The 56,841-nt window shown below is 50.0% G+C and carries 54 protein-coding genes (1 of these 54 only partly in view); 26 read left to right on the top strand and 28 right to left on the bottom strand.

Annotation, left to right across the window (positions count from 1 at the left end):
- Together G9409_RS00270 and G9409_RS00265 are read left to right on the top strand one after the other, a co-directional pair.
- Nucleotides 1-1,425, top strand: partial view of a tetratricopeptide repeat protein gene (locus G9409_RS00270; protein ID WP_166806901.1) — the 3' portion only. It extends 186 nt beyond the left edge of the window; the window shows 1,425 of its 1,611 coding nt (coding positions 187-1,611); the start codon falls outside the window, past its left edge; it ends in the stop codon at nucleotides 1,423-1,425.
- A 26-nt stretch (nucleotides 1,426-1,451) separates the two neighbouring features.
- A complete protein-coding gene (locus tag G9409_RS00265) occupies nucleotides 1,452-2,447 on the top strand; it encodes an aliphatic sulfonate ABC transporter substrate-binding protein (protein ID WP_166806900.1) in 996 nt (331 codons plus the stop codon).
- A 71-nt stretch (nucleotides 2,448-2,518) separates the two neighbouring features.
- Here G9409_RS00265 and G9409_RS00260 read toward each other — a convergent pair whose 3' ends face one another.
- Genes G9409_RS00260 through G9409_RS00240 form a run of 5 tightly spaced genes read right to left on the bottom strand, consistent with a single transcriptional unit; the run spans nucleotide 2,519 to nucleotide 7,324 of the window.
- The gene (locus G9409_RS00260; RefSeq protein WP_166806899.1) at nucleotides 2,519-3,934 is read right to left on the bottom strand and encodes a cytochrome c3 family protein; all 1,416 of its coding nucleotides are present in this window, start codon (nucleotides 3,932-3,934) and stop codon (nucleotides 2,519-2,521) included.
- Between the two features lie 4 nt (nucleotides 3,935-3,938).
- On the bottom strand, nucleotides 3,939-4,517 hold the full coding sequence (locus G9409_RS00255; RefSeq protein WP_166806898.1) for a hypothetical protein: 579 nt from the start codon (nucleotides 4,515-4,517) through the stop codon (nucleotides 3,939-3,941).
- Between the two features lie 54 nt (nucleotides 4,518-4,571).
- Entirely contained in the window at nucleotides 4,572-6,098 is a 1,527-nt protein-coding gene (locus G9409_RS00250) for a sensor histidine kinase (RefSeq protein ID WP_166806897.1), read from the bottom strand.
- A 9-nt stretch (nucleotides 6,099-6,107) separates the two neighbouring features.
- On the bottom strand, nucleotides 6,108-6,776 hold the full coding sequence (locus tag G9409_RS00245) for a response regulator transcription factor (RefSeq protein ID WP_166806896.1): 669 nt from the start codon (nucleotides 6,774-6,776) through the stop codon (nucleotides 6,108-6,110).
- A gap of 14 nt (nucleotides 6,777-6,790) precedes the next feature.
- Nucleotides 6,791-7,324, bottom strand: coding sequence for a DUF4405 domain-containing protein (locus tag G9409_RS00240; protein WP_166806895.1), 534 nt, complete (start codon nucleotides 7,322-7,324; stop codon nucleotides 6,791-6,793).
- Nucleotides 7,325-7,586: 262 nt separating this feature from the next.
- On the opposite strand from G9409_RS00240, the gene G9409_RS00235 reads away from it, so the two are divergent.
- Nucleotides 7,587-8,468, top strand: a complete 882-nt coding sequence (locus G9409_RS00235) for an ADP-polyphosphate phosphotransferase (RefSeq protein ID WP_166806894.1) — start codon at nucleotides 7,587-7,589, stop codon at nucleotides 8,466-8,468.
- A 56-nt stretch (nucleotides 8,469-8,524) separates the two neighbouring features.
- On the opposite strand, the gene hisF is transcribed toward G9409_RS00235, so the two are convergent.
- Complete coding sequence (gene hisF / locus G9409_RS00230; RefSeq protein ID WP_166806893.1) at nucleotides 8,525-9,280, bottom strand: imidazole glycerol phosphate synthase subunit HisF; 756 nt, start codon at nucleotides 9,278-9,280, stop codon at nucleotides 8,525-8,527.
- A 129-nt stretch (nucleotides 9,281-9,409) separates the two neighbouring features.
- On the opposite strand from hisF, the gene G9409_RS00225 reads away from it, so the two are divergent.
- Genes G9409_RS00225 through G9409_RS00200 form a run of 6 tightly spaced genes read left to right on the top strand, consistent with a single transcriptional unit; the run spans nucleotide 9,410 to nucleotide 14,959 of the window.
- Entirely contained in the window at nucleotides 9,410-9,760 is a 351-nt protein-coding gene (locus G9409_RS00225; protein ID WP_166806892.1) for a hypothetical protein, read from the top strand.
- A gap of 15 nt (nucleotides 9,761-9,775) precedes the next feature.
- Nucleotides 9,776-10,837, top strand: a complete 1,062-nt coding sequence (locus G9409_RS00220; protein ID WP_166806891.1) for an NAD(P)/FAD-dependent oxidoreductase — start codon at nucleotides 9,776-9,778, stop codon at nucleotides 10,835-10,837.
- Nucleotides 10,818-11,702, top strand: a complete 885-nt coding sequence (locus G9409_RS00215) for a 1,4-dihydroxy-2-naphthoate polyprenyltransferase (protein ID WP_235923198.1) — start codon at nucleotides 10,818-10,820, stop codon at nucleotides 11,700-11,702. The genes G9409_RS00220 and G9409_RS00215 overlap by 20 nt, the downstream gene beginning before the upstream one ends.
- 14 nt (nucleotides 11,703-11,716) lie before the next feature.
- A complete protein-coding gene (locus G9409_RS00210) occupies nucleotides 11,717-12,592 on the top strand; it encodes a carbon-nitrogen hydrolase (protein ID WP_166806890.1) in 876 nt (291 codons plus the stop codon).
- Between the two features lie 45 nt (nucleotides 12,593-12,637).
- A complete protein-coding gene (locus G9409_RS00205; protein WP_166807423.1) occupies nucleotides 12,638-13,900 on the top strand; it encodes a M48 family metallopeptidase in 1,263 nt (420 codons plus the stop codon).
- Between the two features lie 9 nt (nucleotides 13,901-13,909).
- Nucleotides 13,910-14,959, top strand: a complete 1,050-nt coding sequence (locus G9409_RS00200) for an agmatine deiminase family protein (protein ID WP_166806889.1) — start codon at nucleotides 13,910-13,912, stop codon at nucleotides 14,957-14,959.
- Between the two features lie 84 nt (nucleotides 14,960-15,043).
- On the opposite strand, the gene mdh is transcribed toward G9409_RS00200, so the two are convergent.
- From mdh to G9409_RS00180, 4 genes are all read right to left on the bottom strand, one after another.
- A complete protein-coding gene (gene mdh, locus G9409_RS00195) occupies nucleotides 15,044-15,976 on the bottom strand; it encodes a malate dehydrogenase (protein ID WP_006366203.1) in 933 nt (310 codons plus the stop codon).
- 147 nt (nucleotides 15,977-16,123) lie between these two features.
- The gene (rpmA, locus tag G9409_RS00190; RefSeq protein ID WP_006366202.1) at nucleotides 16,124-16,378 is read right to left on the bottom strand and encodes a 50S ribosomal protein L27; all 255 of its coding nucleotides are present in this window, start codon (nucleotides 16,376-16,378) and stop codon (nucleotides 16,124-16,126) included.
- A gap of 40 nt (nucleotides 16,379-16,418) precedes the next feature.
- Nucleotides 16,419-16,709 (bottom strand): 50S ribosomal protein L21, encoded by a 291-nt coding sequence (gene rplU / locus G9409_RS00185; RefSeq protein WP_006366201.1) that lies wholly within the window; start codon nucleotides 16,707-16,709, stop codon nucleotides 16,419-16,421.
- 70 nt (nucleotides 16,710-16,779) lie between these two features.
- Entirely contained in the window at nucleotides 16,780-16,977 is a 198-nt protein-coding gene (locus tag G9409_RS00180; RefSeq protein WP_166806888.1) for a hypothetical protein, read from the bottom strand.
- A gap of 51 nt (nucleotides 16,978-17,028) precedes the next feature.
- Between G9409_RS00180 and mutS the strand changes: the two genes are divergently transcribed.
- The 3 genes from mutS to purT are packed head-to-tail and all read left to right on the top strand — an operon-like array spanning nucleotide 17,029 to nucleotide 22,304.
- Entirely contained in the window at nucleotides 17,029-19,656 is a 2,628-nt protein-coding gene (gene mutS, locus G9409_RS00175; protein WP_166806887.1) for a DNA mismatch repair protein MutS, read from the top strand.
- Complete coding sequence (locus G9409_RS00170; protein ID WP_166806886.1) at nucleotides 19,656-21,086, top strand: B12-binding domain-containing radical SAM protein; 1,431 nt, start codon at nucleotides 19,656-19,658, stop codon at nucleotides 21,084-21,086. The genes mutS and G9409_RS00170 overlap by 1 nt, the downstream gene beginning before the upstream one ends.
- A 48-nt stretch (nucleotides 21,087-21,134) precedes the next feature.
- Entirely contained in the window at nucleotides 21,135-22,304 is a 1,170-nt protein-coding gene (gene purT / locus G9409_RS00165; protein ID WP_166806885.1) for a formate-dependent phosphoribosylglycinamide formyltransferase, read from the top strand.
- Between the two features lie 6 nt (nucleotides 22,305-22,310).
- On the opposite strand, the gene G9409_RS00160 is transcribed toward purT, so the two are convergent.
- Nucleotides 22,311-24,062: an ABC transporter ATP-binding protein gene (locus G9409_RS00160; protein WP_166806884.1), complete on the bottom strand. Its 1,752-nt coding sequence runs from the start codon at nucleotides 24,060-24,062 to the stop codon at nucleotides 22,311-22,313.
- A gap of 81 nt (nucleotides 24,063-24,143) precedes the next feature.
- Here G9409_RS00160 and G9409_RS00155 point away from each other — a divergent pair, with 81 nt between their 5' ends.
- A complete protein-coding gene (locus G9409_RS00155; RefSeq protein ID WP_006366195.1) occupies nucleotides 24,144-24,545 on the top strand; it encodes a MerR family transcriptional regulator in 402 nt (133 codons plus the stop codon).
- 82 nt (nucleotides 24,546-24,627) lie between these two features.
- Here the strand turns inward: G9409_RS00155 and G9409_RS00150 are convergent, their stop codons facing one another.
- Nucleotides 24,628-25,728 carry a bacteriochlorophyll a protein gene (locus G9409_RS00150; protein ID WP_006366194.1) on the bottom strand — a complete coding sequence of 367 codons (1,101 nt, stop codon included), beginning with the start codon at nucleotides 25,726-25,728 and terminating at the stop codon, nucleotides 24,628-24,630.
- Nucleotides 25,729-25,970: 242 nt separating this feature from the next.
- On the opposite strand from G9409_RS00150, the gene lnt reads away from it, so the two are divergent.
- The gene (lnt, locus tag G9409_RS00145) at nucleotides 25,971-27,590 is read left to right on the top strand and encodes an apolipoprotein N-acyltransferase (RefSeq protein WP_166806883.1); all 1,620 of its coding nucleotides are present in this window, start codon (nucleotides 25,971-25,973) and stop codon (nucleotides 27,588-27,590) included.
- Between the two features lie 84 nt (nucleotides 27,591-27,674).
- On the opposite strand, the gene G9409_RS00140 is transcribed toward lnt, so the two are convergent.
- Nucleotides 27,675-28,826 (bottom strand): sigma-54 interaction domain-containing protein, encoded by a 1,152-nt coding sequence (locus G9409_RS00140; protein ID WP_166806882.1) that lies wholly within the window; start codon nucleotides 28,824-28,826, stop codon nucleotides 27,675-27,677.
- A gap of 36 nt (nucleotides 28,827-28,862) precedes the next feature.
- Nucleotides 28,863-29,654 carry an SPOR domain-containing protein gene (locus tag G9409_RS00135; RefSeq protein ID WP_166806881.1) on the bottom strand — a complete coding sequence of 264 codons (792 nt, stop codon included), beginning with the start codon at nucleotides 29,652-29,654 and terminating at the stop codon, nucleotides 28,863-28,865.
- 172 nt (nucleotides 29,655-29,826) lie between these two features.
- Between G9409_RS00135 and ispE the strand changes: the two genes are divergently transcribed.
- On the top strand, nucleotides 29,827-30,690 hold the full coding sequence (gene ispE, locus G9409_RS00130) for a 4-(cytidine 5'-diphospho)-2-C-methyl-D-erythritol kinase (RefSeq protein WP_166806880.1): 864 nt from the start codon (nucleotides 29,827-29,829) through the stop codon (nucleotides 30,688-30,690).
- A gap of 50 nt (nucleotides 30,691-30,740) precedes the next feature.
- On the opposite strand, the gene G9409_RS00125 is transcribed toward ispE, so the two are convergent.
- Together G9409_RS00125 and G9409_RS00120 are read right to left on the bottom strand one after the other, a co-directional pair.
- Nucleotides 30,741-31,598: a nitrilase-related carbon-nitrogen hydrolase gene (locus tag G9409_RS00125; RefSeq protein WP_166806879.1), complete on the bottom strand. Its 858-nt coding sequence runs from the start codon at nucleotides 31,596-31,598 to the stop codon at nucleotides 30,741-30,743.
- Nucleotides 31,599-31,612: 14 nt separating this feature from the next.
- Nucleotides 31,613-32,914 carry an NCS2 family permease gene (locus G9409_RS00120; protein ID WP_166806878.1) on the bottom strand — a complete coding sequence of 434 codons (1,302 nt, stop codon included), beginning with the start codon at nucleotides 32,912-32,914 and terminating at the stop codon, nucleotides 31,613-31,615.
- 242 nt (nucleotides 32,915-33,156) lie between these two features.
- Here G9409_RS00120 and G9409_RS00115 point away from each other — a divergent pair, with 242 nt between their 5' ends.
- The 3 genes from G9409_RS00115 to G9409_RS00105 all read left to right on the top strand — a co-directional run bounded on the left by G9409_RS00115 (nucleotide 33,157) and on the right by G9409_RS00105 (nucleotide 35,329).
- Nucleotides 33,157-33,960, top strand: a complete 804-nt coding sequence (locus tag G9409_RS00115) for a DUF4349 domain-containing protein (protein WP_166806877.1) — start codon at nucleotides 33,157-33,159, stop codon at nucleotides 33,958-33,960.
- A gap of 26 nt (nucleotides 33,961-33,986) precedes the next feature.
- Nucleotides 33,987-34,598 carry a GyrI-like domain-containing protein gene (locus tag G9409_RS00110; protein WP_166806876.1) on the top strand — a complete coding sequence of 204 codons (612 nt, stop codon included), beginning with the start codon at nucleotides 33,987-33,989 and terminating at the stop codon, nucleotides 34,596-34,598.
- A 140-nt stretch (nucleotides 34,599-34,738) separates the two neighbouring features.
- Nucleotides 34,739-35,329: a peroxiredoxin gene (locus G9409_RS00105; protein ID WP_166806875.1), complete on the top strand. Its 591-nt coding sequence runs from the start codon at nucleotides 34,739-34,741 to the stop codon at nucleotides 35,327-35,329.
- Nucleotides 35,330-35,438: 109 nt separating this feature from the next.
- Here the strand turns inward: G9409_RS00105 and proS are convergent, their stop codons facing one another.
- On the bottom strand, nucleotides 35,439-36,884 hold the full coding sequence (gene proS / locus G9409_RS00100) for a proline--tRNA ligase (RefSeq protein WP_166806874.1): 1,446 nt from the start codon (nucleotides 36,882-36,884) through the stop codon (nucleotides 35,439-35,441).
- A gap of 52 nt (nucleotides 36,885-36,936) precedes the next feature.
- Nucleotides 36,937-37,677, bottom strand: coding sequence for a DUF4412 domain-containing protein (locus tag G9409_RS00095; RefSeq protein WP_166806873.1), 741 nt, complete (start codon nucleotides 37,675-37,677; stop codon nucleotides 36,937-36,939).
- Nucleotides 37,678-37,864: 187 nt separating this feature from the next.
- Here G9409_RS00095 and prmC point away from each other — a divergent pair, with 187 nt between their 5' ends.
- The 4 genes from prmC (at nucleotide 37,865) to dnaJ (ending at nucleotide 41,994) form a co-directional block, all read left to right on the top strand.
- Entirely contained in the window at nucleotides 37,865-38,758 is an 894-nt protein-coding gene (gene prmC, locus G9409_RS00090; RefSeq protein ID WP_166806872.1) for a peptide chain release factor N(5)-glutamine methyltransferase, read from the top strand.
- 299 nt (nucleotides 38,759-39,057) lie between these two features.
- Entirely contained in the window at nucleotides 39,058-40,131 is a 1,074-nt protein-coding gene (gene hrcA, locus G9409_RS00085) for a heat-inducible transcriptional repressor HrcA (RefSeq protein WP_166806871.1), read from the top strand.
- Between the two features lie 15 nt (nucleotides 40,132-40,146).
- Nucleotides 40,147-40,740, top strand: a complete 594-nt coding sequence (locus G9409_RS00080) for a nucleotide exchange factor GrpE (RefSeq protein ID WP_166806870.1) — start codon at nucleotides 40,147-40,149, stop codon at nucleotides 40,738-40,740.
- Nucleotides 40,741-40,794: 54 nt separating this feature from the next.
- Complete coding sequence (dnaJ, locus tag G9409_RS00075) at nucleotides 40,795-41,994, top strand: molecular chaperone DnaJ (RefSeq protein WP_166806869.1); 1,200 nt, start codon at nucleotides 40,795-40,797, stop codon at nucleotides 41,992-41,994.
- A gap of 92 nt (nucleotides 41,995-42,086) precedes the next feature.
- On the opposite strand, the gene G9409_RS00070 is transcribed toward dnaJ, so the two are convergent.
- From G9409_RS00070 to G9409_RS00060, 3 genes are all read right to left on the bottom strand, one after another.
- Nucleotides 42,087-42,566, bottom strand: a complete 480-nt coding sequence (locus G9409_RS00070; protein ID WP_166806868.1) for a flavodoxin family protein — start codon at nucleotides 42,564-42,566, stop codon at nucleotides 42,087-42,089.
- Between the two features lie 167 nt (nucleotides 42,567-42,733).
- Nucleotides 42,734-43,738, bottom strand: coding sequence for a type I glyceraldehyde-3-phosphate dehydrogenase (gene gap / locus G9409_RS00065; RefSeq protein ID WP_166806867.1), 1,005 nt, complete (start codon nucleotides 43,736-43,738; stop codon nucleotides 42,734-42,736).
- A gap of 114 nt (nucleotides 43,739-43,852) precedes the next feature.
- Nucleotides 43,853-45,283: a UDP-N-acetylmuramate--L-alanine ligase gene (locus tag G9409_RS00060; protein ID WP_166806866.1), complete on the bottom strand. Its 1,431-nt coding sequence runs from the start codon at nucleotides 45,281-45,283 to the stop codon at nucleotides 43,853-43,855.
- A gap of 259 nt (nucleotides 45,284-45,542) precedes the next feature.
- On the opposite strand from G9409_RS00060, the gene G9409_RS00055 reads away from it, so the two are divergent.
- Nucleotides 45,543-46,661: a DegT/DnrJ/EryC1/StrS family aminotransferase gene (locus G9409_RS00055; protein WP_166806865.1), complete on the top strand. Its 1,119-nt coding sequence runs from the start codon at nucleotides 45,543-45,545 to the stop codon at nucleotides 46,659-46,661.
- Between the two features lie 26 nt (nucleotides 46,662-46,687).
- Here G9409_RS00055 and G9409_RS00050 read toward each other — a convergent pair whose 3' ends face one another.
- The 7 genes from G9409_RS00050 to G9409_RS00020 all read right to left on the bottom strand — a co-directional run bounded on the left by G9409_RS00050 (nucleotide 46,688) and on the right by G9409_RS00020 (nucleotide 52,213).
- Complete coding sequence (locus G9409_RS00050) at nucleotides 46,688-48,028, bottom strand: MFS transporter (protein WP_166806864.1); 1,341 nt, start codon at nucleotides 48,026-48,028, stop codon at nucleotides 46,688-46,690.
- Nucleotides 48,029-48,039: 11 nt separating this feature from the next.
- Entirely contained in the window at nucleotides 48,040-48,498 is a 459-nt protein-coding gene (locus G9409_RS00045) for a type II toxin-antitoxin system VapC family toxin (RefSeq protein WP_166806863.1), read from the bottom strand.
- Nucleotides 48,486-48,740, bottom strand: coding sequence for an AbrB/MazE/SpoVT family DNA-binding domain-containing protein (locus G9409_RS00040; protein ID WP_166806862.1), 255 nt, complete (start codon nucleotides 48,738-48,740; stop codon nucleotides 48,486-48,488). The genes G9409_RS00045 and G9409_RS00040 overlap by 13 nt, the downstream gene beginning before the upstream one ends.
- Nucleotides 48,741-48,825: 85 nt before the next feature.
- On the bottom strand, nucleotides 48,826-49,527 hold the full coding sequence (locus G9409_RS00035) for an ABC transporter ATP-binding protein (protein ID WP_166806861.1): 702 nt from the start codon (nucleotides 49,525-49,527) through the stop codon (nucleotides 48,826-48,828).
- Between the two features lie 4 nt (nucleotides 49,528-49,531).
- Complete coding sequence (locus G9409_RS00030) at nucleotides 49,532-50,785, bottom strand: glutamate-5-semialdehyde dehydrogenase (protein WP_166806860.1); 1,254 nt, start codon at nucleotides 50,783-50,785, stop codon at nucleotides 49,532-49,534.
- 12 nt (nucleotides 50,786-50,797) lie between these two features.
- The gene (proB, locus tag G9409_RS00025; protein ID WP_166806859.1) at nucleotides 50,798-51,883 is read right to left on the bottom strand and encodes a glutamate 5-kinase; all 1,086 of its coding nucleotides are present in this window, start codon (nucleotides 51,881-51,883) and stop codon (nucleotides 50,798-50,800) included.
- Nucleotides 51,884-51,886: 3 nt separating this feature from the next.
- Nucleotides 51,887-52,213: a DMT family transporter gene (locus tag G9409_RS00020; RefSeq protein WP_076790723.1), complete on the bottom strand. Its 327-nt coding sequence runs from the start codon at nucleotides 52,211-52,213 to the stop codon at nucleotides 51,887-51,889.
- 339 nt (nucleotides 52,214-52,552) lie between these two features.
- Between G9409_RS00020 and G9409_RS00015 the strand changes: the two genes are divergently transcribed.
- From G9409_RS00015 to fmt, 3 genes are all read left to right on the top strand, one after another.
- Nucleotides 52,553-54,739, top strand: coding sequence for a cation:proton antiporter (locus G9409_RS00015; protein WP_166807422.1), 2,187 nt, complete (start codon nucleotides 52,553-52,555; stop codon nucleotides 54,737-54,739).
- Nucleotides 54,740-54,923: 184 nt separating this feature from the next.
- On the top strand, nucleotides 54,924-55,484 hold the full coding sequence (gene def / locus G9409_RS00010; protein WP_166806858.1) for a peptide deformylase: 561 nt from the start codon (nucleotides 54,924-54,926) through the stop codon (nucleotides 55,482-55,484).
- Nucleotides 55,485-55,506: 22 nt separating this feature from the next.
- Complete coding sequence (fmt, locus tag G9409_RS00005; protein ID WP_166806857.1) at nucleotides 55,507-56,451, top strand: methionyl-tRNA formyltransferase; 945 nt, start codon at nucleotides 55,507-55,509, stop codon at nucleotides 56,449-56,451.
- Nucleotides 56,452-56,841: the final 390 nt, after the last annotated feature.

Here is a 56,841-nt window from a genome sequence, read left to right as displayed (position 1 = left end):
GTTTCAGGCAGTGTTGTGGTGATTCACAACTACGATAAAAATGAGAAGCTGCAAAACATAGGTAGCGGTGTCATGCTCGCTTCCGGTAAAGTAGCTACCAACTATCATGTTATCGAGCAGACGGGAAAAATTACGGTTATCTACAAGGGGAGGGAGTATCCTGCCACACCTCTTTATTTCGACCGATTCAGGGATGTCTGTTCACTGAATGTTCCAGGTTTGCCGGAATCAAGAATCACTATTGGCAGTACGCATGAGCTGAAGACAGGTGACAAGGTCTATGCTCTTGGAGCACCGCAGGGGATAGAACTGACATTCTCTGACGGCATTATTTCAGGCTTGAGGCAGGTGGATAAAGGATTCTATATCCAGACCACAGCGCCGATATCAGCAGGCTCAAGCGGGGGGGGGCTGTTTGATGAAAACGGTCGGTTGATAGGCCTGCCAACCTATTTCTTCAAACAGGGTCAGCAGTTGAATTTTGCACTTCCGGTCGAATGGATACTTGACTTGCCGAACCGGGTGGCAGTGCAGGACACTATTTTATCTGCCGATCTTGGCAATGTGTATCAAGTCAATGCTCTGGAGGAGCGACAGGATTGGGGGGGAATGATCTCATTTTGCCAGAACTGGATAAAACAGAAACCGGAGAGTGGTGAAGCCTGTGGATATTTAGGATTTGCCTACCTGCAGAGAGGGGATCTGTCGCTCTCTATTGATTCGTATAACAATGCGATCCGGCTACGTCCGGATTATGCACAATATTGGGTTGATCTCGGGGCGGCTTACGGCCGGGAGGGGCAGAAGCAGAAAAAGATTGAAGCTTACCGTCAGGCAGTCAGCCTCAATACTGATTATGCCGTCGGATGGCTCAATCTTGCCATGGCCTATGTCCAGAATGGGGAGGTTGAACGTGCCATTGATGCTTACGAGCAAGCTGTACGCATTACTCCACATGACGCTTCGTCCTGGTATCACTTAGGGCTTGTCTTGAGTGACGGGGGGCAGTTCGACAAAGCGGTCAAGGCTTACCAGCAGGCTGTACGCATAACTCCGGGACATGCCCTCTATTTTCTGAGTTTAGCCAGAGCTTATGGTTATGCTGCTCAGCCGTCCGAATCGTACGAAGCCTACAAGTCGGCCCTGCGTATCAACCCGGATTATAGTGATGCATGGGTTTTTCTTGGTGTTGCCTATGACAAGGATCACCGAATAGCGGAGGCATTGAATGCCTATTTGCAGGCGTTGCGCATCAATCCGGACCACAATACGGCTCTCTTTAATCTGGGCAGATTCTATCTGGAAACCGGCAGTGTAGAGAAAGGAATGGCGGTTTATGTCCGTTTAAAGCAGCTTAATCCGGAGATGGCGCAGCTGTTTTTTAATACCTTCAACAAGCTCATGTTTTCAAAAAATGCGTTATAGCATGGTTAACTATCGGAGGGAGAGCAATGCGTAAACTTCTTGTCAGGCTGGTTGCACTCTTCATCACACTGTCGATGTCGACGGTGTTGTCATCTTTTTCGACGGCTGACCCTCTGCCTCGGGAGTTAAAGGTTGATTACGCTAATTTTAACGCAATCTCTCTGGTGTTGAAAAAATTCGGATGGCTGGAGAAGGAGTTTCAGCGTGACAATCTGCCGGTACGCTGGGTCTTCAGCGAAGGAAGCAATCAGGGTCTGGAGAATCTGGCAACCGGAGGAGTAGATATAGCATCCACTTCAGCGGTAGCCTCGGTGCTCGGCAAGGCAAAGGGAAGGCCGATCAAGGCGGTATATATCTTTTCGCATCTGGAGTGGGCAGCGTTTCTCGTCACTCAAGACTCTTCCGTCAAGACTTTGCTGGATTTAAAGGGTAAAAAAATAGCGGTTACTCCGGGTACCGACTCCTATCTGTTTTTTTTGCGGGCATTGCATGATGCTCGCATACGTCAAAGCGAGGTGATGATGGCGCCCAAACCGCCACAGGAGGGGCTTGAGGCGCTTCAGAAGAAGAGCGTAGCTGCGTGGGTTGGTTCTAATTATTATTGTTCCAAAAGCCAGCTGGAAAGCGGTTCACGGGAGATCTATACAAAAAGCGAACTGCTTGGTTCCGGTTATCTGACGGTTACCGAGTCATTTGCAGCCAAATATCCCGATGTTGTTGCCCGGGTCATCAAGGTCTATGACAGTGCGCGCAAGTGGTCAATTCGCCACCCGGATGACCTGGTGACTATTTATGCTGATGCAGGGAACGTGTCGTTACCTGTGGCCAAACTGATTGTGAGCCGTATTGACTTCTCCCGGGCTATTCCGGATACACAGGACATCCGGAATTTGAAGCAGACAGTCCCGGTTCTCATTGCAGAAAATCTGCTCAAAAAGAGTGCAAAGTTGGGCTCTCTGGTTGAAGAGCTGATTGATAACAGTTATGCGGCATCACTGATTAACAAGCCCCTTCTGAATTGAACCTTGCGGTTTGGGCGTCCAGATGATCATGGTAACGCCCAAACATCTGCGAGTGACTTTAGCGCATATTGTTAATCATCCCCTCGTTCCCTGCTGCTCCGATGGCATTTTACACAGTTCTGATAGTTGTAGATGCCCTCTTCACGATGCTCTGCCGCTATTTTGGATGGTGAGTGCTCATGACAGTTATAGCAGGTATACTTTTTGTAATTACCAGACTCGGGATGGCAGGTGGCACAGCTTGCCCGATGATCGCTGTCGAGTACAAAATATTTATTGTGATTGAATGTTGCCGGTTTCCACTTTTTCGTAGTGTGGCATGCAGAGCAGTTTGCCTGTGATGAGCGGTGCATCGTGTCATTCGGCTGGTCGCTCTTGTGGCATGAGATGCACGCTTTGCCGTTTGCTCCGCTCACCCTGCTGTGGTTAAAGGTTGCCGGTTTCCACTTTTTGGTGGTGTGGCATTCTGAACAACCCGCAGTGTATTTACGATGCAGATCGTCATTCGGCCGGTCACTCCTGTGGCATGAGATGCACTGCCCGGCACTTCCGCTGCCCGCCTTGCCGTGACTGAAAGTAGCCGGTTTCCATTTGCCGGTTGTATGGCATACTCCGCAGTTTGACTGTGAGGAGCGGTGGAGATTGTCACCGGGCTTGTCAGATTTGTGGCATGAGATGCACTGGTTTCTGTCCGCAGCACTCAGCTTGTTGTGAGTGAATGTCGCAGGTTCCCATTTACTGGTCGTATGGCATGTACCGCAATTTTCAGGTGACTGACGATGCAGTTTGTCGTTCGGCCGGTTACTCTTGTGGCAGGTAATGCACTGGAAGCCATTTTTAGTGTTCAGTTTGCTGTGGCTGAAGGTTGCGGGCTTCCATTTTCGCGTACCATGGCATTCTGCACAACCCAGATTCATGGTGCGGTGGAGATTATTATCGGGCTTGTCGCTTTTATGGCACTCAATGCACTGTGAGGCAAATGCCGTGTTCAACATGCGATGATCGAATATTGCCGGTTTCCAGTGTTTTTTGCCATGGCACTCTGCGCAATTACCTTTTGTATATCGATGCAGGATATCGTCCGGTTTGTCAGTTCTGTGACAGGCGATACAGTTTTTCAGCAGCAAAGGAGAGATCTCTTCGTGCTTGAACGATTTGAAGGCTTTGGCTGCACCTTTTCCTTTATGATCGGTATGGCACTCATTGCACGAACCTGGATTAAGTCCCTTGTGAAAAAGAACCTTGCTGCTGTCTGGAGGGAGCAGTTTACCGGCTACGTTTTTAACGCTGATATCGTTCTGTTTGTGACAGCTTATGCACTCCACGGCTCTGGCCCCGCGAAACGGTGTGTGACAGCTCAGGCACTCTCTTTTCAGCGGCTGATGGCCACGCATCAGGGGGCCGGGAGTAATCAGCACCTCGGGGAATGCTACAGCAAGAGCGCTGAGAAGGATGGCTGTAGCGATAAAAATAAAAAGTGGTTTCAACGGGTTACCTCCAGTTCCAGAAGAAAAATATGGTAAGGATATGGGTCAGGGTCAGCGCAATCAGAAATGATACCATCGGCATATGCACGGTCCGCCATTTCTCAAGAGTTTTTACAGTCAGCGTATCCCAGTACTTCCGCTGTTCAATGTTTTCATCAACATCACCATTGATCCCGAGTTGCTGCATTTTAGCCTTCACCTCCTCCTTGACCTTTTTCAGAAGATGTTGCCCGACATGACCGCTTGCGGTAACGATCATCATGAGTGTCGTAGCTGCCCATGGTATAATGGCATTGAAGTGAACTCCTGAATGAACAAGAATCATCAGCGTGCCGATCCAGCCTGAATGACAGTGAAGTTTAAGAAAAAACTTCATGGGGCCATTCGTGATCAGCTTCTTTTTTCGCACTGAATAGATAAATGAAAAGGCAAGAGATAGGGTGCCGGCGATTCCGAGGTATCGTCCTATCCAGACCAGATTCAGGGCATGCAGAAGAGAGTCAAGCGCTATAGCTGCCAGAATCAGCAGCAGGTAAGAGATCGTGAGCGGTATGGTTCGTTGTACAAGAATTGATTTCCACATTATTCTGTAGTGTTAATCATGAATGACTGTTTGTTTCAGGTGCTGTTATAATTCTCATGCCTTTGGTGACTGGAATGTCAGCGTAAAGGTCGTTCCTCTGTCTTTTTCACTGTCCAGTGTTACCATGATATCCTGCAGGTCGGCGAGTTTTTTTACAATCGACAGTCCCAGGCCGAATCCTCCCGTGCTTGAGCTTCTCGACTCGTCAACACGGTAAAACCGCTCAAAGACCGCGTGCAGTTTCTCTTCCGGGATTCCGATTCCCTGATCGGTAACGGTACAGAGAATGGTATTCTCTTTTTGTTCTGTACAGAGCGTTATCGAAGAGCCCTCGGGAGAGTATTTGATGGCATTGGTGAGAATATTCTCGAAAATCATATCAAGCATTGCCGGATCAGCGGCGACTTTTACATTGTCAAGCAGATCAGCCGTGATAGAAATATTTTTTTCATATGCAGAAGGCTGAATTCTGGCGATTACATCCTCAAGGTGAGGGGTAAGCATGAGCAGCTCTATATTGGGTTTCATCTTGCTGCTTTCGTTTCTGGCGAGCATAAGAAGCTGGTCGATGAGCCTTGCCATGCGGTTTAATTCCATCAGGCAGAACTGAACTCTGCTCTCATAGTGCTCCCGCTCTCTCGGTTTCCGGATTAGCACTTCAAGCGTTCCTTTTACGGCAGCCAAAGGTGTTTTCAACTCATGCGAAGCGTCAGAGGTAAACTGTTTTTCACGCTGAAATGCATCCTCCATCCGGTCAAGCAGGGCATTGATGGTTGAGGACAAACGATACAGCTCGTCATGATGATAGGGCAGCACAATCCGCTCATGCAGATTCGACTGCGTCATCTTTTCTGCGGTTTCAATAATCTTTTCGACAGGTCGAATGCTTTTTCCGGCAATCAAGCGCGTGAGTGCAAAGAGGGTGAGAATAATGACCGGAAAGGCAAAGAGAAAAATGTTCTGCAGGTCGTGCAGCACTATCAGGGCGTTTTTAAGCGGGAGCGCTACAATCAGGTATCCTTCAGTGACGCCGTCAAGATTTACAAGGGGTACCTGTGCCTGACGCACCAATGAACTTCCGAAACTGGTGTTGAAATACTCGGTACCTTTCCGGCCAGGATCGAATGAAAGGACGCACCAGGACAGGGTTGTTGATTTATTGAGCACCTCTCCCTTGGTGTCGACAATCTGAATAAATTCGGTATCAAGATTCGTGTTTTCGTTACTGCTTTTCTTATTCCCCTCCTCATCTTCATTCTCTTCATTCAAGAAATTGTCATGGTCATTGGTATCAAGGTTGCGGATGCTTTCAAAATCCTTTACAATGGCATAGCCCTTGAAATGATAGGTTGAGACATTCGCATCCGAGAGTACCTCCAGAACCTCTTTTTTGATCTCGTCATCAAATTGTTTGTAGACGATACTTTCAACCGTGAAGTAGATGATCAAAAACACGATGGCAATCAAAAATCCTGTAGCTGCGGTATAATAGAAGGCAATACGGTTGCGCAGACTGAACTCGGGTACTTTTTTCAGTGAGCCGATTTTATTATTCCGGTTGGATTGAATTAAAGTGCTCATGGCTTGTGATCAGGATTCCCGAACGATATAACCGACTCCGCGAATGGTTTGAATAATGTTGCCGCATCCTGCACTTTCCAGTTTGCGGCGCAGAAAGGTGATATAGACATCGATAACCGAGGTGTCGGAATCAAAATGGATATCCCAGACATGCTCGATAATGCGGCTTCTTGTACAAACCCGGTCCTTGTTACGGATCAGGTATTCAAGCAGGGCAAACTCTTTCGGAGTCAGAGTCAGTTCGGTTGGGCCGGAGAATACCTGATGCGTTACAGGATTGATAGTCAGGCTTCCGACACTTAACGACTCTTCTACCCGATTTGTTGTTCTGAGCTGAACCCGGATACGGGCCAGCAGCTCTTCAAACTCAAATGGCTTTTTAATGTAGTCATTGGCTCCGGCATCAAGACCGAATACAACATCCTCAAGCGTATCTTTGGCTGTCAGAAAGAGGATGGGAACGGTGCTCCCGCCTTTGCGAACCTGCCGGCATACCTCGATGCCGCTTAATGCGGGAATCATCCAGTCAATGATGAGCAGGTCATACTCGTTGGTCATGGCCATATCGAGGCCGGTTTTGCCATCATGGGCAAGATCAACGGCAAAGTACTCCTCTTCAAGTCCGTCCTTCAGAAATCTGGCTATTCCAGGCTCATCTTCAATGATAAGAAGTCTCATAAGTTTGAATATTGTTAGTCGAGTGTACCATTTTTCTGACTGGAAGCTTCTAAAAGTGAAGCAAGCACTTCGTTTTCATTTTTGCTGTTGTCGCGAGCGATCTCCTCAATCGTTAATGCCGGACTCTTTACAACAATACCGTTTTTTCCGAGCTTTTCAATCAGGAGTCCGGGAGAGGTTTTCAGCACGAGGGCGACGGTGTTCAGTGATGAAGTTTCAAGTGCCTGTGCTGCATTTCTGCCGGCTTGTTCTTTTCCACCCTCTTTTTCATCTTCACCGAACAGAGGAAGAAGGGAGGCTATGGTGACAAGAAGCGCTGTGGCTATGATTGCTATCGCCGGTTTCTTCGAGAAATATCCGGTGAATTGTTTCCAGTTGGAGAGAACATGGAGGAGTACGCCACCGACAAGGAGCCAGCTCAGCCACTTGTGGACATCCTCAACCATCCCGATTTCAATGTCAAAAAAGATCAAAAGACCGGTAACAGCTGAAATAGTAAATGCTCCGGAGGCAAGGGGTGTTGCCCAGGCTTTCATTGTAGCTTTCATCGTATCTGACAGAGGTTTAGTTGAGTGAACAATCAGTTTCAAGTGTAACCAATGTAGGCCGGTGATTCTTAAAGAAGTCTATGGCAAAACTTAAATTTAACTTAAAAAACGGTTACTGTTGTTTATCCCCATCCAGAACGAACTGCTCCTGAAATGAGTTGAGGGGAGGTGAGCAGAAGTTTCCGGTTTTGTGTTTTTGCTCAGAGGAGAGCAATTGACTCCGCGAAGTTATTTTTGACATCACCCTAAAGCCTCCCATTCTATGCATTTTGATTGTGATGCACTCTGTGTCCCGGAAGGTGGAAAGGTTAATCTCAGCGCGCGCCCGACGCGTGTCAAACCGATCTACAGCTCCAGAGAAGAGTATAAGGAGATGCTTGCCCAACAGGTCGAGCAACTCCGAAAACTTCAGAATGTTCATTATGCTGACAACCGTTTTTCCCTGCTTCTGATTTTTCAGGCAATGGATGCAGCCGGCAAGGATAGTATTATCCGGCATGTCATGACGGGAGTAAATCCCCAGGGGTGTCAGGTGTTCAGTTTCAAGCACCCCTCCCCGGAAGAGCTTGAACATGATTTTCTCTGGAGAAGCAATCGTTGTCTGCCCGAGCGGGGACATATAGGGATATTCAACCGTTCCTATTACGAAGAGGTGCTCATTGTGCGGGTTCATCCTGAAATTCTCTCAGCAGAGGGTATTGCAGATGAGGTGATCAGCGGAGGAAAAATCTGGGAGCACCGGTACCGGTCAATAGTTGATATGGAAACGCATCTCTACCGAAACGGGACAAGGACGGTCAAGTTTTTTCTTCACCTCTCAAAAGCTGAGCAGCGAAAGCGTTTTCTCAGTCGGATAGATGCTCCGGAAAAGAACTGGAAGCTCAGTATGGCCGACATTGAGGAGCGGAAGTACTGGGATGGGTATATGAAAGCCTATGAAGCATGTCTCGGGGCCACCAGCACAAAACATGCCCCCTGGTATGTCGTTCCGGCTGATGACAAGGCAAATGCCCGGCTGATTGTTTCCAGGGTCATTCTTGATACCCTGGAATCCCTTGATTTATCCTATCCGCTATCCAGCGAATCGCGACAGAAGGAGTTGCTCGATATTCGCGAGCAGCTCAAAGCAGAGGAGGATGCTTGAATTCCGGGCCTCTGGTTGATCCTCGAGGTTGTTCTGCAAGCTGTTCAGCTTCCCGGTCAGAGCCGGACAGGAATACCCCTTTCATGGAGGTACTTCTTTGCTTCACGGATTGAGTGCTGGCGGAAGTGGAAGATAGAGGCTGCAAGTGCCGCATCGGCATGGCCTTTGGTAAATCCGTCATAAAGATGTTCAAGGCATCCCGCACCACCGGATGCAATGACCGGTATATGCACCGAGGTAGAGACCCGTGCGAGTATCTCATTATCATAACCCTCTTTGGTGCCATCACGGTCCATGCTGGTAAGCAGAATCTCACCGGCGCCGAGATCCTGGACTTTTTGTGCCCATTCAAGCGCTTCCAGACCAACCGGATTTTTACCGGAATGGGTATGGACGATGTACTCAGTGCCTATTTTTTTGATATCAATAGCAACAACAACGGCCTGTGAGCCGTATTTCTCGGCGATCCGCGTGATCAGTTCCGGATCGTTGACTGCGGCAGTGTTTACCGAGACCTTGTCCGCTCCGTGAAGAAAAACCTCCTTGGCGCGTTCAACGGAGTTGATGCCGCCGCCTACCGTGAGCGGAATAAAGATTTCACCGGAAACTTTCAGTACCTCTTCAAGTGTTGTTCTGCGTGATTCGAGTGATGCTGAAATATCAAGAAACACAAGCTCGTCAGCCAGTTCATTATTATAGAACCGGGCCTGTTCAAGGATGGAACCGGCATCTCTCAATCCTTCAAAATTTATTCCTTTGACAACCCTGCCGTCCCGAACGTCGAGACAGGGTATAATCCGCTTGGCTAACATGGTTCGCTTGCTGAGTGCTGTTGTTGAAACTGTGACACAAGAAAACTATAAAGATTGAACTCTTCAACAATATTTTAATGATTATATTTCCGGTCACTCAACCCGGAAGCAAAAAAAGATGGAGAAGTAATGAAATTTCCTGTTTGTGAATACGCTCAGTCAGAGGAGGGGTTTTACTCTCAGTGTGCATCATGTCCTATCGATTCGGCATCTTCAGGCTGTGCACTTGATGAACTTGAAGATGGCAACTATCTCTTTGAAGGCCGGACTCCTCACGGAGGAGTAAAGGCTCTGTTTTTATTTAAAAATAATGAAGGCGACAAGGTGCGAAAGCGGGATGCCGTTCATGTGGAGATCCATGAGCTTGATCATGAGGAGCAGCTGATTGCGGTTCTTTACGGCATGGTTGACCCCCAGGGGATGATCTACCTTAAAAAATCGGGACCTGAAAGAGCGCACAGTCAGGAAAATATCCAGTAATCCGGTATCCAACTCATGCCCTTAAATAAACTTTATTTTGACGGTGGTGAAGAGATCCGCGACCTGACCATTGTTGGCGGGGGACCTACAGGCATTTTTGCCGCATTCCAGTGTGGAATGAACAATATAAGCTGTCGTATTATTGAAAGCATGCCGCTCCTTGGAGGTCAGCTTGCCGCCCTCTATCCCGAAAAACATATCTATGATGTAGCCGGGTTTCAGGAAGTTCCTGCAGCCGGACTTGTCGAGAGCTTGTGGAAGCAGACCGAACGCTATCATCCGGAAGTCATTCTTGGCGAGACGGTTACCCGTTACAGGAAACTTGCCGATGGAACATTCGAAGTGACGGTTGGATCAGGCAGGGTCTTTTTGTCAAGGGCTCTTTTGATTGCGGCAGGTCTCGGTGCTTTCTCTCCACGCAAGCTGCCCCAGTTGCATAATATCGATCATCTTGAGGGTTCATCGATCTTTTATGCGGTCAAAAATGTCAGTGACTTTGCCGGTAAAAGGGTTGTGATTGTCGGGGGTGGTGATTCTGCTCTTGACTGGACGGTCGGCCTCCTGAACACTGCGCACTCCGTCACACTGGTGCATCGGATGCCTGATTTTCAGGGTCACGGGAAGACGGCAAGGGAGGTGCTTGAGGCAAGGGAAGAGGGACGGGTTGATGTCTATCTGAACACCGAGGTTACTGCTGTTGATTGTGCGAACGACCGGCTTACTGCGGTTCATGTCCGGACAAAGGGCGGGAAAACCCATATCCTTGAAGCTGACTGCCTGCTTCTTCTGATTGGCTTCAAGTCCAATCTCGGGCCGCTTGCCGAATGGGATCTTGAGCTTATGGATAATGCGCTGGTTGTTGACAGTCATATGAAGACATCCATTGACGGACTCTATGCCGCCGGTGATATTGCCTATTATCCCGGCAAGCTGAAAATTATTCAGACCGGGTTGAGTGATGCGGCCATGGCAGTGCGTCACAGTCTTACCTATATAAAACCGGGCGAGAAGATCCGCCACACCTTCAGCAGTGTGAAAGCCGCAAAGGAAAAGAAGAATGCCCCTGAAAATGGATGAAGCATGGATGCTGGCCATCCGTCCGAAAACACTTCCGGCCGGTGCGGTGCCGGTTCTGCTGGGCTCCGCACTTGCGGCTGCTGACGGCCGGTTTCAACTCCTTCCGGCTCTTGTTGCCCTCATCTGTGCTCTCGGTATTCAGGTGGCGACCAATTTTATCAATGAGATCTATGACTTTCGCAAGGGAGCCGATACCGCTGAACGACTTGGGCCGACAAGGACTGTGGCCGCAGGGCTTATCAGCGAGAAAACCATGATACGGGTCTCTCTCTCTCTTGTTCTTGTTGTATTTTTGCTTGGTCTTTTCCTGGTTTATACAGCCGGATGGCCGATACTGGTGATCGGTTTATTCTCTCTGCTGTTTGCCTGGGGCTATACCGGAGGCCCTTATCCGATAGCCTATTCAGGTCTCGGCGACCTCTTTGTCTTTGTTTTTTTTGGCCTTGTAGCGGTTGGCGGTACCTACTATGTCCAGTCGCATGAGCTTGCCATGCCGGTACTGCTTGCCGCAGTAGCTCCGGGAGTGTTTTCTGTCAATATTCTTCTGGTCAACAATATCCGCGATATTGGTACTGACCGCAAGGTTGGCAAAATGACGCTTCCTGCCCGTATAGGTGCCGTTTACGCACGTCGTCTCTATGTGGCGCTAACCGTTGTAGCCTATCTTGTTCCTCTGTTTCTCTATCTGGAAGGGTACTCTCTGTTTGGTCTCCTCTCATGGCTCTCACTGCCGCTGGCCTTCCGCATGAAGAGGGAGCTCTACAGTAGTGAGGGGAGGGAGTTGAACCATGTACTGGCAGGTACCGGAAAGCTGATGACGCTCTTCGGGATTCTGCTTTCCCTTGGTATTCTCATTCAATACTAACACCGCTTTCAGTCATGCATTCCGAAACCGTAACCATAGCACTTGTCCAGGCCCGCGCAGATAGTGATCCCTCTGCAAATCTTGCGAATGCATGCCTGCAAATAAGGGAGGCTGCGGCAAAGGGCGCGCGGATAATCTGTTTGCAGGAGCTCTTCACAACGCGCTATTTCTGCCAGACAGAGGCTTATGAACCGTTTGGCTTTGCTGAATCGATTCCCGGCCCTTCAACACTGGTTCTGCAGGAGCTTGCCCGTGAACTTGAGGTTGTTCTTGTTGCCTCACTCTTTGAGAAGAGAGCCCGGGGACTCTATCACAACACCGCAGCGGTTATTGATGCTGATGGAAGTTATCTCGGCAAGTACCGAAAGATGCATATTCCTGATGATCCCGGATTTTACGAGAAGTTTTATTTTACTCCGGGCGATCTGGGCTACAAGGTCTTTAAAACCCGATATGCTACAATCGGTGTTCTGATCTGCTGGGATCAATGGTACCCTGAAGCGGCAAGGCTTACGGCTCTCAAGGGTGCGGAGATTATTTTTTATCCTACAGCCATTGGATGGGCGGTGGATGAAGAGTCGGAAGCGGTGCGCCGTTCGCAGCAGGCGGCATGGAAAACCATGCAGTTGAGTCATGCCGTCTCCAATGGAGTTTTTGTTGCAGCGGCAAACCGGGTCGGAACTGAAGGTGATCTGGAGTTCTGGGGGAACAGTTTTGTCTCTGATCCCTTCGGGCAGATCATTGAGGAAGCGGCTCATCAGGATGAAACCATTCTCTTTGCCGAGTGTGACCGCAGCAGGATAGGATTTTACCGTTCGCACTGGCCTTTTCTGCGTGACCGCAGAATTGAAACCTATGGAGAACTTCAGAGCCGGTACCTTGATGAGTGAGCGGATTGACCTGCATGAACCTTTTTTTCTCAATTACCTGACATGATGAACATCTTCGCTACGGTTGTTTTTTTTGCGCTGCTCACGACTTTTCTGCTTAAACTTGTTTCCGAACTGCTCAATCTAAAAGCATCGGAAGCACCGGTTCCCCAGGAATTTACCGCTCTGTTTGATGAGGAGGCCAGCCGGAAATCAAGGGAGTATCTTCGAGCCACAACGACGCTCTCTTTATGCAGCGCGGCCTTTGATCTTGCCCTTCTCCTTTTTTTCTGGTTCAGCCGGGGATTCAATCTGCTTGACAACCTTCTGCGGGGTTTCGGATATGATGCGGTTGTTACCGGAGTGCTCTATATCGGTACAATGCTTCTTGTGCAGTCACTGATTGATCTGCCATTCAGTATCTACAGAACATTTGTGATTGAGGAGAAATTCGGCTTTAACAAGACCACTCCTTCAGTTTTTGCGGCTGATCGTCTTAAAACCCTTCTGCTTGCCCTTCTTCTCGGGACGCCTCTGCTCTATGCTGTGCTCTGGTTTTTTGAGTCTACAGGCCCTCTTGCCTGGCTCTGGGCCTGGTGCGGCGTGACAACGCTCTCCCTCCTGCTCCAGTATGTGGCACCAACCTGGATCATGCCACTTTTTAACAAGTTTGTTCCGCTTGAAGAGGGTGAATTGAAGCGTGCCATCATGCACTATGCAGAAACAGTGAGTTTTCCCCTTGCCGGAATTTATGTGATTGACGGCTCCCGCCGGTCAGCCAAAGCAAATGCTTTTTTTACCGGTTTCGGTAAACGAAAGAGAATAGCCCTTTTCGATACCCTTATTTCAGGCCATCCGGTTGATGAACTGGTTGCCGTGCTTGCCCACGAAATAGGACATTTCAAGAAAAAACATATTATCATCAGCATGGTGCTGAGCATCGTCAATCTTGGCGCGCTTTTTTTTCTACTCTCGCTTTTTATGAATAACCGCCAGCTTTTTGATGCGTTTTTCATGACCCATCTCTCTGTGTACGGAAGTCTGATTTTTTTTATGCTGCTGTACACTCCGGTGGAGCTGATTCTCTCTGTTTTTTTACAGGTGCTTTCAAGAAAACATGAGTATGAGGCTGATTTTTATGCGGTTTCGACGTTTGAGAAAGGTGTGACTCTCGGTGATGCACTCAGAAATCTCTCCCGAAGCAATCTTTCAAATCTTACCCCGCACCCCTTCTATGTATTTCTGAACTATTCACATCCTCCCGTTGTCGAGCGTATCAGGCGTATCAGAGCGCATGCTGATGCTCTTCAGTCAACCTCCCTGAACTGATTCTACCTTATGGCTGATACGACGTATTATATGCCTCCCGAGTGGGCTTTTCATAAAGCGACCTGGCTCTCCTGGCCTCACCGGCTTGAGTCATGGCCGGGAAAGTTTGAACCGGTACCGGCGGTCTTTGTTGAGATTGCTTCATGGCTGAGCTCTTCCGAGGAGGTGCATATCAATGTGCTTGATGAAGCAATGGAGCGGGAGGTGCTTGAACTGCTTCGGAACTCACGCCATGAGCAGCTTCGTCTGGATCGTGTTTTTCTGCACAGGATTCCGACCAATGATGCATGGTGCAGGGATCACGGTCCGAACTACGTCTTCCGCGAGAGCGGATTTCGTACCGAGAAAGTTATTCTCGACTGGGAGTACAATGCCTGGGGGGGGAAATATGAACCCTATGATGATGACAATGCGGTGCCTGAACGGATTGCATCCCGTCAGCAGATTCCGCTGGTTTCAACCGGTATTGTGCTGGAGGGGGGATCTATTGATGTCAATGGCAAGGGTCTGCTTCTGACTACCGAAGCGTGTCTGTTGAATCCAAACCGGAATCCGTTGATGAGCCGAGCCGATATCGAGCGGGAGCTCGGCAACTATCTCGGCATACAAAAAGTACTCTGGCTTGGCGATGGAATTGCCGGAGATGATACCGATGGACATGTTGACGACATGGCACGGTTTGTCAATGAAAATACCGTGGTGATCGCCGTAGAGGATGACCCGGCTGACCTGAATTTCGAACCGCTTCAGGAGAACTACCGGTTGCTGCAGAGTTTTACGGATATTGAGGGAAACCCTCTTCAGGTCGTGAAACTTCCCATGCCCTCTCCGGTCTTTTTTGACGGGGAGCGCCTCCCGGCCAGCTATGCAAATTTTTATATCGCCAACAGTGTGGTGCTTGTGCCAACCTATCGCTGTTCACGTGACACCTTAGCCATTGAGCTGCTGCAGAACTGTTTTCCCGGCAGGCAGGTTGTCGGGATTGATTGTTTTGATCTGGTATGGGGACTGGGAGCAATTCACTGCATTACCCATGAAGAGCCGGCGTTGCCGGTTTAGCTGTAGCCTTTGTACTCGGCAAAAAAAGCGGCCCGGAGCCGCTTTTTTTGTTCATCAGAATATAGCATTTCCCGAAGGTGCTCTTCAGGCGAGGAGAGCGGCAAGGCTGTTACAGTTCTCCTTGACCTCGGCTGCGGATTTCTGGAGAGCTTCCAGTTCGCTCGGGGAGAGGTTGATCTCAAGAATCTGCTCAACGCCGTTTTTGCCGAGTTTGACCGGTACACCGCAGTATACATTGTCAATGCCGTACTGGCCTTCAAGCGCTGTGGTACAGGGAAGAATCCGTTTGCGATCCTTGACAATAGCCTCAATCATCTCCACGGCAGAAGCTGCCGGAGCATAGAAAGCTGAACCGGTTTTCAGCAGATTTACAATTTCGATGCCGCCGTTTCGTGTGCGTTCAACAATCGCGTCAATTTTATCCTGGGGAAGCAGTTCGGTCAGAGGGATACCTGCGACATTGGTATATTTTACAACAGGAACCATGGAGTCGCCGTGACCGCCAAGCACAAAGGCATTGATATCCTGCATCGAAACATTCAACGCTTCTGCAATAAAGCTTCTGAACCGCGCGGCATCAAGCACGCCGGCCATACCGATAACACGCTCTTTGGGAAGTCCGCTGGTTTTTCTGGCAACATAGGTCATGACATCAAGTGGGTTTGATACCATGATGATGATCGGGTTCCTGGAGTATTTCATCACCTGGATGGTCACGTCACGGATGATCGCGGCATTTTTATTCAGAAGATCTTCGCGAGTCATTCCCGGCTTTCTTGCAAGGCCGGCAGTAATAAGAATAATATCAGAATCGGCTGAGTCTTTATAGTCATTTGATCCGATAACGCAGGTGTCGAAAAGTGCTACGGCGCCTGACTCATACATGTCAAGAGCTTTGCCCTGCGGGATACCTTCCACGATGTCAATCAGTACTACTTCTTTTGCGAGTTGTTTTTCTGCAATGCGAAGTGCCGCTGTAGCCCCGACATTTCCGGCTCCGATAACGGTGATTTTCATAAAGAATCAATGATTTAAAGGTGTAAAGGAAGAGATGCTGAATGATGTTTATGCCCCGGAGATCAAGCAATCAGGTTGAGCATAAAAAAAGCCGCCTTGAAGAGAAAGACGGCTTTTAAATATAAGCTTATTTTGCAGCAAGCAAAATCAGCAGGGGATGATGTTGACCTGTTTTTTGTTGTTCCTTCCGTTGCGGAAGGTGACAACGCCGTCAACAAGTGCAAATATGGTATGATCCCTGCCTAATCCGGCATTTGAGCCTGCATTGATAACAGTTCCTCTCTGGCGGACAATGATTGTGCCAGCACTGACCGTTGAACCGCCGGCGGCTTTTACGCCGAGATATTTAGGATTACTGTCGCGTCCGTTTTTGGTTGAACCGCCACCCTTTTTATGTGCCATGGGAAAAAGAAATTAACGTTAAAAATCTTGAACTGTTTTCTTAGATAGAAATAACTTCAATCTGGGTCATCTGCTGACGGTGACCGTTTCTTGACTGGTAGCGTTTTCTGCGTTTTTTCTTGAAAACAATAACCTTGTCATCCTTGACATGATCAAGAACCTTGGCCTGAATGCTGCCTGCAGGATTCAGATTAGTATTGATACCGTCAATCTCAGCCATGGTTTTGATTTCCATGGTATCGCCAATTGCGGCTTGTTGTTTGGGCACAAAGAGCTTGTCGCCCTGTTTTACCAGAAATTGTTTATCGGAAATCTTGATCAACGCCTGCATCTTGCTCGTATTTTAGTGATAAAGGACTGAAATATAGTATTAATTCCCTCATATTCAAACATGAGCAGCGCTAAAATCCATATATCCTGCGACACGGTCTGAAGGCCTTGCTTTCTCCGGCAGAGCACCCGTTTTCAGGAGTCAGGATGAGCTCCCCGGCAGGTGGCTCAAGCGCTGAACGGGAGAGTATTTCCCTTTTCTGAAAGAGGTTGTTGTAGTTTGTATATTTAGATGCGCTGAAGTAGCTTCTTCTTTTCGATCGCGCCATATTTCCCCGGTAACAGGGTGCCTCTCTATTCAATCGTTGATGAATCTCTCCATGAGCAAAGAAAAGGGTACAAAGAAAGAGCACTCTCCCATGATGCGCCAGTATCTGGAGGTCAAGGAGCGGTACCCTGAATTTCTGCTGCTTTTCCGTGTAGGTGACTTTTACGAAACCTTTTTTGAGGATGCCCGTCTGGTTTCCGGTGCGCTCAATATTGTGCTGACAAAGCGCTCCAATGGCTCGTCGGCTGAAGTGCCGATGGCCGGTTTTCCCCACCATGCCAGCGAGGGCTATATTGCCAAACTGGTCAAGAAAGGGTTCAAGGTTGCAGTCTGTGACCAGGTTGAAGATCCGGCAGAGGCAAAGGGGATTGTCCGCCGGGAAATCACCGATATTGTCACTCCCGGCATAACCTTCAGCGACAAGATACTTGATGACCGGCACAACAACTATCTCTGTGCCGTGGCCTTTCTCAGGGAGGGCCGTTCGACTATCGCCGGAGTTGCCTTTATTGATGTTACCACCGCTGAGTTCAGCATCGCCTCCATGGAGCCTGAGGGTGTCAGGGAGTTTCTGCTTTCACTCCATCCATCCGAAATTCTCATATCAGCCTCAGAGCGCGTCCGGTTTGAGCAGCTGAAACAATCCTGTTCACAGGAGCTGCTCATTACCGAGCTTGATGCCTGGATGTTCGGTGAGGAGCAGACCGGTGAGGTGCTTTCACGCCACTTCAAAACCCACTCCCTTAAAGGGTTCGGTATTGAGGGGAACCGTGCAGGCCGAGTTGCTGCAGGAGTTATTCTCCAATATCTCGAAGAGACCCGGCAGAACCGCCTGCACTATATCACCCGGATCAGCGAGCTGCATGGTGATGATCATATGACGCTCGACTTGCAGACAAAGCGTAATCTTGAGATCATCTCTTCAATGCAGGACGGAACCCTCAACGGCAGTCTGCTCCAGGTGATGGACCATACCTGCAACCCCATGGGAGCGCGACTCATCCGCCGGTGGCTGCAGCGACCGCTGAGAAAAATTGAGGATATCCAGCTCCGGCTCGATGCGGTTGAGGAGTTGACCGGGTGCAGGGAGATGCGGGAAGGGCTTGGTGAAAAGCTTTCAGCCATCAATGATCTGGAGCGTTCACTTGCGCGGATTGCCACCTTCCGCACCATGCCGAGAGAGGTTCGACAACTTGGCATTTCGCTTGCCATTCTTCCCTCACTTCAGGAGCTGCTTCAGGATGCGGCAAGCGCAAGGCTCCGTTCCCTTGCTTCCAGACTCAATCCGCTGCCCGAACTTGCCCGGCGCATTGAGGAGGCCATAGATCCCGAATCCGGAGCTTCCATGCGGGACGGGGGGTATATCAGGAGCGGCTTTCACGCGGAGCTTGATGATCTCCGCACCATCTCTTCGACGGCCAAGGACCGCCTTATGGAGATTCAGCAGCAGGAGCGCCACAACACCTCGATCTCCTCGCTCAAGGTACAGTTCAACAAGGTATTCGGCTACTATATCGAAATAAGCCGTGCCAACAGCGACAAGGTGCCACCCTATTATGAGAAAAAACAGACCCTTGTCAACGCCGAACGCTACACTATTCCGGCCCTGAAGGAGTATGAGGAGAAAATTCTCAATGCCGAAGACAAAAGCCTTTCGCTTGAGGCCCGTCTCTTTCACGACCTTTGTGCTGAAGTGGCCGGGCAGGCTGCTCTGATTCAGACCAATGCCTCGGGCCTTGCCGAGCTTGATGCACTCTTTTCGTTTGCCTTTGCTGCCGTTCAGTACGGTTACTGCAAACCGGAAATGAGGGATCACCGCAATCTTGAGATCATCAATGGACGCCATCCGGTGCTTGAGCGGATTATGAGCGATGATGAACCCTATGTTCAGAACGACTGTCTGTTTGATGAAAAACAGAAGATGCTCATCATCACCGGTCCCAACATGGCCGGAAAAAGCTCCTTTCTCCGTCAGACCGGCCTCATCGTCCTGCTGGCGCAGGCTGGCAGTTTTGTGCCTGCCGAACGTGCTGAAATCGGTCTTGTTGACCGGATCTTCACCAGAGTCGGCGCTTCGGACAATCTTGCCTCTGGGGAGAGCACCTTTCTTGTCGAGATGAATGAAGCGGCCAGCATTCTTAACAATGCCACATCAACAAGTCTGCTTCTGCTCGATGAGATCGGTCGCGGTACCAGCACCTTTGACGGCATGTCAATTGCCTGGTCAATGAGCGAATATATCGCTCACGCAATCGGCGCCAGAACGCTCTTTGCGACCCACTACCATGAGCTTGCCGAACTTGAAAACCGGATTCCCGGAGTTGTGAACTATAATGCAACGGTTGTGGAGACCGCCGACCGGGTGATTTTTCTGCGCAAAATTGTTCGGGGCTCCACCGACAACAGCTACGGTATCGAGGTGGCAAAAATGGCCGGAATGCCGCAGGAAGTTATTGTGCGGGCTAGGGAGATACTTGCCGGAATGGAGAAACGTGATATCGAGATTCCTCTTGACCGGCCGCCGACGGTGAAAAGCATGCAGATCAGTCTTTTTGAAGAGTCAGACTCGCGGCTCCGCAGGGCGCTTGAGATGCTTGATCTTGACCGGCTCACTCCGATTGAAGGGCTGCTTGAACTGCAGAAGCTCCAGGATCTGGCACGCTCAAGCGGAGGCTTTTGATGAAGGATAGCGGTGGAGTTGAGAAAAAGGTACTGCTGATTTTTATCCAGGCCGACAGCGGTGTTGACGGAGCCTCATTGCTCGACAGCGCTACAGTAAAACAGAGTTTTTTAAGTTCGCTCAAGGAGCGTGCGCTCAGCAATATCATCCGCAGGGCACAGTTCGCCATTCCGCCGCTTTCGCTGATGATTCTCAGTTCACAGCAGGTTGAGGGAGTCAGCCAGAGTATCTGTGATCTGCGCTTTGAGAAGCTTCCGCTTGATCAGCACTGGGATCTGGCAGGCATCAGTGTTCAGACCGGCGCGGTGAAACCCGCCTTTGATCTTGCCCGTCATCTTCGCTCAATCGGGATCAAGGTGGTGCTTGGCGGACCATACGTGACTATTTTTCCTGAAAACTGCCGTAGTCATGCCGATGCAATTGTGATTGGAGAGGCTGATGAGATCTGGCGGGAGGTGCAGGAGGATCTTCGACGTGGAGCACTGAAGCCGGAGTACCGCGTGGAAACTTTTCCCGATCTTTCAGCGGAGCGCACAGTAAGCAAAAGCGCGCTTGATATCCGGAGCTACTTTACCACCAACGTGGTGCAGACCACGAGAGGGTGCCCCTACAGCTGTGACTTCTGCAATGTGCATGTCATGAATGGTCACCGCCTCCGTCACCGTCGTGTCAGTGACGTGCTCAGGGAGGTTGAACTCTTTCTCAAAGAGGACAAGCGGATCTTTTTCTTTCTTGATGACACCGTCAACGCTGACGAGGCCTATGCCCATGAACTTTTCACCGGTCTCATTCCTTTCGGGATAAAATGGGTTGGTCAGGCGACCACTGCGCTCGGTGAGCAGCCGAAGCTGCTTGAGGCCTTTGCCCGTTCAGGGTGCGGTGCCCTGCTTGTCGGCATCGAGAGCATTGAGGATGGCAGTAACCATGCCCATAAAAAATTTCACAACCCGGCCATGCGTCAGGTTGAGTGCATTCAAAATATCCGAAAAGCGGGAATCTGTGTATACGGCAGCTTTATCTACGGTCTTGACGGAGATACCATCGGGCTGCCCGAGAGAATAGAGGCTTTTATTGAGGAGACCGGTATTGATGTGCCCGGTATCAACCTTCTGCGGCCGATTCCCGGAACCGGTGTTTTTGATCGTCTGGCCAGGGAAGGGCGGCTCCTGCACGCAAGGGATGATCACGATGCCTTCAGATTTTCATGGGGTCAGGAGATGCTCTACAAACCCCTGCGTATTCCCCTTCAGGAGTTCATTCCAAGCTACACAGCGCTTACCAGACGGGTCTTCACAATAGAGAACGCCATCAAACGGGCAATGCGTGGCCCTCAGCTCCGCTCAGCCGTGCTCATGTTCAACCTGCTCTATGTGCACATGTACGGCCTCTCCCGTAAAGACCTCCACCGCCAGTTGCGCGAGCTTGAGTGAGTGGATATCCAGTCAATAAATTCCGGAATCAAAATTCTTAAGATCATCATGAAGAAAAAAATCATGCTGCTCGGCAGCGGGGAGCTGGGAAAGGAGTTTGTTATAGCCGTCAAGCGTCTGGGGCACCATGTGATTGCCGTTGACAGCTACAACGATGCTCCGGCGCAGCAGGTGGCGGACGGGCGGGAGGTGATCGACATGCTTGACGGCAGCGTTCTCGATGCTCTTGTGGCCAAACATCAACCCGACTTGATCGTGCCGGAAATAGAGGCGATCCGAACCGAGCGCTTTTACGACTATGAAAAAGAGGGGATACAGGTTGTTCCTTCAGCGCGTGCGGCCAACTTTACCATGAACAGGAAAGCTATTCGTGATCTGGCCGCAAAAGAGCTTGGGCTTCGTACGGCCAACTATCGTTATGCAGCTTCGCTTGCAGAGCTGTTTGCGGCGGTGGGGGAGGTGGGGATTCCCTGTGTGGTCAAGCCGCTGATGAGCTCGTCGGGCAAGGGGCAGTCAACCGTCAAAACCGAAGCAGATATTGAAAAAGCCTGGAGCTACTCGCAGAGCGGCAAACGCGGAGATATAGCTGAAGTGATTGTGGAGGCCTTTGTGCAGTTCCATACTGAAATCACCCTCCTGACCGTGACACAAACAAGTGGAAAAACTCTCTTTTGTCCACCGATCGGTCATCGTCAGGAGCGGGGTGACTATCAGGAGAGCTGGCAGCCCTGCATGATCAGTGATGCCAATCTGAAAGAGGCGCAGGAGATAGCTGAAAAGGTTACCCGTTCGCTGACAGGTGCGGGAATCTGGGGAGTGGAGTTTTTTCTCGCTGATGAGGGGATCTATTTTTCCGAACTCTCCCCCCGTCCGCACGATACCGGCATGGTGACGCTTGCCGGCACGCAAAACCTTTCGGAGTTTGAGCTGCATGCAAGGGCTGTCCTCGGTCTGCCGATTCCGGAAATCACCCTGTTGAAGGCGGGCGCCAGTGCGGTTGTACTGGCCGACAGAGCGGGCTCGAATCCTTACTACACCGGAGTTGAGGATGCCCTTAGAGAGCCCGGTAGCGACATCCGGATTTTCGGAAAACCCGCAACCCGTCCTTACCGGAGAATGGCAGTGACGCTGGCCTGCGATCAGTTGGGCAGCGATGTTGATTCCCTGAAAGCAAAGGCGATTGCCAATGCCGCAAAGGTGAAGGTGCTGAGTGAGTGAGTGGTGCTAAGAAATCGAGAGAATCTCCTCTTCGAGAAGCTGCTGGTTGTAGAGTTCGGCGTAGAGGTGGTTCTCTCCGAGAAGCTCTGCATGGGTGCCGCTCTCGGCAATCATGCCATCCTTGAGCACAATGATCCGGTCGCAGTTTTTGACGGTGGAAATACGGTGGCTGATGAGGAGGATCGTGGTATCAGGGAGGCGCTCCAGCAGGGCTTCGAAAAGCCGGGCTTCCGTATCGGTATCAACAGCGGAGAGGGCATCGTCAAGCACCAGAAGCTGCGGTTTCCAGGCAATGGCTCTGGCTATACAGGCCCGCTGTTTCTGCCCCCCTGAAAGGTTGATCCCTTTTTCACCAAGCATGGTTTCGAATCCGTCGGGAAACTCCTCAACATCATCATAGAGCATCGCTATGCGGCTTGCCTCGATGACCTCACTCGCATCATTTTCCCGGCTTCCCCAGTTGATATTGTTTTCAATGGTGTCGGAAAAGAGGAAGTTCACCTGGGGAACAAAGCCGATGAGTTCTCTCAGGGTTTTGAGCGGCAGCGTCCGGATATCCCGTCCGTCAAGCAGGATGGTACCCTCATCAGGCTCGTAAAGACGCGGTATCAGATTGACGAGTGTACTCTTGCCCGAGCCGGTTGCGCCTACAATGGCGACTTTTGAGCCGGCAGCAATGTCGAGAGAGATGTTTTTCAAAACCGGATGTCTCTCCTGACCGGGGTAGTGAAACCGGACATTCCGGAATGAGAGCGCCCCTTTGAACTCCTCTTCGGAGTTGAAGTCACTGCTGTTTTCTTCGATTTCGGGCTCTATGCTAAAAATTTCGTCAAGTCGGACCTGAGCTGATGCAGCTCTCTGGACAATACTGGTGACCCATCCGATCGAGATGATAGGCCAGCTCAGCATTGAAACATAGACGATGAATTGCGCAATTCCTCCGACCGTCATGCTGCCCTCAATGACGCTCAAACCGCCTACCCATACAACCGGGAGCAGAGAGAATGCGGTAAGTGAGGTGAGAAAAGCAAAAAAGAGTGCCTGAAGTTTTCCAAGTGAAAGGTTTTTGCTGTAGTATTCTTTGTTGAGCTTTTGAAACCGCTCTATCTCGAAAGATTCACGGGTATAGCTTTTTACGACCCTGATTCCTGAAAGATTCTCCTGGATAAGATTGGTAATGGCTCCGTAGCTCTCCTGAATGCTTTTCGAGCGTTTCTGCATGGAACTGCCGATTCTGTAGACTGAATAACTGAGAAGCGGCGCGGGAAGCAGAGCAAAAAAGGTCAGTTTCGGAGAGAGTGCAATCATGGCTACGAGTGCAAAAAAGAGCCGGAAAAAGGTGTTGAGGGAGTACATGATGCCGGGTCCGAGAAACTCCCGGACGGCATTCAGGTCGTTGGTGCCTCTTGAGATGAGTTCCCCGGTACTGGTCGTGTTGTAAAATTTCCGGGGAAGTTTCTGCAGATGATTGAAATAATCGTTTTTAAGGTCAAACTCAATCTCTCTTGAAATGACAATAATGTTCTGGCGTACAAGAAAGAGAAAAAACCCGCTCAGCAATGCAAAGAGAAAATAGAGAGCCGTATCACCAAGTACATGCTCGAGCTCGAAGCGCCGGTTCATGGTGTCGATGGCCATGCCGATATATTTCGGACCGATGACAGCGAAAAGATTGGTCAGGATGACGTAGAAAAAACCCGCCAGCAGGTTTTTTTTATACCGGAGCAGGTAGGGTTTAAGGCTGAGTAGATTTTTCATCCGTCATATGTTTTTGATCGTGACGGTAGTAATGTATAATAAGAATAGGGAAATCAAAATTTCATCAGTCACTTCCGTTTTATGGCATTCGATTCAAGAAAAAACTACTACTCCATAGGTGAGGTGAGTAAAATCGCCGGTATTCCATCCTACCTGCTCAGGTACTGGGAAAGTTTTTTTACTGAACTGGCTCCAGCCAGGGATACCAGAGGCAATCGGCGCTATACCAACCGCGATATCGCCATGGTGCTTAATATCAAGGAGCTGGTCTATGAGAAAGGGTACCGGCTCGGCAAAGCCAGCGAGATCGTCAAAGGGGTCCTCAAGGATAGTGAAGGTGATCACAAGACCACGGAGATTCTGAAGCTCCAGAAACAGATCGGCCAGGAAAAGAAACGCAATACGGTTGTTGACGAGCGTCGTCTCTCACTTATGAAAGAGATCAAGGAGGAGATTGAGGATATTCTTCAGTTGCTGGGGTAGGTGGATCCCTTTTTTCAGCGCAAGAACATAGAACAGAAAAACCGGCAAGGAGCCGGTTTTTCTGTTACTGATGCTGTAATTCTTACTGAGCGTAGAGGACTTCAAACTGTCCTGTGCCGCCTTTGCAGACATGCTCAACCCAGCGGGCATAAGCGCCGCCGCTCCAGCGATACTCTTCAAGGTTCTGTGAACGGAACTGCGGTGCAGCATAACGCACTTTGTATCCTTTAGGCAGAACGATTTTAAGCTGTGTATCGACGGTAAAGTCGTTGAACTTGCCAACCATGCCGTGGTGTACAAGCGGAATGAGCGGGTGGTTCAGGATTCTGCGAAGACCGCCGCCTGCATCTACCGATACGCCGGGGAAATCGCCGTCAACCTTGACTTCGATGCCCTGTGAGTCGGAACGGAATCCTGCTTCAACCGTTGCCGGTCTGTTGAGTTTGTCAGCAGGGAAGAGTTCTGCCCAGCGTGCGATGGAGTCCACAATACCGGAACCGCCATGAGAGAAGCGCCATCTGGTAACGCCGACCGGGCCTTTTTCGCCGCTCTGGGTGCCGATGCTGTTGACTTCGATTTTTGAAATTCTCTGGCCGCCTTCGTTCAGTGCGGTAAAGGCAGGTCCGATAAACCAGAACTCGCGAATCCAGTCATTGAACGATCCGTTTGACTGCAACGCTTTCAGTGTGCCTTCCCAGGTGTCGATAACATCGGGATTGTCAAGAGGCACCTTCATGATAATGTCATGGAACTGACGTCCCTGCATGTAGATCGGGTTCGGGACATTTCTGCGGACTGCGTCTGAGCGGTAGTAGAAGAGGTTGACAACGGAGCCTTCAAAGGAGAAGGAGTGGGAGAAATCGCCTACGGAAACGGAACCTTCTCCTACACAGATTCTTCTTTCCTTGGTTTCATTGGCAATGTCAGCCTCGACAACCAGTTTGTTTTTCGTGCTGTCAACAATTGACTCGATTACTGCGGAAAACCTGACAAACCCTTTTGCAGGATCAAGAGGTTTTACATTGATTTTAATGTTACAGTCAGCCGGCAGCAGGGGGAGTGCCGGGGGCACATTAACTTTCGCCCGGCATTTTACTTTGCCCCATGAGCTTGATCCGCCCTCAAGAACGATCTCGTAATCGGAGTGTGCGGTGGTGGTGTCTTTAGTGCCGAAAAGAGCCATAGTGATTTCTCCTTTTTCTAATGGCGTTGAAATTGGATATTTGCAGGAAAATTTTGAGCAGTCCATTCCTGTTAAATAACAGCTTAGAATAAATTTAAAGAATAAAAATCAATAATTAAAGCAAAATATCTTTTACGTGATTATCTGTTCGACCTAAATATTGTATACTTCTCTCGGCTTCGCGTATCAGTCGGCTGTTTTTATTTCTTTTTTGATTCAGATGATAACTCTTTGAACTCAAGATGACTTCATTCTCTTTGACCGTGAAAAAGCTGATTCATTCCCGTTTCCTCCCCTCCCTCTGGAGCGGAACCCTTCTCGGACTATCCTTTCCTTCCTATCCCTTTATTCATCTTGAGCTACTTGCATGGGTTGCTCTCGTTCCGCTTCTCCTCTCTTTTCAGCGCGATGAGCCGGTCGGGGAGTTTTTCCGGCGGGTTTATCTATCCATGCTGCTTTTCTGCACGATCAGCCTCTGGTGGGTCTCACTTGCGACGCTGCCGGGCGGAGTGCTTACCATCATTGCGCAGGCATTTTTTCTGACAGTGCCCCTGCTTGGTTTTTATGCACTGAAACGTCTTGCAGGGTTTCGATATGCCCTTATTTCTCTTCCTTTTCTCTGGGTAGCATGGGAGTGGCTCTATATGCAACAGGATCTCTCGCTTGGCTGGCTTACTTTCGGGAACTCCCAGTCCGCCCTCAATTTTATGATTCAGTATGCCGATCTGACCGGTGTATGGGGGATAAGTTTCTGGCTTCTCTCTTTTAATATACTTGTTCTGCTGGCCGTGACCGGAAACCGCAGGGAGGTGATCCTTTCTGTGTCTGCCATGTCGTTTATGATTGCCCTGCCGCTCCTCTATTCGACCGCTCTGTTTTATCAGGAGAGTCCATCAGAGCGTAATCTTCCAAAGCTCAGGGTTACACTCATACAGCCGGATATTGATCCCCACAAAAAATGGGGTATTCAACACAGTTCCGACATCATGGAGCGATACTACCAGCTTACCGGGCGGGCGGTTCGTGAAAACAGACCCGAGCTGGTTATATGGCCGGAAACAGCTATTCCGTTTTACATTCTCGACAGCCCCTATGCAGCAGATCTTCTTTCGCTTCGAGGCTCACTCCGTCGCTGGAACACTGCACTTCTGACCGGGTACTCTGATATTGTCCGTTATCCTGAAGGCAGTTTGCCGAGGTCTGAAAACCCGGGGAAATTTGACACGGCTCTCCGGCAACCCTATGAGACCTATAACGCGTCAATGCTGCTTGTGCCGGGCGAGAGGCCCCCGCAGATCTACCGTAAAATGCGCCTGGTGCCGTTTGCCGAAAGGGTTCCCTATGTTGAGTATCTTCCCTGGCTGGGAAATTTTACCTTCTCCCTTGCAGGCATCAGCAGTTGGGGCAGAGGGAGTGAGAGCACGGTTATGGAGTTGCCAAGCGCACAATACGGTAAGGTGTTGACCGCCAATATTATCTGTTATGAATCCATTTTTCCCGGGCTTGTTACCGGGTTTGTCCGTAACGGGGCGCAGTTTCTTACCCTTGTCACCAATGACGGCTGGTATTCGACCTCTTACGGCCCATACCAGCATCTGGCGATCGGCCGGATACGCTGCATCGAAAATCGTCGGGCAATGGCCCGATGCGCCAATACCGGGCTTACAGTCTTTATTGACAAGTTCGGCCGTATTACAGCGGAACTACCCTGGTGGCAGGAGCTGACCTTGACAGCGGATGTTCCGCTTGAGAGTCGCCTGACCTTTTACACCCGCAATCCCGACCTGCTGCCGAAAGTCGCATCGGTTATATCGGTAGTGCTGGTTGGGGTGGCGTTTTTCAGAAAGGGGAAGGGGTATTGAGTTTATATGTCTTATGGGACCTATAGGACCAATAAAAATCAATCAGAAATAATCCAAAATTCAGAATTCAAAATCCAGAATCGCTTACAGGTTGTAACTCTTGATTTTGCGGTAGAGGGTGCGTTCGGTAATGCCGAGTGCCCGGGCGGTCTTTCGTTTATTTCCCTGAAAGGTTTCGAGAGCAGTGGCTATGGATTTTTTTTCGATGTCGTTCAAAGAGAGCTGAGTAGCGGAGAGGGCTTCCCCGGTGTTTTCCTCTGCACTGTTGAGCAGGCCGGAACTGAGCGGAATGGCGGTTACTGAAGCATCAGGAAGCAGCAGCGGGGAGTGTGGTCGCGACTGGATCAGATGCTGGAGCATCTGGCGGATATCTCCTATCTCCTGGCGAAGCTGGATAATTCCGCTGTAGATGGCCTGAAGTTCGTTTTTTTCCGATCTGACCGGGTCGTGGACCAGACTTTTGTAACGGTTGCGCTGCACCAGATGTTTTTCAAGAAGTTCAGGGGTTATATATCTGCCTTTTTCAAGCACAAGCAGGGACTCTATAAGATTTCTCAGCTCCCGGACATTTCCTGGCCACGCATATCGCATCAGCATTTCGGCGGCATCGGGGCTGAATCCTTCAAAGGCAATTGTGTGCTTGCGCTCGAATTCATGGACAAAATTTTCTGCAAGCAGCAAGATATCGCGCCCTCTCTCCCTGAGCGGCGGTATCTGGAGTTCAACGCTCCGCAGCCGGTAGAAAAGATCCTCGCGGAAGTTTTTTTCCGCAACAGCCTGATTCATGTTCCGGTTTGTGGCGGCAATAATGCGTGCATCAGAGTAGATGGTTTCCGATGATCCTACCCGTTGAAACTCGCCGGACTCAATCACCCGGAGAAACTTTACCTGGGTTTCGAGCGGCATTTCACCGATTTCATCCAGAAAAATCGTGCCCCGGTCTGCACTTTCAAAGTAACCCTTCCTGCTTTGTACTGCCCCGGTAAAGGCCCCTTTTTCATGGCCGAAGAGTTCCGATTCAAGAATTCCGGCAGGAATGGCTCCGCAATTGACAGGGATAAAGCTTTTATCGGCACGACGGCTGTGGGCATGGATGTAACGTGCCAGAACCTCTTTTCCCGAACCGGTCTCTCCGATGATCAGGACGGTGATATCGGTTTCAGCTACCTGCAGGGCAAGTTGCTTTAGCTGGGAGATCAGGAGTGATTGTCCATCGATGGTTATCTCTCGTTTCATCGGGATTTTCCGGCTTTGATTCAACCTCTCATACCGTTATCTGACTGGAACAACAATGGAGTCGAACGGCAGTTTTTTTGCTGCGGCTATCGCCTCCTCATGCGAGGTATAATTTGTTTTCAGTTGCACTTTATGCATTCTGCCCTGCAAAACAATCTCTACAGGGAGCTTTCCGGCCATTTTCCCTAAAAGGGTTTCGGCATTTTCCCTGTTTGAAAAACTTCCGAACTGCAGTGTGCAGGTATCCGTCCCCGTCCCGGTCATGTTTTTTATCTCTTTAGGGGCCGTAAGTGAAGCCCCGAGAGCTTTGGCCCGCAGTGCCGTAATCGCTTTTGTTGTGTCTTTTGCTCCGGTAGTTTTCGGCTGGGCTGGAGCTCCAGAACCGATACGGGGAGTTACCGACTGTTTTGTGGTGTCCGGCAGTTCCGGGGAGAGCTTCCGGGGTATGGGTAGAGATGCGGAAAGTTCAGGCTCGGCAGGCGGACTCAGCTTGACAAGATTGTAAGCGGCTATTCGTGATGAACTGAGCGGATCGATTGCCGGATCCGGATACTCCCGTAACTGTTTCCGGTAAAGTGCAAACGCCTGTGGCCCGTCTTCCGAAAGGATCGCTTCAATAACGATCTGTTCTGACTTACGGGTTACTTTTTGACGGATATTTTCTAACAAATAAACCTTATCTTCATCGACGTACTTTCGTATCTCTTGAGCGTATGAGACATTATCAAGGGCATAAAGAACGGTCGGCAAGAGAAGCAGGGCGAGAAGTGCGACACATTGCAGCAGGATTTTTTTTCCTGGTCGGCACTTTGAGTAGTCAAAAGACATGGTTTCCGGTTCTTCTTGTTCAGTATTGGTCTGCTTTTCCATCAGAGTAGATCAATATGCCAAATATTTTCATATAAAGGGAATCCCAATAAAACCTTATGAGCGGCGTCAATTAAAGGGATAGTAGGGCAATCAGGTATTTTACAGCTTACTTTTAAACCAGGCACTCGTCATGCATACTTTTTCGGTTAACTCCTTTGCGAAAATCAATCTCGGATTGCTCATCACCGGCAAGCGAGATGACGGATACCACACGCTTGAGACCATTTTTGCGCCAATCAACTGGTACGACACCATAGAATTTACCGAATCCGGAACGGTCTCGATGAGCTGCTCCAATGTTGACCTTCCGGTTGATGAGAACAATCTCTGCATAAGGGCGGCCAGATCACTTCAGCACTTCTCCGGCACTTCAAAAGGCGTCTCCATGAAGCTCATCAAGCAGGTACCTTTCGGTGCCGGATTGGGTGGTGGAAGCAGCGATGCAGCAACCGTGCTCAGGGTGCTCAATGAGCTGTGGCAGCTCAATGTCTCTCAAGTTGATCTGCACACGCTCGCTGTGAAACTCGGTGCAGATGTTCCCTATTTTCTCTCTATGAAAGGCCTTGCCTATGCCAGGGGGATCGGCGATGAACTTGAAGATTTGGGATTCACTCTTCCCTGGTATGTGGTGACGGTTTTTCCTGAAGAGCATATTTCAACCGTATGGGCATACCGGAATTTTTACAAGCGCTTTGATCGCCAAATTCCTGACCTGAAAAAGAGTGCTTCAGAGCTCTGCCTTGGTGGCAATAAAGCGATGTTTCCTCTTTTTGAAAATGATTTTGAACCGGCCGTGTTTGACCATTTTCCTGCCGTTCGGGCGGTCAAGAGCGCTCTGCTTGATGCCGGAACTGTTTTCGCCTCTCTCTCCGGCAGCGGATCTGCCGTATTCGGGCTCTTTGAAGAGGAGCGTGATGCACTCGAAGCCATGAAGCGACTCCCTGAAAATTACCGCAAGAGCCTTACCCCTCCAGGCTTTACTATGGTTCGATAGCCGTTCTTTCAGGCACCGCTGAATAGCTTAATAGTGGTGCCCTCATGCGATTACTGCGGTCGCTGAACAATGATATCGTTCAGTTCAGCGGCGATCAGGCGGAGATCTTCATCAAGAAAGTGGGATGAGTGCAGACGGGTGCGCTTGATCTCCGCAAAATCCAGCACAGCATCAAGGATATGCGGCTCAAAAAGGGGAGCTGCGCCAATCACGCTGCCGTCCGGCCCGGTAAGTGATGAGTTGCCCCAGTAGGTGAAGCTGTCTTCATTGCCCACTCGGTTTACACAGGCCACATAGCTGCTGAAGAGGAACGCATAGGTGGATGCAATGGTCTGCCACTGGGTTACAATGGCCGGGTTGCCGCTTCCGGGAGAGAGCCGGAGCGGACTTGACATGAGTACCAGCAGCAGCTTTGCTCCCTGATGGGCAAGCAGATAGGGCACCGATACATGCCAGAAATCCTCGCATATTGCCACTCCTATTCTTCCCAGCCGTTTGGAGTTGACCGCCTTGATCTGCTGGCCTGCCGAAAAGTAGCGCAACTCTTCAAACATCCCGTAGGTTGGCAGATAGATTTTACGGTGGATACTCCTGCCTGTACCATCCTCAAACATAAGCGCCGAATTATAGACTCCGTACTCTTCACTCAACTCAATGCTCCCGCAGATGATGGTGATTTTCCGGCTGAGTTCACGAAGCGGAGCAAGCCGTGCATCCTCGATATGCATGGCGATATCCTGTGCGGCATCCTGGACGTTATAACCGGTCAGTGAGAGTTCAGGAAAGACGATTGCATCGGCTCCATCCCGGAGAGCCTGTTCACTAAGGGTACAGTGGCGCTCAAGATTCTCGTCAAAATTGGCAAGGGTGCAGTCACTCTGGGCTATTCGCAGTTTTGCGGTCAGCATCGTCAGCTCCAAATTTAATGGTAGGGGTAGAAAAGATAGAAGGTAAAGGAGAGCAGCGCAAGTATCCACATGCCGCCGCGCACCTCGCGCACCCTTCCGGTAAAGAGTTTCAGGAGAACATAGGCAATAAACCCGGCAGTCATCCCGACGCCGATATTGAAGGTGAAGATCATCAGGGCAATGGTCAGAAAAGCCGGCAGGAGCTCACTGTAGTCGGTGAAATCCATTTTTGTTACCGATTGCAGCATGAACATACCGACAATAACCAGCGCCGGACCGTAGGCGAAGGGCGGAACAATGGTCAGCACGGGTGAAAAAAAGAGGGCAAGAGCGAAGAGCGCGGCCACAACAAGCGCCGTAAATCCGGTTTTTCCTCCCTGCTCAATACCTGCGGCTGACTCAATATAGACGCCAGCCGTCGTGGTCCCGAAGAGTGACGCGGCAATAGTGGAGAGCGCATCGACCAGCATCGGCTTTTCAATCTCCGGCAGGTTATCCTTTTCATCAAGCAGGTTGGCTCTCGATGAGAGGCCGAAGAGGGTGCCCATGGTATCGACAAAATCCATCACCAGCACACTGATGATCACGCAGGCAAATCCCCAGGTCATCGCTCCCTGCAGATCGATTTTCATAAAGATCGGCTCGATGGAGGGCGGCATACTGAACGCCGTTGCAGGAAGGGGCACCAGACCGGTCAGAAGAAAGAGAGCTGTTGTGGCCACTATTCCGGCAAGAATAGCACCGGTTACCCGCTGTATGAGAAGAACAGCGGTAAGGAAGAGCCCGCCAAGACTTAACAGTACCGGGAGCTGAGCAATATTGCCGAGTTGTACCGGTGCGCCGGGGACACCAAGTGTTACAATCCCCATCTCGCTGAGCCCCAGAAAGGCGAGAAAGAGACCGATTCCTCCTGAAAAACTGTGCTTGAGCGAACCGGGGATTGCTTCAGCCAACCATTGGCGAAGCCCTCCGATAGTGATCAGGGTGAAGAGAACGCCGCCGATAAAGATGGCTGCCATTGCCGTCTGCCATGAGTAGCCGAGTGTCTGGACAACCGTATAGGCGATAAAGGCATTCTCTCCCATATATGGCGCAACCGCAAACGGACGTTTGGCGTAAACTCCCATCAGGAGAGTGCCGAAGATGGAGGTGAGAATGGTCGCCGTCATGGATGGACCTTTCGGGATGCCCGCTGCGGCGAGTATTGCCGGGTTGACAACGATGATATAGGCGAGGGTGAAAAACGTAGTAATGCCTGCAAGCGTCTCCTGCCGGTAACTGGTGCGATGCTCCTTGAAGTTGAAGTAGGATTGCATTTTCCGTGTCTGATTATGACAAGAGTTGCTCTTATACTGAAAGATAAATATAAAGAATGAAAAGGATGAAGTTTAAGCCGCCAGGGAGATGATGCTGATTTTTCGGTATGGGCATCTTTGTTTCAGGCAGAATGCTCTCTGTGTAATGTTTGTTTGGAGTAGTAAATTATGATTATGGTCAGTTTATGACAGAATTTGCGAAACCTCGATTTTTCGATAAAACAGCAGCGCGCGGAGGGAGCATGAAAAATATCGTAAAATTGTTGAGATACAGCCTGCTGGCACTTCTTGTTTCCGGTTGCGGGAGCGGGAAACAGGAAGCCCCGGGATCAGGTCCGGCCCCGGCAGCTCAGGTTGTATCCAGTGAAAAGCAACTTGCCGTCGAGAGCAGAAAAATAATAAAGGAGGGCGTAATCACCTTCCAGACCGGCTCCCTTCAGGTGACAAGAAAAAAAATTGACTCGGCACTCCGTGAGAGTGACGGCTTTATAGCAAAGGAGAGTGAAAACAGGTACAGTGATAAAGTTGAGCAGAAAGTGGAGGTCAGGGTTCCTTCTGAAAAGTTTGACTCTTTTGTCCGCAAGGTCACGGAGGGGGTTGAGGGATTTGACGAGAAAAATATCTCTATCACTGATGTCACCAAAGAGTTTATCGATGTGGAGGCAAGGCTGAAGGTCAAAAAAGAGACCGAGCAGCGCTACCGTGAGCTGCTGGGCAAAGCCGGTAAAATAGAGGATGTTCTTGCGATTGAAAAACAGATCGGAGAGTTGCGCTCGGAGATTGAATCTGTTGAGGGACGACAGCTCTATCTCAGGGATGCGGTTGCCTTGAGCTCGCTGACCATTACCTTTTATGAAAATATATCAGCACCGGCCACCTTCCTTTCCGATTTCGGAGTCGGCTTCAAAAACGGATGGAATAATCTCGTACAGTTTATAGTGATTATGGTCAATGCCTGGCCATTTTTCATCATTATCCCGATTGTTGTCATCGTGATCAGGCGAATTGGTGCGAAAAAAGCAGCGAAAAAACAGAAACAGCCATAAGTGCACTTTTATCCGGGAGGAGTTGAGTGGAAAAGATTGATTTCAGGAAGGAACTCAAACTGCTCTACCAGCCGTCATCCAAAGAGGTGGTTGAGCTTGATGTTCCCCCAATGAATTTTCTGATGGTGGATGGCGAGGGTGATCCCAATACGACGCAGGCATATGCCGATGCCATTGAAGCACTCTTTTCAGTGGCCTATACACTGAAGTTCATGGTTAAAAAGGGAGACAGGGCAATCGACTTCGCTGTTCTTCCGCTTGAATCGCTCTGGTGGGCGGACGATATGGCGGTGTTCGCTTCCGGTGATAAATCCAGATGGAAATGGACGGCGATGATCATGCAGCCCTCATTTGTGACCTTGGAGCTTGTCGAACGGGCTCTTGAGGAGGTGAAGAAAAGAAAAAACCCTGCAGCTCTTGCAAAAGTGCGTTTTGAACTTTTTTCGGAAGGGAGGAGTGCCCAGATCATGCACATCGGTCCATTCACCGAAGAGGGCCCGACCATTGAACATGTTCACCGGTTTATTTGCGACAGAAACTGCCAATTGAGGGGAAAACACCACGAAATTTACCTGAGCGATATCCGCAGAGCCGACGCCTCAAAATGGAAAACCGTCATCCGCCAGCCCATGCAGTGACAGGGTTCATGGCATCGTGTGAACTTTTTAAGGGCGTTAAACTCTTTTTACTTGTAAGAAATAGATGAATGTCTTATTATGGATAAAATTAGTCCATTTTAATTATTTCACGTAACTTTATATCAGACAAGGAGAATACCATGGGTGTTTTAGTCGGCCGCAAGGCGCCGGATTTTGATGTTGCAGCAGTTGTTAACGGTTCGCAGTTTATTGATTCATGCAAGCTTTCCTTATACCACGGAAAGTATGTCGTGCTTTTTTTCTATCCGCTTGATTTCACCTTTGTCTGCCCGACAGAGCTGCACGCATTCCAGGAGAAGCTTGATGAGTTCAAGAAGAGAAATGTTGAGCTGATCGGCTGTTCGGTTGACTCAAAGTTCTCCCATTTTGCATGGCTGCACACCCCGAAAAGCAAGGGCGGTATCGAGGGAGTAACCTATACCCTTCTTTCCGATATCAACAAGACGGTTTCTGCTGATTACGATGTGCTCGTTGAAGGCGAGGGTATAGCTTACAGAGGGCTGTTCCTTATCGACAAGGAGGGTGTTGTACGCCATCAGGTTGTCAACGATCTGCCGCTTGGCCGCAATGTTGACGAGGTGCTTCGTCTGGTGGATGCATTGCAGTTTACCGAAGAGCATGGCGAGGTTTGCCCGGCAAACTGGAACAAGGGTGACAAGACCATGAAGCCGACGGATGACGGGTTGAAGGAGTTCTTCAAGGAGGCTTAAGGCTCAAGGTTTCGCTATATAGTTATTCCGCAATCAGATTGCATAAAAAAATCCCCCGCTTCTGTCACACAGAGCGGGGGATTTTTATTGTGGTAACTGACCGGACTGCTCAGTAGGCTTTGGCAAAAACAACTTTCTGAGCAGCGGGTTTGCCCGAGTAGATACAGCTGCCCGGTGTCCGCATATTGTAGCGCTCAATGTAGTCGGCTTCTTCGGGGAGCACACGGATGGTCGATTTGGTCTCCTCCTTGATTTTCGCTTCTGTCTCCGCAGTGCCGTCCCAGTGGGCGATTACAAATCCCTTTTCGATGGCTGTTTTGAACTCATCGTAATTCCTTACTTCAAAGGTGTTCTCATCACGGAAGAGGAGCGCCCGGTCATAAAGGTTCTGCTGAATGCCGTTGAGGATTTCACTGATTTTCAGCGGCAGGGTGTCGTCCAGAGCAAGTTCTGTTTTTTCAAGGGTGTCGCGGCGTGCGGCAATGCAGATGTTGTTTTCGATATCTCTCGGGCCGAGCTCAATGCGGATCGGAATACCCTGCAGTTCATACTCAGCGAACTTCCATCCTGGGGAGTTCTGTTCACTTCCATCAACAAAGGAAGGTATCCCGCTCTGTTTCAGTGAGTCGGCAATGGCCTCGGCCTTTGCAAGGACGGCAGCTTTGTCGCCCCTGAGAATCGGGATGATGACAACCTGGCGGGTAGCCAGTTTCGGCGGCAGCACCAGACCGCGGTCATCCGAATGGGCCATGATCAATGCGCCGATCAGTCGTGTCGAGACTCCCCAGCTTGTTGCCCAAACATAGTCAAGCGTGCTCTCTTTTGTCTGGAACTGGCAGTCAAACGCCTTGGCGAAGTTCTGGCCGAGGTTGTGGGAGGTGCCTGCCTGGAGAGCCTTGGTATCCTGCATCATCGCTTCAATGCAGTAGGTTTCCACTGCACCGGCAAACTTTTCGCTGTCGGTTTTCTTTCCCATAATGACCGGCATGGCCATATACTCTTCGGCAAAGGTTTTGTAGACATTGATCATGCGCATAACCTCCTCCTGTGACTCTTCAGGGGTGGCATGGGCGGTATGGCCCTCCTGCCAGAGAAACTCGGTTGTTCGGAGGAAGAGGCGGGTTCTCATCTCCCAGCGCACAACATTTGCCCACTGGTTGATCAGTATCGGCAGGTCACGGTAGGATTGTATCCACTTTTTATAGGATGACCAGATGATGGTTTCGGAAGTGGGGCGCACATAGAGCTTTTCAGCCAGCTCCTCGCCTCCTCCATGGGTGACGACTGCGCATTCGGGTGCAAAGCCCTCAATGTGTTCAGCCTCTTTGGCGATGAAGCTTTCGGGAATGAAGAGCGGGAAGTAGGCATTGACGTGCCCGGTTTCCTTGAACATCCGGTCAAGGGCGGTCTGCATCTTCTCCCAGATCGCGTAGCCGTTCGGCCTGATGACCATACAGCCCCGTACATCGGAGTAGTCTGCAAGCTTTGCTGAACGGACAAGGTCAATATACCACTGGGAATAGTCCTCGGTTCTGGTTGTGATTTTATCTGCCACGGTGTCTGTAAATGATTGCTATTACTGAAAAAAAGATGGAAAAATATACAACCTACTTTTCAAACTTTTTCATTTTTTCCATAAGGTTTTTAAGATGCGCTTTCTGCTGCGTGCCGAGGGGTTTTTGATTGTTTTCAACCTTTACGTATCCAGACGGGACAGCGAATTCGGACGCCGCAACCGCTTTCGGCTGGATCCTGACGAGATCCAGCACATAGAGACCGTTATCGTTTTTCTGGATGATCCTGACGGGAAATCCCTCTATGCCTGCGTTCTTGAGAGTTTGCGAAAGTGAGGTGTTGGAGAGGCGCGGATTCTGCGACTGAAGGATTCTGAATGTCGAAAAATCACCAAGATCCCGCGTTACCCAGAGTTCGAGCTTTTCGGTTGTGCTGGTCAGGCTGATATGTTCGCAGGTGTAACCTTTTATAACCTGCTTTCCAAGCCGTGCAAGTTTATAGTTGGTGTCAAAATCAAGTAGCAGCGAGTTTTCGGCAGCAGTTTTGAGATTGACTATTGTGTAGTTTTTTGCTTCATGATTGATGATATAAGCCTGGTCGGGACTGGATGCTCTGGTGATGACGGAGGTTTTCAGCGGTTCGGGTATTTTATTCATCCGCATGAGCATATCCATGCGCTGGGTGCCGCTGCCGAAGGTGTAGGTTACCAGTGCGGAACCACTCGGCAGTTTAAGCGACATATCCATGACGCCGGTAAATTTCGCTGCAGCAGAAGCCGGAGCTGCAGAGCAAAGAGAGAGTATGATAAGGAGGAGAAGCAGGATTTTTTTCATCGTATCGTGGCGTTAAGGGTGTCAGTTGGTCGGGTTATGCGCGGTATCGTATCTATCATAGGTAAAAGCTAATGTAATTTTTGTAATGTTACCTCTCTTATGACTTTTTTAAAACGAATTGCTCCGGTATTGCACAGCCGCCTCTGTTTTGGAAGCGCAGTGTGCATACCGGCATTAACAGAGAGGGATGGAAGAATATAAAGAGTGGCAGGTTGTTGAACTGCTCAGGAGAACAACCGGGTTTTTTTCGGAAAAAAATGTTGATGAGCCTCGTTTGAGTGCGGAACTGCTTCTTGGGAGCGTTATAGGCAAGAGCCGCCTGGAACTCTATCTGCACTACAGCAGACCGGTTTACCAGGATGAGCTTGATCGTTTCCGGGCTCTTTGCCGCCAGCGGCTTGAGGGGCGCCCGGTGCAGTACATTCTTGGAGAGCAGTGCTTTTACGGGCTGGAGTACAGTGTAGATGAGCGGGTTCTTATTCCCCGTCCGGAAACCGAACTGCTTGTGGAGCAGGCACTGGAATCCCTCGGCTATTCCGGCAGGGGAGGCCCGGGTGAAGCGAACATTCTGGATATCGGGACAGGAAGCGGATGTATTGCCGTAACCATGGCAAAACTCTGCCCGGCGCTTACGGCCACGGCCGTCGATTGTTCTTTGGATGCACTCGCCGTTGCCCGCCGGAATGCCGGGCGTCACGGTGTCGAGTCAAGGATTTCATTTGTTACGGCTGATATGCTTGACGATCATTTTTCGGAAAGGATTTCCACAGGGCCGTTTACGCTCATTCTCTCCAATCCGCCGTATATTCCGGAGCGTGAGTGGGACTCTCTTCAGAAGGAGGTTCGGGACTATGAGCCGAAACTTGCACTGACGACTCCGGATGGTTTTGAGTGTTACCGGACAGTTGCCCGGCAGGCCGCAAAGTTGTTGAAGGCGGGAGGAAAACTCTTTTTTGAACTGCATGCCGATGGTGCGGCTCTGGTTTCAGAGATCATGAAAAGTCATGGATTTTCAGCTCTGACGGTCACAAAGGACTATTCAGGACTTGACCGGGTTATCTCGGGAACGTTCGTTGATTGAAATGTATAACCGGTGGAGAGTGTTGGTTAGTAATTGGTGTGAGTTATTTCTGTTTGTTCTATCCTGCAAGTCGGGACTCTGTCCGCCTTGGGCTCAAACCGCTCACAGCTATACAGAGCGATACCCCTGTTTTTTTTCGATGGGCAGCAAGAGAGTGCGCGTCGCTCCGGGTCGCGTTTTTTTCGTAAAAACGCTTTCACAGCACTATATTGTAACACATTGATGGTAACCCCCGGAACTTCCGGGAGAGGTGAAATGTATATTCCTGAAACAAAAGGGACTGATTATGGTCTACGTTGATGACATCTCGTAATCTTAACGCACGGGAGCGGCAGGTACTCGGCATTATCATTCAATCCTATGTTGTAACCGCAGCCCCGGTAGGTTCGCGCTATATTGCCCGGAACTACAAGCTTGGATTTTCCGATGCGACGATTAGAAACGTCATGGCTGAGCTTGAAGATGCAGGATATATCAGCCAGCCTCATACCTCGGCAGGCAGGATTCCTACCGATCAGGGGTACCGTTATTACGTTGACCTGATTATGACGGTCCAGTCACTTGATGAACAGGAGAAACAACGCATTGACGCCAATATCGGCCAGTTCGGCATTGAGCGCAAGGGCGCCTCGGCCGATGTGCTGCTGTCGGCGGCAAAAGTGCTTGGTTCAATTTCAAGAAACCTGAGTGTTGTCCTCTCTCCGACACTCTCAAACGCGATCTTTGAAAAACTTGACATGGTGCTTCTGAGTTCGACACGAATGATGGTCATTCTCTCCATTCAGTCACTCTTTGTCAAGACCATTGTGATGGAACTTGATCTTGAGGTATCAAGGCAGACGGTTGATGAAGTTGTGGATGTGATCAATGAGCGACTCGCCGGATTGACACTTGCTGAAATTCGTCGAAGTATTGCAAAACGACTTTATGACTGTGATTGTGACGCTGCCCTTAAAAATCTTGTTGTCCGTTCAGCAGGAACACTTTTTGACGAGTCCCCTATTTTTGAGCGGCTCTATATTTCCGGTACAGAGTACATTGTCGATCAGCCCGAGTTCAAGCAGCCGGAAAAGGTACGCGATCTCATTACGATGATTGAGGACAAGTTCAGCATGGCCAAGCTGGTAGAAAACAATGGCCCCTTGGTTGAGGTGATCAGGCCCTCCGGCATCGATATTTCCATCAGTATCGGCAAGGAGAACAGTGAGCGGCAGGCCGAAGAGCTGACCATTGTTTCAACCCCCTATTATATTGGGAATATGGTCGGGAAAATTGGTATTTTCGGGCCTAAACGTATGGATTACGAACACGCTGTACGTGTAATCAACTATATGGCAGACTCTCTGTCAGCAAAGCTGTCGGATGTTAACTAACAAGAAAATATATTTATGACTAAGAACGCAACGAATGAAACCGTGAGTAATAAGGAGAATCAGGAAACTGTTGCACCGGAAGAGGTGACCTCCCCGGAGCAGTCAGCAGACGAAAGTGATCTGCCCGTTGACAGGGTAGCTGAACTTGAAGCCGAGCTTGTTCGTCAGCAGGAGCAGGTTAATAAATTTCGTGACGAGTTGCTTCGCAGAGCGGCGGATTTTGAGAATTTCCGCAAGCAGAAGGAGCGGGAGTCCATGATGGCCTCTTCGCGTGCACTTGAGAATATTATCAGGGAACTGCTTCCGGTGGTCGATGATGTCAAACGTGTTCTTGCTCACGCGCCATCAAATACAGAAGCTGCAAGCGAAGCCGCACCCTATATTGCCGGAGTGGAACTTGTCAGGAAAAGTCTTGATCGCTGGCTCGAACAGAAGGGCGTCAAAGCGATTGAGTCGATAGGCGGGAAGCTTGATGTTAATTTTCATGAAGCGATCTCCCAGATTGATCATCCTGAAGCAGAACCGGATACCATTATTGAAGAGTATCAGACCGGTTATCTTCTGGGTGAAAAGGTTATCAGGCATGCAAAGGTCATTGTTGCCAGATAGCATTTTCCGATTTTTAACAATGAACAAAAGAGAAGCAAATTTGCTGGTGATATTATGAAGAAAGATTATTACGAGGTTCTTGGCGTTGGCCGTTCGGCGACCAAGGACGAAATAAAAAAGGCTTACAGAAAGCTGGCGGTTCAGTTTCATCCTGATAAAAATCCTGATAACAAGGATGCAGAGGAGCACTTCAAGGAGGTCAATGAAGCCTATGAAGCATTGAGCAACGATGACAAGCGGCGCCGTTATGATCAGTTCGGTCATGCAGGTGTCGGCTCTTCAGCGGCTTCAGGCAGCGGCGGGCAGTATGCCGGAGCCAGTGACTTCAGCGATATTTTCAGTGCAGTCAACGATATGTTCGGCGGCGGCAGGTCAAGAGCTGGCGGTGGTGCACCGTTCGGTTTTGAGGAGTTTTTTGGCGGCGGTGGCGGAGCCAGAAAGGGCAGGGCATCTGCCGGCATCCAGGGAACAGACCTGAAAATCCGGTTGAAACTGACGCTTGAAGAGATAGCCAAAGGTGTGGATAAAACACTGAAGATCAAAAAGCAGGTTGCCTGCAAAGAGTGTAACGGCAGCGGCTCCAAATCAGGAGCTACAGAGAGTTGCAAGACCTGCAATGGTACAGGTGAGGTTCGTCAGGCCCAAAAAACCATGTTCGGCCAGTTTGTCAATATTGCGGCATGTCCCACTTGTGGAGGTGAAGGCCGGATTATCAAGGATCGCTGTACTTCCTGTTACGGTGAGGGGATCAAGCTTGGAGAGGTTACGGTCAAGGTTACGGTTCCGGCAGGAGTGCAGGACGGCAACTATCTCACCCTGCGCGGTCAGGGTAATACCGGGCCGAGAGGTGGTGCTGCAGGAGACCTGATTGTGGTGCTTGAGGAGATTCCTCATGAGCTCTTCTCACGCAATGGTGACGATGTGGTCTATACGCTTGCTGTAAGTTTTCCGGATCTTGTACTTGGAACGAAAGTCGACGTCCCCACGCTCGATGGAGCGGTCAAGCTCACCATTCCTCCCTCAACACAGCCGGAGACCATGCTTCGCATACCGGGATATGGTATCGGTCATCTGAGAGGATCGTCACGGGGAGACCAGTATGTGAAGGTCAATGTCTATGTCCCGAAAGATCTCTCCCATCAGGACAAGGAGCTGTTGAAGGAGCTGAAGAAATCACAGGGAATTTCTCCTGACGCCCATAACGACCCTCATGCCAAGAGCTTTTTTGAAAAAGCCCGTGACATCTTTTCATGAGAATAAGCCTGGTTTCCAGACAGAAAAACCCCGTTTCATCGGGGTTTTTCTGTTCAGGGATATTTTATTTCAGCTCCGGAGGAGTATTATTGTTATTTGGTCTCAGCCTTCCGGTAGGCCGCAACCAGCTCCGTGACATAATTTTTGATGATGAGCGGATCGGAAGTCTGATTCGGGGCAAAAATCTTTTCAGCAAGCGTTGTTGTGCCGGCAAGGTTGAGCTTCAACTGGGGGAGATAGAGCAGGTTTGCCATCAGCTCCGGACTGCCGCAGGTAAGAAAGAGCGCGACTTTTTTGCCCTGCAGGAACTTTTTCAGGTTGCTTTGCAGGAGCGCGCCGAGCAGTTCAGAAGAGACCATCAGGTAGTAGATCGGGGCTCCCATGATGATAATGTCAAACTCCTCCACAAAGCTGTAATCCCCCAGACTTTTGCATTTGGCTTTTTCCACGTAGGCACCGGTTGCAGCAAGTTCCCGGCCGATTGCATCGATAAGCAGTTCGGTCGATCCTCCTGAAGTTTTGCTGTCGAACAGGATGAGGGCTTTCATCGGTTTGGAAGCTGTATTGGTCATGGGAAAAAAGAATGGTTGCGGCAAATTGGCGGAACAGATCTAGCTCTAAAATAATATAATCGGATTATCAACTCCAAGAAAGGTTTGCGGTGATGCTGTGGTACTGCAAATAAAAAAGGCGCCCTGATGGAGCGCCTTTTTTATGATATTTTCTCCGAAGCAGGAGTTTATACGTACTGCGAGTAGATTCCGAGAAGATCGGTAACTCTGGTTGAGTAACCAAGCTCGTTGTCATACCAGCCGACAACCTTTACGAAGTTGCCTGCGCTCATGGTCAGGAGCGAATCGAATACGCATGAGTGAGGATTTCCGACGATGTCCTGGGAGACGATCGGGTCGGTGCAATACTCAAGGTATCCCTTCATCGGTCCTTCTGCAGCGGCTTTGATAGCTGCGTTGATCTCATCTTTTGATGCTGCACGGCTCAGAATGGCGGTAACATCGGTGACGGAACCGTCCGGTACCGGAACTCTCATGGCGAAACCGTCAAGACGGCCGATCAGTTCAGGAATAACTTCGCCGATAGCTTTTGCTGCGCCGGTGCTGGTCGGGATGATTGACAACGCTGCTGAACGGGCGCGGCGAAGGTCGGAGTGGGGAAGATCAAGGATGTTCTGGTCGTTGGTGTAGGCATGAACCGTGGTCATGAATCCCTTTTCGATTCCGAAACTGTCCTGCAGAACCTTTACCATCGGAGCAAGGCAGTTGGTGGTGCAGCTTGCGTTAGAAATGATCTCTTCCTTGCCGGTGATGGAGTCGCCATTGACGCCGAGAACGATCGTGGCATCAATTTTGTCTTTTGCCGGAGCCGAGATGATAACTTTTTTTGCGCCTGCGGTAAGGTGCTTTGTAGCGCCTTCACGCGAGGTGAAGATACCTGTTGATTCTACAACCAGATCGCATCCGAGTGCTTTCCATGGAAGAGCTTCAGGGTTACGCTCTGCGGTGATGGTGATAACCCTGCCGTTAACAACAAGATTGGAACCCTCAACTTTGACTTCACCATTGAACTTCTTGTGGGTGGAGTCGTATTTCAGGAGGTGAGCAAGGGTTTTCGGGTCACAGAGATCGTTGATTGCAACAATTTCATATTTCGGGTTATCCATTGCCTGGCGGAAAACCAGACGCCCGATGCGGCCGAATCCGTTAATGCCGACTTTTACTTTTGCCATAATGTCTTTCCGGTCTTGTATTGCGTTAGTGTTAGCTGTCAAAAAAACAGGCAGGGCTGTGCCGGTTTTTATTTAAAAAATATCAGTGAAGATATAATATGAAAATTCAAATATTCAGGAAATTTTTATAAAACTTTCCTTCAACATATTTTTCAGATTGCCGAAATTGCCGTTGCTCAGCACCACAACCACATCATCTTTCCGGATCTGCTGCTTGAGAAAGTGAACGATATTGTCAGGATAGGCGCCGGACTCTTCTCCGGAAAGAAAAACGCTTTTACCCTGCTTCTGAAGCTCTTCCCGCAACAGGGAGGTGTTGAGGCACTCTTCATGTTTATAGCGGTCAGGACGGTGAACTTTTCCCATCACGACAATGGATGCAGGGCCGAAACACTCCGAGAGCTCCTGCTGAAAAATATTCCGGGTGGTTGTGTTGGACCGGGGCTCAAAACAGGTCACAACCCTCCGGCCCGAGTAGAGCTCTGCGATAGCTTCCAGCGTTACCCGTATTGCTGTTGGATGATGGGCAAAATCTTCGATGAGGGTTATATTTCCGGGGTATGTGCCGATGATCTCCATTCGCCGTTTCGGCCTCAGAAAAAGGGGCATGGCTTTTGCAATCGCTTCAATAGGGAGGCCCGCAGTTACAGCCGCAGCGGTTGCGGCAAGGGCATTCATAATGTTGTAGTTGCCGAAGAGCGGAACCGTGATTGATCCCTGGAGCTCTCCTTTGTAAAAGAGATCAAAGGTAGAGGTTTCATGCGCTACCGATATGTTGCGGGCGCTCCATTCTGCATCTGTTTTCAGACCGAACCGTTCAACCCGGCAGAATGCCTTTGAAGCGATCTCCATGGCTGTCGGGTCATCGCTGTTGACGATCAGGGTGCCGTTACGGGGAATCAGATTGACAAAGAGCCTGAAGCTGCGCTTGATATCCTCCAGCGAACTGAAAATATCGGCATGATCAAATTCAATGTTGTTGATAATGGCGATATCGGGTCGATAGAGCAGGAATTTGCTTCGCTTGTCGAAAAAGGCTGTATCATACTCATCTCCTTCGCTGACAAAAAAACCCGCTTCAATTCTGCCGGAAGGCCTGCACCCCATGGAGAAGTTTTCCGGAATTCCGCCGACAAGAAAACCCGGTTTAAGGCCGCCGTGCTCAAGAAGCCAGGCGACGAGTGAGGTAGTGGTTGTTTTTCCATGTGTCCCGGCCACCACTATCGAGGTGTTTTTTTCGATCAGATGCTGGCGTACCAGATCCGGCATGGAGATCAGTTCAAGATGATGATCAAGGGCATATTCGAGTTCCAGGTTGCCACGGCTTATCGCATTGCCGACAACAACAAAATCGGGCAGGGCATGCAGCAGATTCTTTTCAGCAAATCCATTGAAGTAGGGGATATTATGCTCTTCAAGATAGGTGCTCATGGGCGGATAGAGCTGTGTATCCGAGCCGGTTACGGCGTGACCCGCATGGGAGAGTGCAACGGCCACCGAAGCCATTGCCGTACCGCCTATGCCGAGAAAGTAGAAGGAGCTCATCCAGGGAAGATTGTCTTCATATTACTGTGCGACACGAAGTCAACGCGTCTGTTACGCTATATACATAAAAATCCTATGGAGCACAAAACTCAGTTTCAATCTGATCGTGTCACCATCTATCGGAAATGGCAGGGCGGGAAGGATTGTGCTTCACCTCCCGGACCGGTCGGGCGAAATGTTGTCAGCGCTTGAAAGAATGAAATGAAGCTGTATTTTGACTTACAGTTTCAATTGATCATTGATTTTACCCCCCATTACCATGCAATTTATCGATCTGCTTTCACAGAAAGACCGGATTCGCACACCGCTTCTTCAGCGCCTTGAGCGCATTGTGGATAGTTGCCAGTTTATCATGGGGCCGGAAGTGACCGAGCTTGAGTCACGTCTGGCCGCTTATGTCGGTTCACGTCACTGTGTCTCCTGCTCCTCAGGTACCGATGCCCTGCTCATGCCTCTTCTTGCAAAAGGGATCGGACCGGGGGATGCCGTGCTGACCACGCCGTTTACCTTTTTTGCTACTGCTGAAGTGATCAGTCTTGTCGGTGCGACGCCGGTGTTTGTTGATGTTTGTCCTGACACCTTTAATATCAACCCCGAGCTTGTCTGCAGGGGTGTCGAGGAGGCTCTCGCAAAAGGGTTGAAGCCAAAGGCACTTATTCCCATCGATCTTTTCGGGCTGCCGGCTTATTATGAGCGTATCGAGGCGGTCGCCGCCTCGTTCAATCTCTGGATCCTTGAGGATGCCGCACAGGGTTTTGGCGGCAGTTTCAGAGGGCGCAAGGCCGGCAGTTTCGGTCTTGTCGGGGCGACATCGTTTTTCCCTGCCAAACCGCTCGGGTGCTATGGTGATGGAGGCGCAATTTTTACTGATGATGATGAGCTTGACCTTCTGCTGCGTTCGGTCAGGATTCACGGCAGCGGTGTTGACAAATACAATAATGAGCGGATCGGTATCAACGGCAGGCTTGACTCTTTCCAGGCTGCGGTGCTGCTTGAAAAACTCGCCATATTTGATGACGAACTTGATGCCCGCCAGCGTGTTGCTGATTCCTACAGCAGGAGGCTTGAGGGGAGAGTCACGGTACCCCGGATTCCTGAAGGATACCGGTCGGCATGGGCGCAATACTCCTTACTTGCCGCTTCATCTTCAGAGCGCGATCAGCTCATGCAGGCCTTGCAGAAAGAGGGGATACCGACAATGATCTACTACAAGATTCCGCTGCATCTCCAGAAAGCCTATGCTTCGCTCAACTATAAAACGGGGGATTTCCCGGTTTCAGAGGATATGAGTTCAAGAGTCTTTTCGCTTCCGATGCATCCCTACCTGAAGGATGAGGAGGTAGAGAGGATATGCGAGGTTCTGCTCGCCTGTCAATAGCTCACAGTACTATTAGATTTATCTTTTCAGTCGAGATGACTTTTTGGGGGAGAATCGTGCTCCTCCCTGCTGTAACCTCTGCCCGGAAATTTGATCCGGACATAGAGCGCTGCAAGCATGACAACCGTATTGATGGCGCCGACAACAATAAACGGCGCCTTCGGGCTCATGGAGTCAAAAAGCCGTCCTCCGACGGTTGTGATGACCAGAATTCCTGCCGCACCGCAGATATTGAACATCCCTATTACCGATCCCCGCTCTGCTTTTGGCGCCTCCTGACCGATAAGCGACTGCGCTCCGAGAAACGAGCTGATCTGGCCGATGCCGAGCAGAACAAAAAAGATGATTGAGCCCGGCTCATGCGGATTGCCGATAAGGCCGAGCGAAAGATAGCCGATGCTTGCCAGCCCCATGCAGACAATCAGTGCCGTTACCCGGTTCCACCGGTCGATCAGCGGACCGATGACCGGCGCCCAGAGCAGTGCTGCTCCTTGAGAGATAATAAAGATCATCATTCCTTTCTTGACCGCTTCAGCAGGCTCCATGCCCATGGCGATTCCCGCTGTTGTTCCCCAGAGCGGCAGAAAGGTCCCGATAATGGATTGATCCCCACGGGCTACAAACGCTGCGCCATAGGAGAGCAGGATTCTCGGGTTTTTGGCGCAACTGATACCGCTTGAGATCAGGTTGCGCAGAGGCGGACGCTCCTCCTTGCGGACTTCAGTGCCCCCTTTAAGGCCGAATCCGACAACGACAGCGGAAATCAGGGCAACTCCGGCGATGGCGAAGTGGGTGTAGAGCCCGGCATCACTGCCGCTGAACCCTTTGGCAACCAGCCGATGCGGCAGGCCGCCGAAAAACGAGTTCAGTGCAACAATTCCAAGGCCGTTGAGAAATCCGGTGATGGCAATAAGTTTTCCCCTTGAACGCTCGGCAGGGTAGTCGATCATCACCGTGGAGAGCGCTCCGGTAAGGGCAACAATACCAAGCGCATAGATCATCCGGTAGATGGTCAGCTCTTCAATAGATCGGGAGAGAGGGTAGAGCGCATAAGCCAGTGCAACAATGACAAATCCTGCACTGTAGACCGGTTTGCGACCGATACGATCCATCAGAACCCCGGCTGGCACAAAAAAGAGCAGGGTGACGATCTCCGTCCAGAAAACAAGGTTGCCACTGATGGTTCCCTGCCGGGAGGTGGGGATTTTCAGGTGTTCATTGAGGATATAGGCCTGCCCGATTGAAACAAAGGTAACCAGTCCGATAGAGAAAAAAGCTGCGAAGAGATAGGTCCAGGCATGATGGGGGAGAACCGAGGGTGCAAGGGTAACCGGCCCGAGTTTATGGATCGAAGGTCGTTCGTTCATAGATCAGCAGTTTATTTGGCCAGCAATGCGGAAAGATGGATTACCTCAATGAGGTTGTTTGATTTGATGCCGCTGTCGTTGGTAATGATAAATTTACACCCTGCTATAATTGCTGTTGCGTAGTGCAAAGCATCTATAAATTTTTGGTTGTACCTGGCTCGCAATTGTGCAGCAAGATCAAATGCTTCAGCATTGTGGGAATATACAGAGAGAAAATTTTCTGATCTGAAAAACGATTTTATGCTTGCAACCAGTTGGAAGTTACCTGACTGGTAAGGCTTTACAAGTATCTCTGCAATCACAGCATCTCCTGTACAGCCAATTATTGATCCAGATGCAACAGCCTCAATAATTGGCTGCACAAATGGGAAGTAATCGGGGTTCCGGTCCAGAAAGTAGATAAAAATATTGTTGTCCAGATAGACCTGCTGACCCTGTAACAGGTCGAGCGTTTCCTTTAGCGCTCCCATGATCCACGGTTTTTCCCAAGCTCAATCTCAATTTCCGATGTGGTCTTACCCCATAACCCTCTTGCGATGCCGGCATAAGCCAGCGGAGAGTCCTTCCTCTTGGTTCTTGCGACGGGTATGAGGGTAATAACACCGTTTTTGAATGTGACATCAAGCATGTCATCCGGCTTGATGTCAGCCGATTCAGCAATACGCGAGGGTATCGTGATCTGGTGTTTGTTTCTTACTCGGACTTGTGCCATGATTGCTTTGCTATCGTTAGTGCGAAAGTACGACTTCATGTTAGCAATCTAACTGCTGAAAAACAAATAGAGAGACTTCGGTATTTTACAGTACTTTTTCAATGCCCGCATGCAGCAATCCGTCCTGCATGTGGAGGCAGCGGTCGGAGAGGGCGGCATACTCCTCATTGTGGGTGACAATGATAAAAGAGGTTTTGCGTTCCTTGCTCAGTTTTGCCATCAGCTCATAGAGCATGCGGCTGTTTTTGCTGTCGAGGTTGCCGCTCGGTTCATCGGCAAGCACAAGTTTTGGCCGGTTCATCAGGGCACGGGCAATGGCAACCCGCTGCTGTTCTCCTCCGGAGAGCTCCGAAGGCAGATGGTCGAGCCGTTCAGAGAGTCCGAGGCTTGCAAGCAGCTCGGCGGCACGCTTTTTTGCCGGAGGGAGTTTGCCTGTTGCAATGAACTCCGGCATGGCCACATTTTCAATGGCCGTGAAGTCACTCAGGAGGTGGTGGAACTGGAAGACAAACCCGATCTTCCGGTTCCGGAACTTGGCCAGTGCTTTTGGCGAGAGGGTGTATTTTTTATCCATGAAGAGCTGCTCGCCGTCAAAGAGGATCTCTCCGCTGTCGGGTGTGTCGAGAGTGCCGAGCACATTGAGCAGTGTTGTTTTGCCGCTTCCTGATGCCCCCACAATGGTCACCATCTCTCCTTCACCGATGTTGAGATCGATTCCCCTGAGGATCGGAATTGCCTGCTGACCCGGAAGGGTATAGGTCTTGGTGATGTTTCTGGCTTCAAGCATTACACTATGGTCTGGTTTGTCCGACACCCTCGATGATCCATTTGTAGGTAGTGAGCTCTCTGAGGGCCATCGGGCCTCTGGCATGCAGCTTCTGGGTGCTGATGCCGATCTCCGCTCCAAGGCCGAACTGCGCACCGTCGGTGAACGCGGTTGAGGTGTTTGCATAGACAACGGCAGCATCAACCCTTTTCAGGAATGTGGCTTTTGCTGACGGATCGTCCGTTATGATCGCCTCACTGTGCCGGGAGCTGTATCGGGCAATATGATCCAGAGCCTCTTCAAGAGAGGAGACGGTTTTGACCGACATCCTGAGCGACAGGAACTCGGTGCCGAAGTGTTCCGGTTCGGCCCTTTTCAGCAGCGCTTCAGGATAGAACCCCTGGAGTTTACTGTAGGCCGGTTCATCGGCAAACAGCACCACCTGCTTCTCCTGCAGGGGCTCCACGAGGGCAGCAAGGTCATTGAGGCGGTCGCAGTGCATTACGAGCGTATCAAGAGCGTTGCATACACTTGGACGGCGGGTTTTGGCGTTGAATATGACCTTTTTACCAAGCTCAAGGTTACCGCTCTTATCGAAGTAGGTGTGCACAATTCCGGCACCGGTTTCGATAACCGGAACCTTTGCGTTGTTGCGGACAAAATCGATCAGTTTCTGGCTGCCCCGGGGAATGATCATGTCGATATAGCCGACCGCATTGAGCATCACGGCTGCGGCTTCACGTTCGGCAGGAAGCAGATAGAGCACATCGGGATTGATATTGTGCTCTCTGAGGACCGAGTGGATCAGCTCAACAATGGCCAGATTTGAATGCAATGCGTCGCTGCCGCCTTTCAGCACGGTTGCATTGCCGGATTTCAGGCAGAGCGCAAAAACATCGAAGGTGACGTTCGGGCGTGCTTCATAGATGATACCGATTACGCCCATGGGCACGGTTACTTTTTTCAGTCCAAGGCTGTTAGGCAGTTCCCGCTCTTCAAGCACCAGATCAAGCGGAGAGGGGAGCGAGGCAACATTGCCGATATCCCCGGCAATGCCCTCAAGACGCGCTGCGTTCAACAGAAGGCGGTCATACATGGGATCAAGAGGATCCATCCGCTCAAGGTCTTTCCTGTTTGCAAGGAGCAGTGCATCGCTGTGCAGGGGGATTTTCTGTGCAAGATCAGAGAGCACGCTGTTGATGCTTGCATCGCTGAGGGTGATGATCTCTCTGCTTGCCTGCTGAACCAAAGCAAGCTGTCGAATGATGGTTTCCTGCATGTTTTGCGGATTTCAGGATATTATGTAAAGATAATCGTAGTGAATTAATGGTTTCTGGCCATTCCTGCCCATCACCTGGAGTGCTTTTTCGGAGCTGTATTGTGCCATTCCGTAACCGATCGCGGCTCCATCCGTTGAGCAGACTTTGATAATATCGCCCTTGAGAAAGCGCCCCTCAACGGATTCAATACCGACAGGGAGCAGGCTGTTGGCCCGGTCATCACCCACAAGCGCAGCTTCCGCCCCCTTGTTGATGGTAACCGCCCCTTTTTCAAGCCCTTCACTGTTTGCAATCCACCGTTTCGGCCCATGGGTTGGTTTTTGCGCGAGAAATTTGGTGCCTGTTTTTTTTCCGTTGAGAATCGAGAGCAGAATACCCGGAGTCCGTCCGTTGGCAATATGGACGGTTATGCCGAGCCGGGAGAGTTTTTGCGCTATGTGGCATTTGGTCAGCATTCCTCCCCGTCCGAACTCCGATTTCCCCGGATTGATATACTGATGAAAGTGTTTTGTCGAAGGGTCGATTTCGCTTATGATGGCTCCATTGCCTGTTTTAAGGTCGAAAAGCCCGTCCACATGCGAGAGAATAATGTACCCCTCAACATCCATCATGGATGCAATGAGGCCGGATAGCTCATCGTTATCGGTAAACATCAGTTCGGTGACCGAGACGGCATCATTTTCGTTAACAACAGGGATGATATTCTGCTGCAGAAGGGATGAAAAGCAGGTCTGCATATTGAGATAGTGCTGACGGTCACGGAAATCTCCCTTGGTGACCAGTATCTGTGCCGTGACAAGCCCGTGCTGCAAAAAGAGATCGTTGTAGGTGCTGATCAGCTTTATCTGACCTGTTGACGCAAGTACCTGCCGTGCCGCAACTGGAGCAAGCGTTCCGGAGAGCTTTACCACCGAGCGACCTGCCCCGACGGCACCGGATGAAACCAGAATAACCTGGATTCCCTGTTTTTGAAGCTCGGCTATTTGTGACGTGAGGCTGTCGAGAATCTCAAGGTCAAGCTCTCCGTTTTTACCGGTAATGACGTTGGTGCCGACTTTTACGACAATCTTTCTGTAGATCGGATGTTGATGCTTCATCTGTTAGTGAACATGTTCCTGACTGAAATGCAACCCTGCTACGCCGATAATAATGAAAAGCAGGGAGAAGAGCTTGACGGCATTGATTCCTTCGCCGAACCAGATAACACCGATAAGGGTAATGATTGCTGTACCGACCGCAGACCAGATGGCGTAGGTCAGACCGACAGGAAGTACCTTGAGTGCCAGCGAAAGAAAGGTAAAGCTCAATGCGTAGAAAATAAAGATAAAAAGTGATGGCACAAGTTTGCTGAACCCAAAGGAAAACTTCATGCAGGTTGTGCCGGATACTTCAAACAGGATTGCAATGATAAGGTAGATCCAGTGCATTGTTGTGCAGTCAAAATGTTTGATGGAACTCCATCTCTGGTTGTGCAGGTAATATAATCACTGCTTTTACAGTGCAATAGCGCTATCGGGAATTCCTCTGGCGGTACAGGCTTGTTTGATGGTTTGTGTTCAACTGAAAAGATATGCATATTTGCTTCCGGACAGGGTTTTGCCGTTAAGAAAACAGGCAGGCATCAGTGATGGTGATCTTTTTCCTGTTATCAGCAGGACATTACCCTCAACTCACTGCCGGCATGCCTTTTTTTATTTCGTTGAAAGCATGGCCAGTCCGGTAGACAGTACCGGCAGGACAAGTGAATAACTTCTGGATTGTACATGATGCTGCTCCTGAGCCTGATTGATATATCTCTGCCTTTAAAAAATCCGGTATTACAGTTTTCACTGATACTGTTTATCATTCTTTTTACCCCGCTTCTTCTCAACCGTCTGAAAATCCCGAGTCTGGTAAGTCTTATCCTTGCCGGTGCTCTTGTCGGGCCGCATGGACTCAATCTGATGCTCCGTGACAGCAGCATTATTCTTTTCGGGACGGTTGGTCTGCTCTATATCATGTTTCTTGCCGGGCTGGAGATAGATGTTGCCGATTTTCGTAAAAACAGCGGCAACAGCATCATGTTCGGCCTCTACACCTTTTTCATCTCCATTGTTCTCGGTATTGTCGTCGGGATCTATATTCTTGATTTTTCACTCCTCTCCTCAATCCTTATCGGCAGTATCTTCGCCTCCCATACGCTGATTGTCTACCCGATTGTCAGCAAGCTTGGTATCGCAAAGAATACGGCGGTCAATATTTCCATCGGTGGTACCATTATTACCGACACTCTTGCCCTGCTTGTTCTTGCGGTTGTTGCCGGGATGAGCTCCGGCGTTCTGACAACCCTCTTCTGGATCAGGCTTCTGATTTCCATCACGGTGTTTGGTCTTGTTGTTCTGCTTCTTTTTCCGGTCATTGGCCGATGGTTTTTCAAGCGTTTTGATGACAGTGTGCTGCAGTATCTCTTTGTACTGGCCATGGTGTTTCTCGGTGGGTTTCTTGCCGAGGCAGCCGGTGTTGATGCAATTATCGGTGCCTTTCTCAGCGGACTTGCACTCAACCGTCTGATTTCGCATACATCGCCGCTCATGAACCGGATCAAGTTTGTCGGAAACGCCATCTTTATTCCGTTTTTTCTGATCGGGGTCGGTATGCTTATCAATATCCAGGCCTTCTTCAAGGATTATGAGACCATTAAAGTTGCTGCAGTTATTACCATAGCCGCTACGGTGGCCAAATATCTCTCGGCATGGATCACCCAGAAGCTTTTCGGCTTCTCGGTTGATCAGCGAAGGCTGATTTTCGGCCTTATAAGCGCCCATGCCGCGGTTGCTCTTGCAACGGTTTTGATCGGCTACAACATCATTACCGGCTACACCCTTGAGGGTAATCCCGTCAGACTGCTTGATGAAAGTGTATTGAACGGCACCATTCTCTTTATTCTCGTCACCTGTACACTTGCTACGGTTATCGGCCAGAAAGGGGCCCAGAATATCGCGCTTGCCGAAGCAGACGAAGAGATTGCCGAAACAGGAGTTCTGACCGCTGAAGAACGGATACTTATTCCGATGAACGACCTCACTACGGTTGATGAGCTGGTCAACCTCGGTATAATCGTCAAATCGGCAAAAAATCGTCAGGGTATGTATGCCCTGCATGTTGCCGATAACACCATGAGTGATGAGGCGGCGGCAAAGAGTGCCGGTAAAATTCTTGAAAAAGCAGCGGTTGCAGCCTCTTCAACCGATAATGAGCTGATTCCCCTGATCCGCTATGACAGTGATCTGGTAAACGGCATCGCCGGAGTGATCAGGGAGCAGAAAATCACCGACCTGATAATGGGTCTGCACTACAAGAGCATTCTTACTGACAGTATTCTGGGCAGTGCATCGGAAAGCATTCTTGGCCGGTGTAATGTCACAACCTTTATCTACAAATCTGTTCAGCCACTTGCAACAATCAGGCGCACGGTAGTGGTTATTCCTGCCGATGCTGAACATGAAATCGGCTTTGAGCACTGTCTGCAGAAGCTGATCATCATACAGAAAAACATCGGAAGCCGACTGGTGATATACGCAGCAAAGCAAACTCTTGCTTTTCTGAAAGAGCGCTATTCGGCAGCTATTTCCGATGCCGAGTACAAGGTTTTCAGTGATTGGAATGATTTTCTCGTGATTTCCAGGGAGATAAAAAATGATGACAATCTCATCGTTGTGATGAGCCGGAAAAATCATCTCTCCTATCACAGCAAAATGGCCAAAATTCCGGTCTATCTTAACCGGTACTTCCGGAAAAACAGCTTTATCCTGATCTATCCTGTACAGAGCGGCAGCATTGACGATACCGGTTCAGAGAGTGCGGTTGAGTCGGTCAAAAATACGCTCGGCCGGTTTCAGGGTTTTAAACAGGTTTTTGACAGGGTTGGCGCGGCCTATAAAAGAAAGAGATCGGATTCCTCCAATGGCGGGTAACCGGCTCTCTCCTTCCGGAAGATGCAGCGGATAGTGGCCAGCAAGGAATGAAATCTGACAGATATTCCTTATTTTATCACCCTTGTTTCAGCTCTCGATCCTTGTCACTTCGGCAACTTTATGCGGTCGGTCAAGGTTTTTTTCAATATTGCAGATTGTACCCTGAAAAAAAGCAGTAAAGCGTATGATTTTACCGATCAACATCTATAGTGATGATATTCTTCGACAGAAAGCAAAGCCTCTCAAAGGCATTGACCGCACCATTGAGGAGCTTATTGCCTCCATGTTCGAGTCGATGCGCAACGCCGAAGGGATAGGGCTTGCGGCCCCTCAGGTTGGCCATTCGGTTCGGCTTCTTGTGCTGGATCTCTCCTGCATTGACAACTATGCCAATGAAAAGCCGATGGTGGTCATCAATCCGCATATTCTCGCTGTCAGCGGTTGCAATGTTATGGAAGAGGGGTGCCTGAGTATTCCCGGTGTTAACGGGGATGTGGAGCGTCCGGCCGTCATCTCGCTTAAATACCGTGATGAGCATTTCCTGGAGCGGACCCGTGAGTTCTCCGGTATGCTGGCCAGAGCGTTGCAGCATGAAATTGATCATCTTGACGGGACGCTCTTTGTTGACCGGATGGAAAAGCGCAGCCGGAAAAAGATACAGAAAGAGCTGACGGATATTGCCTCGGGTATTATCGACGCGGAGTATCCTGTTGTCTCTCCAGCCAATGTTGCAACTCAGGGTTGAGTCTAATTGATATTGAATTGTTATGAGAATTGTTTTTATGGGAACACCCGAATTTGCCGTTCCCTCCCTGCAGGCAATAGCTGAATTGAAGAGTGAATTTGAACCGGTTCTGGTGGTCACCGGTTCGGACAAGCCCAGAAGAAAAAAAAATGCCGAAGCGGAACCCTGCCCTGTAAAACAGGCAGCGCTTGCGCTTGGGTTGCCGGTTTACGAAACCGATGATGTTTCCAGTCCGGAGTTTGCTGCAACGGTTGCCGCCTGCCGGGCGGACGCCATTGTTGTGGCTGCTTTCCGCATTCTGCCGCCAGCGGTTTATGAACAGGCCCGACTTGGCGCATTTAATCTGCACGCATCGATTCTTCCCGCCTACAGGGGAGCCGCCCCGATCAACTGGGCCATTATGCGTGGTGAAAAGGAGACCGGAGTGACAACATTTTTTCTCCAGAAGAGTGTTGATACCGGAAACATTATTCTCACCGCAAAAACTCCCGTTGCACCTGAAGAAAACGCTACCGATCTTGCCCGACGCCTCTCGGTAATCGGAGCCGGAGTTGTTGTCGAAACCCTCCGCTTGATGGCTTCCGGCTCGGTTCCGGTTTCCGGTCAGGATGATTCCCTTGCGTCACGTGCGCCCAAACTCACCCGCGACAACACCCGGATTAACTGGTCGCAGCCGGCAGCGGAGCTCCATAACTTTATCAGGGCTCTTGCCCTCAGGCCCTCGGCATGGACCACGTTTGAGGGTAAAACCATGAAGATCTTCAAGGCATCAGTGGCAGCATCCGAAATTGCATCTTCATCCGAACAACCCGGAACCATTCTTGTCAAGGATGGCCACCTCTTTGCCAAAGGCTCTGACGGCTGGATTGAACTGCTCTCCCTGCAACTCGAAGGCCGCAAACCGATGGAGGCCACCGAATTCCTCCGCGGCTTCCGCCACGACCGGGATACGATCTGTTTTGTGTAAGGGCGGGGTCACCAAGCCCCCAACATTCCTGAAAAATTTTATAGGTTGCGGCGATCCACCCCCTTTTTTTGTCGCCCCTTACCCTTTCATTTGTCATTCCGAACGCAGAGAGGAATCCGGTCTTTCCTTCTTGTTTACTTACCTCTGTCACTTACGTCCGTGTGCCGCAGATAAGCGGCGCGAGAGATGAGGGTAGGCCCCTCGCAATCGGCTTGCAGGAGCAGATTGCAAACCACTGTAAGCGGCTGTAGTCAAAAGCTATGGTCGTGAGCGTTACAGAAAAGGCATCAAAAGATGTCAGATGTGAACCAAGGAAGACGAACACAAGTGAACCACCGTTCAATCGTCGTAAGTGATATGATGACATCAAAACTGAGGCTGGACGTAACT

The organism is Candidatus Chlorobium masyuteum (genome assembly GCF_011601315.1).
Taxonomy (GTDB): Bacteria; Bacteroidota; Chlorobiia; order Chlorobiales; family Chlorobiaceae; genus Chlorobium; species Chlorobium masyuteum.
The sequence above is the reverse complement of the archived record's forward strand: the minus strand, read 5'-3'. Positions and strand labels throughout refer to the sequence as shown.

Coding starts and splice junctions, on each gene's coding strand:
- G9409_RS00080 (WP_166806870.1), top strand. CDS start 40,147: ATGACTAAGAACGCAACGAATGAAACCGTGAGTAATAAGGAGAATCAG.
- G9409_RS00160 (WP_166806884.1), bottom strand. CDS start 24,062: ATGAAAAATCTACTCAGCCTTAAACCCTACCTGCTCCGGTATAAAAAA.
- prmC (WP_166806872.1), top strand. CDS start 37,865: ATGGAAGAATATAAAGAGTGGCAGGTTGTTGAACTGCTCAGGAGAACA.
- G9409_RS00015 (WP_166807422.1), top strand. CDS start 52,553: ATGCTGCTCCTGAGCCTGATTGATATATCTCTGCCTTTAAAAAATCCG.
- G9409_RS00140 (WP_166806882.1), bottom strand. CDS start 28,826: ATGAAACGAGAGATAACCATCGATGGACAATCACTCCTGATCTCCCAG.
- hisF (WP_166806893.1), bottom strand. CDS start 9,280: ATGTTAGCCAAGCGGATTATACCCTGTCTCGACGTTCGGGACGGCAGG.
- G9409_RS00050 (WP_166806864.1), bottom strand. CDS start 48,028: ATGAACGAACGACCTTCGATCCATAAACTCGGGCCGGTTACCCTTGCA.
- G9409_RS00030 (WP_166806860.1), bottom strand. CDS start 50,785: ATGCAGGAAACCATCATTCGACAGCTTGCTTTGGTTCAGCAGGCAAGC.
- G9409_RS00265 (WP_166806900.1), top strand. CDS start 1,452: ATGCGTAAACTTCTTGTCAGGCTGGTTGCACTCTTCATCACACTGTCG.
- G9409_RS00155 (WP_006366195.1), top strand. CDS start 24,144: ATGGCATTCGATTCAAGAAAAAACTACTACTCCATAGGTGAGGTGAGT.
- G9409_RS00245 (WP_166806896.1), bottom strand. CDS start 6,776: ATGAGACTTCTTATCATTGAAGATGAGCCTGGAATAGCCAGATTTCTG.
- G9409_RS00210 (WP_166806890.1), top strand. CDS start 11,717: ATGCATTCCGAAACCGTAACCATAGCACTTGTCCAGGCCCGCGCAGAT.
- mdh (WP_006366203.1), bottom strand. CDS start 15,976: ATGAAAATCACCGTTATCGGAGCCGGAAATGTCGGGGCTACAGCGGCA.
- G9409_RS00040 (WP_166806862.1), bottom strand. CDS start 48,740: ATGGCACAAGTCCGAGTAAGAAACAAACACCAGATCACGATACCCTCG.
- hrcA (WP_166806871.1), top strand. CDS start 39,058: ATGACATCTCGTAATCTTAACGCACGGGAGCGGCAGGTACTCGGCATT.
- G9409_RS00150 (WP_006366194.1), bottom strand. CDS start 25,728: ATGGCTCTTTTCGGCACTAAAGACACCACCACCGCACACTCCGATTAC.
- G9409_RS00095 (WP_166806873.1), bottom strand. CDS start 37,677: ATGAAAAAAATCCTGCTTCTCCTCCTTATCATACTCTCTCTTTGCTCT.
- rplU (WP_006366201.1), bottom strand. CDS start 16,709: ATGCAGGCGTTGATCAAGATTTCCGATAAACAATTTCTGGTAAAACAG.
- def (WP_166806858.1), top strand. CDS start 54,924: ATGATTTTACCGATCAACATCTATAGTGATGATATTCTTCGACAGAAA.
- G9409_RS00125 (WP_166806879.1), bottom strand. CDS start 31,598: ATGCTGACCGCAAAACTGCGAATAGCCCAGAGTGACTGCACCCTTGCC.
- proB (WP_166806859.1), bottom strand. CDS start 51,883: ATGAAGCATCAACATCCGATCTACAGAAAGATTGTCGTAAAAGTCGGC.
- G9409_RS00020 (WP_076790723.1), bottom strand. CDS start 52,213: ATGCACTGGATCTACCTTATCATTGCAATCCTGTTTGAAGTATCCGGC.
- G9409_RS00045 (WP_166806863.1), bottom strand. CDS start 48,498: ATGGGAGCGCTAAAGGAAACGCTCGACCTGTTACAGGGTCAGCAGGTC.
- G9409_RS00200 (WP_166806889.1), top strand. CDS start 13,910: ATGGCTGATACGACGTATTATATGCCTCCCGAGTGGGCTTTTCATAAA.
- G9409_RS00205 (WP_166807423.1), top strand. CDS start 12,638: ATGAACATCTTCGCTACGGTTGTTTTTTTTGCGCTGCTCACGACTTTT.
- G9409_RS00255 (WP_166806898.1), bottom strand. CDS start 4,517: ATGTGGAAATCAATTCTTGTACAACGAACCATACCGCTCACGATCTCT.
- G9409_RS00240 (WP_166806895.1), bottom strand. CDS start 7,324: ATGAAAGCTACAATGAAAGCCTGGGCAACACCCCTTGCCTCCGGAGCA.
- G9409_RS00055 (WP_166806865.1), top strand. CDS start 45,543: ATGCAATTTATCGATCTGCTTTCACAGAAAGACCGGATTCGCACACCG.
- G9409_RS00250 (WP_166806897.1), bottom strand. CDS start 6,098: ATGAGCACTTTAATTCAATCCAACCGGAATAATAAAATCGGCTCACTG.
- G9409_RS00060 (WP_166806866.1), bottom strand. CDS start 45,283: ATGAGCTCCTTCTACTTTCTCGGCATAGGCGGTACGGCAATGGCTTCG.
- G9409_RS00170 (WP_166806886.1), top strand. CDS start 19,656: ATGAAGGATAGCGGTGGAGTTGAGAAAAAGGTACTGCTGATTTTTATC.
- fmt (WP_166806857.1), top strand. CDS start 55,507: ATGAGAATTGTTTTTATGGGAACACCCGAATTTGCCGTTCCCTCCCTG.
- G9409_RS00105 (WP_166806875.1), top strand. CDS start 34,739: ATGGGTGTTTTAGTCGGCCGCAAGGCGCCGGATTTTGATGTTGCAGCA.
- G9409_RS00120 (WP_166806878.1), bottom strand. CDS start 32,914: ATGCAATCCTACTTCAACTTCAAGGAGCATCGCACCAGTTACCGGCAG.
- rpmA (WP_006366202.1), bottom strand. CDS start 16,378: ATGGCACATAAAAAGGGTGGCGGTTCAACCAAAAACGGACGCGACAGT.
- G9409_RS00035 (WP_166806861.1), bottom strand. CDS start 49,527: ATGCTTGAAGCCAGAAACATCACCAAGACCTATACCCTTCCGGGTCAG.
- lnt (WP_166806883.1), top strand. CDS start 25,971: ATGACTTCATTCTCTTTGACCGTGAAAAAGCTGATTCATTCCCGTTTC.
- G9409_RS00225 (WP_166806892.1), top strand. CDS start 9,410: ATGAAATTTCCTGTTTGTGAATACGCTCAGTCAGAGGAGGGGTTTTAC.
- mutS (WP_166806887.1), top strand. CDS start 17,029: ATGAGCAAAGAAAAGGGTACAAAGAAAGAGCACTCTCCCATGATGCGC.
- ispE (WP_166806880.1), top strand. CDS start 29,827: ATGCATACTTTTTCGGTTAACTCCTTTGCGAAAATCAATCTCGGATTG.
- G9409_RS00135 (WP_166806881.1), bottom strand. CDS start 29,654: ATGTCTTTTGACTACTCAAAGTGCCGACCAGGAAAAAAAATCCTGCTG.
- G9409_RS00220 (WP_166806891.1), top strand. CDS start 9,776: ATGCCCTTAAATAAACTTTATTTTGACGGTGGTGAAGAGATCCGCGAC.
- G9409_RS00115 (WP_166806877.1), top strand. CDS start 33,157: ATGAAAAATATCGTAAAATTGTTGAGATACAGCCTGCTGGCACTTCTT.
- G9409_RS00215 (WP_235923198.1), top strand. CDS start 10,818: ATGCCCCTGAAAATGGATGAAGCATGGATGCTGGCCATCCGTCCGAAA.
- G9409_RS00070 (WP_166806868.1), bottom strand. CDS start 42,566: ATGACCAATACAGCTTCCAAACCGATGAAAGCCCTCATCCTGTTCGAC.
- G9409_RS00180 (WP_166806888.1), bottom strand. CDS start 16,977: ATGGCGCGATCGAAAAGAAGAAGCTACTTCAGCGCATCTAAATATACA.
- gap (WP_166806867.1), bottom strand. CDS start 43,738: ATGGCAAAAGTAAAAGTCGGCATTAACGGATTCGGCCGCATCGGGCGT.
- dnaJ (WP_166806869.1), top strand. CDS start 40,795: ATGAAGAAAGATTATTACGAGGTTCTTGGCGTTGGCCGTTCGGCGACC.
- G9409_RS00235 (WP_166806894.1), top strand. CDS start 7,587: ATGCATTTTGATTGTGATGCACTCTGTGTCCCGGAAGGTGGAAAGGTT.
- purT (WP_166806885.1), top strand. CDS start 21,135: ATGAAGAAAAAAATCATGCTGCTCGGCAGCGGGGAGCTGGGAAAGGAG.